The organism is Domibacillus robiginosus (assembly GCF_000966195.1).
In the GTDB taxonomy this organism is placed as follows: Bacteria; Bacillota; Bacilli; order Bacillales; family Domibacillaceae; genus Domibacillus; species Domibacillus robiginosus.
This window is the reverse complement of the sequence record NZ_LAHL01000031.1, coordinates 1-57,280: the sequence shown is the minus strand read 5'-3', so window position 1 is coordinate 57,280 and position 57,280 is coordinate 1. Positions and strand designations below refer to the sequence as shown.

At 40.9% G+C, this 57,280-nt stretch carries 46 protein-coding genes, 2 pseudogenes and 1 riboswitch; of the genes and pseudogenes, 20 read left to right on the top strand and 28 right to left on the bottom strand.

Annotated elements, in window-relative coordinates; translation table 11 throughout:
* The 4 genes from VP97_RS14885 to VP97_RS14870 all read right to left on the bottom strand — a co-directional run.
* Positions 1-236: ACT domain-containing protein (locus tag VP97_RS14885; RefSeq protein WP_483782895.1), on the bottom strand; the 236-nt coding region annotated here is incomplete at its 3' end.
* Positions 237-396: 160 nt separating this feature from the next.
* Positions 397-1,821 (bottom strand): Na+/H+ antiporter NhaC, encoded by a 1,425-nt coding sequence (gene nhaC, locus VP97_RS14880; protein WP_050182698.1) that lies wholly within the window; start codon positions 1,819-1,821, stop codon positions 397-399.
* Positions 1,822-1,865: 44 nt separating this feature from the next.
* Positions 1,866-3,293, bottom strand: a complete 1,428-nt coding sequence (gene aspA, locus VP97_RS14875) for an aspartate ammonia-lyase (RefSeq protein ID WP_050182697.1) — start codon at positions 3,291-3,293, stop codon at positions 1,866-1,868.
* A 26-nt stretch (positions 3,294-3,319) separates the two neighbouring features.
* A complete protein-coding gene (locus VP97_RS14870) occupies positions 3,320-4,309 on the bottom strand; it encodes an asparaginase (RefSeq protein WP_050182696.1) in 990 nt (329 codons plus the stop codon).
* Positions 4,310-4,526: 217 nt separating this feature from the next.
* Between VP97_RS14870 and VP97_RS14865 the strand changes: the two genes are divergently transcribed.
* Positions 4,527-4,904, top strand: coding sequence for a helix-turn-helix domain-containing protein (locus VP97_RS14865; RefSeq protein WP_050182695.1), 378 nt, complete (start codon positions 4,527-4,529; stop codon positions 4,902-4,904).
* Positions 4,905-5,515: 611 nt separating this feature from the next.
* Here the strand turns inward: VP97_RS14865 and VP97_RS14860 are convergent.
* From VP97_RS14860 to VP97_RS14845, 3 genes and pseudogenes are all read right to left on the bottom strand, one after another.
* A pseudogene (locus VP97_RS14860) lies at positions 5,516-6,291 on the bottom strand (hypothetical protein); the annotation flags it as partial.
* 392 nt (positions 6,292-6,683) lie between these two features.
* On the bottom strand, positions 6,684-7,235 hold the full coding sequence (locus VP97_RS14850) for a hypothetical protein (RefSeq protein WP_156153512.1): 552 nt from the start codon (positions 7,233-7,235) through the stop codon (positions 6,684-6,686).
* A gap of 42 nt (positions 7,236-7,277) precedes the next feature.
* Entirely contained in the window at positions 7,278-11,039 is a 3,762-nt protein-coding gene (locus VP97_RS14845; RefSeq protein WP_050182692.1) for an EAL domain-containing protein, read from the bottom strand.
* 553 nt (positions 11,040-11,592) lie between these two features.
* On the opposite strand from VP97_RS14845, the gene VP97_RS14840 reads away from it, so the two are divergent.
* Positions 11,593-12,024 (top strand): helical membrane plugin domain-containing protein, encoded by a 432-nt coding sequence (locus VP97_RS14840; protein ID WP_050182691.1) that lies wholly within the window; start codon positions 11,593-11,595, stop codon positions 12,022-12,024.
* A 39-nt stretch (positions 12,025-12,063) separates the two neighbouring features.
* Complete coding sequence (locus VP97_RS14835; RefSeq protein ID WP_050182690.1) at positions 12,064-13,245, top strand: NAD(P)/FAD-dependent oxidoreductase; 1,182 nt, start codon at positions 12,064-12,066, stop codon at positions 13,243-13,245.
* A 79-nt stretch (positions 13,246-13,324) separates the two neighbouring features.
* On the opposite strand, the gene VP97_RS14830 is transcribed toward VP97_RS14835, so the two are convergent.
* The 5 genes from VP97_RS14830 to VP97_RS14810 all read right to left on the bottom strand — a co-directional run bounded on the left by VP97_RS14830 (position 13,325) and on the right by VP97_RS14810 (position 19,609).
* Positions 13,325-14,467 (bottom strand): mannitol-1-phosphate 5-dehydrogenase, encoded by a 1,143-nt coding sequence (locus tag VP97_RS14830; RefSeq protein ID WP_050182689.1) that lies wholly within the window; start codon positions 14,465-14,467, stop codon positions 13,325-13,327.
* Between the two features lie 5 nt (positions 14,468-14,472).
* Complete coding sequence (locus tag VP97_RS14825) at positions 14,473-16,563, bottom strand: BglG family transcription antiterminator (protein ID WP_050182688.1); 2,091 nt, start codon at positions 16,561-16,563, stop codon at positions 14,473-14,475.
* A gap of 81 nt (positions 16,564-16,644) precedes the next feature.
* Positions 16,645-18,555 carry a PTS mannitol transporter subunit IICBA gene (locus VP97_RS14820; RefSeq protein ID WP_050182687.1) on the bottom strand — a complete coding sequence of 637 codons (1,911 nt, stop codon included), beginning with the start codon at positions 18,553-18,555 and terminating at the stop codon, positions 16,645-16,647.
* Between the two features lie 152 nt (positions 18,556-18,707).
* Complete coding sequence (locus VP97_RS14815; protein ID WP_050182686.1) at positions 18,708-19,004, bottom strand: hypothetical protein; 297 nt, start codon at positions 19,002-19,004, stop codon at positions 18,708-18,710.
* Entirely contained in the window at positions 18,977-19,609 is a 633-nt protein-coding gene (locus VP97_RS14810) for a hypothetical protein (RefSeq protein WP_050182685.1), read from the bottom strand. The genes VP97_RS14815 and VP97_RS14810 overlap by 28 nt, the downstream gene beginning before the upstream one ends.
* Before the next feature lie 901 nt (positions 19,610-20,510).
* On the opposite strand from VP97_RS14810, the gene cdaS reads away from it, so the two are divergent.
* Entirely contained in the window at positions 20,511-21,134 is a 624-nt protein-coding gene (gene cdaS / locus VP97_RS14805) for a sporulation-specific diadenylate cyclase CdaS (RefSeq protein WP_156153511.1), read from the top strand.
* A 44-nt stretch (positions 21,135-21,178) separates the two neighbouring features.
* Here the strand turns inward: cdaS and VP97_RS14800 are convergent, their stop codons facing one another.
* Positions 21,179-22,162 carry a ketoacyl-ACP synthase III gene (locus VP97_RS14800; RefSeq protein WP_050182683.1) on the bottom strand — a complete coding sequence of 328 codons (984 nt, stop codon included), beginning with the start codon at positions 22,160-22,162 and terminating at the stop codon, positions 21,179-21,181.
* A 106-nt stretch (positions 22,163-22,268) separates the two neighbouring features.
* Positions 22,269-22,907, bottom strand: coding sequence for an NAD(P)H-binding protein (locus tag VP97_RS14795; protein ID WP_050182682.1), 639 nt, complete (start codon positions 22,905-22,907; stop codon positions 22,269-22,271).
* 228 nt (positions 22,908-23,135) lie between these two features.
* A riboswitch (cyclic di-GMP riboswitch) is annotated at positions 23,136-23,221 on the bottom strand.
* Positions 23,222-23,722: 501 nt separating this feature from the next.
* Between VP97_RS14795 and VP97_RS14785 the strand changes: the two genes are divergently transcribed.
* The 3 genes from VP97_RS14785 to VP97_RS14775 are packed head-to-tail and all read left to right on the top strand — an operon-like array spanning position 23,723 to position 26,403.
* Positions 23,723-24,709: an alpha/beta hydrolase gene (locus tag VP97_RS14785; protein ID WP_050182680.1), complete on the top strand. Its 987-nt coding sequence runs from the start codon at positions 23,723-23,725 to the stop codon at positions 24,707-24,709.
* A 30-nt stretch (positions 24,710-24,739) separates the two neighbouring features.
* Positions 24,740-25,411 (top strand): response regulator transcription factor, encoded by a 672-nt coding sequence (locus VP97_RS14780; RefSeq protein WP_050182679.1) that lies wholly within the window; start codon positions 24,740-24,742, stop codon positions 25,409-25,411.
* Positions 25,408-26,403, top strand: coding sequence for a sensor histidine kinase (locus tag VP97_RS14775; protein WP_050182678.1), 996 nt, complete (start codon positions 25,408-25,410; stop codon positions 26,401-26,403). Before VP97_RS14780 ends, VP97_RS14775 begins: the two co-directional genes overlap by 4 nt.
* Here VP97_RS14775 and VP97_RS14770 read toward each other — a convergent pair.
* Positions 26,368-26,646, bottom strand: a complete 279-nt coding sequence (locus VP97_RS14770; protein WP_156153510.1) for a hypothetical protein — start codon at positions 26,644-26,646, stop codon at positions 26,368-26,370. The genes VP97_RS14775 and VP97_RS14770 overlap by 36 nt on opposite strands.
* A gap of 80 nt (positions 26,647-26,726) precedes the next feature.
* Positions 26,727-28,667 (bottom strand): endonuclease MutS2, encoded by a 1,941-nt coding sequence (locus VP97_RS14765; RefSeq protein WP_050182676.1) that lies wholly within the window; start codon positions 28,665-28,667, stop codon positions 26,727-26,729.
* A gap of 472 nt (positions 28,668-29,139) precedes the next feature.
* On the opposite strand from VP97_RS14765, the gene VP97_RS14760 reads away from it, so the two are divergent.
* The 3 genes from VP97_RS14760 (at position 29,140) to VP97_RS14750 (ending at position 31,746) form a co-directional block, all read left to right on the top strand.
* Positions 29,140-30,144 carry a permease gene (locus tag VP97_RS14760; protein ID WP_050182675.1) on the top strand — a complete coding sequence of 335 codons (1,005 nt, stop codon included), beginning with the start codon at positions 29,140-29,142 and terminating at the stop codon, positions 30,142-30,144.
* Between the two features lie 15 nt (positions 30,145-30,159).
* Positions 30,160-30,993: a TIGR03943 family putative permease subunit gene (locus VP97_RS14755; RefSeq protein WP_050182674.1), complete on the top strand. Its 834-nt coding sequence runs from the start codon at positions 30,160-30,162 to the stop codon at positions 30,991-30,993.
* 174 nt (positions 30,994-31,167) lie between these two features.
* The gene (locus VP97_RS14750; protein ID WP_050182673.1) at positions 31,168-31,746 is read left to right on the top strand and encodes an RsfA family transcriptional regulator; all 579 of its coding nucleotides are present in this window, start codon (positions 31,168-31,170) and stop codon (positions 31,744-31,746) included.
* A 112-nt stretch (positions 31,747-31,858) separates the two neighbouring features.
* Here VP97_RS14750 and VP97_RS14745 read toward each other — a convergent pair whose 3' ends face one another.
* The 10 genes from VP97_RS14745 to VP97_RS14705 all read right to left on the bottom strand — a co-directional run bounded on the left by VP97_RS14745 (position 31,859) and on the right by VP97_RS14705 (position 44,439).
* On the bottom strand, positions 31,859-32,110 hold the full coding sequence (locus tag VP97_RS14745) for a hypothetical protein (RefSeq protein WP_050182672.1): 252 nt from the start codon (positions 32,108-32,110) through the stop codon (positions 31,859-31,861).
* A gap of 887 nt (positions 32,111-32,997) precedes the next feature.
* Entirely contained in the window at positions 32,998-33,420 is a 423-nt protein-coding gene (locus tag VP97_RS14740; RefSeq protein WP_050182671.1) for a MaoC family dehydratase, read from the bottom strand.
* Between the two features lie 413 nt (positions 33,421-33,833).
* On the bottom strand, positions 33,834-34,697 hold the full coding sequence (locus VP97_RS14735; RefSeq protein ID WP_050182670.1) for an AraC family transcriptional regulator: 864 nt from the start codon (positions 34,695-34,697) through the stop codon (positions 33,834-33,836).
* A gap of 116 nt (positions 34,698-34,813) precedes the next feature.
* Positions 34,814-36,226, bottom strand: coding sequence for a sugar porter family MFS transporter (locus VP97_RS14730; RefSeq protein ID WP_050182669.1), 1,413 nt, complete (start codon positions 36,224-36,226; stop codon positions 34,814-34,816).
* Between the two features lie 64 nt (positions 36,227-36,290).
* Positions 36,291-36,413 carry a hypothetical protein gene (locus VP97_RS24760; protein WP_281175104.1) on the bottom strand — a complete coding sequence of 41 codons (123 nt, stop codon included), beginning with the start codon at positions 36,411-36,413 and terminating at the stop codon, positions 36,291-36,293.
* Positions 36,414-36,923: 510 nt separating this feature from the next.
* A complete protein-coding gene (locus tag VP97_RS14725; RefSeq protein WP_050182668.1) occupies positions 36,924-38,126 on the bottom strand; it encodes a Gfo/Idh/MocA family protein in 1,203 nt (400 codons plus the stop codon).
* Positions 38,127-38,190: 64 nt separating this feature from the next.
* A complete protein-coding gene (locus VP97_RS14720; protein WP_050182701.1) occupies positions 38,191-39,162 on the bottom strand; it encodes a sugar phosphate isomerase/epimerase family protein in 972 nt (323 codons plus the stop codon).
* Between the two features lie 972 nt (positions 39,163-40,134).
* Positions 40,135-41,928: an ABC transporter ATP-binding protein gene (locus tag VP97_RS14715; protein WP_050182700.1), complete on the bottom strand. Its 1,794-nt coding sequence runs from the start codon at positions 41,926-41,928 to the stop codon at positions 40,135-40,137.
* A gap of 10 nt (positions 41,929-41,938) precedes the next feature.
* Positions 41,939-43,693, bottom strand: coding sequence for an ABC transporter ATP-binding protein (locus tag VP97_RS14710; RefSeq protein ID WP_050182667.1), 1,755 nt, complete (start codon positions 43,691-43,693; stop codon positions 41,939-41,941).
* Positions 43,690-44,439 (bottom strand): PadR family transcriptional regulator, encoded by a 750-nt coding sequence (locus VP97_RS14705; RefSeq protein WP_050182666.1) that lies wholly within the window; start codon positions 44,437-44,439, stop codon positions 43,690-43,692. Before VP97_RS14705 ends, VP97_RS14710 begins: the two co-directional genes overlap by 4 nt.
* Before the next feature lie 545 nt (positions 44,440-44,984).
* On the opposite strand from VP97_RS14705, the gene VP97_RS14695 reads away from it, so the two are divergent.
* The 7 genes and pseudogenes from VP97_RS14695 (at position 44,985) to VP97_RS14665 (ending at position 50,571) form a co-directional block, all read left to right on the top strand.
* On the top strand, positions 44,985-45,302 hold the full coding sequence (locus tag VP97_RS14695; protein ID WP_050182664.1) for a membrane lipoprotein lipid attachment site-containing protein: 318 nt from the start codon (positions 44,985-44,987) through the stop codon (positions 45,300-45,302).
* A gap of 393 nt (positions 45,303-45,695) precedes the next feature.
* Positions 45,696-45,941, top strand: a pseudogene (locus VP97_RS14690) (L,D-transpeptidase); the annotation flags it as partial.
* A gap of 903 nt (positions 45,942-46,844) precedes the next feature.
* Positions 46,845-47,039, top strand: a complete 195-nt coding sequence (locus VP97_RS14680) for a hypothetical protein (RefSeq protein WP_050182699.1) — start codon at positions 46,845-46,847, stop codon at positions 47,037-47,039.
* 464 nt (positions 47,040-47,503) lie between these two features.
* On the top strand, positions 47,504-47,656 hold the full coding sequence (gene sda / locus VP97_RS24755; RefSeq protein ID WP_082220378.1) for a sporulation histidine kinase inhibitor Sda: 153 nt from the start codon (positions 47,504-47,506) through the stop codon (positions 47,654-47,656).
* A 362-nt stretch (positions 47,657-48,018) separates the two neighbouring features.
* Positions 48,019-48,663 (top strand): DUF3862 domain-containing protein, encoded by a 645-nt coding sequence (locus VP97_RS14675; protein ID WP_050182661.1) that lies wholly within the window; start codon positions 48,019-48,021, stop codon positions 48,661-48,663.
* Positions 48,664-48,912: 249 nt separating this feature from the next.
* Complete coding sequence (locus VP97_RS14670) at positions 48,913-49,497, top strand: DUF1565 domain-containing protein (protein ID WP_050182660.1); 585 nt, start codon at positions 48,913-48,915, stop codon at positions 49,495-49,497.
* Positions 49,498-50,115: 618 nt separating this feature from the next.
* Positions 50,116-50,571: a hypothetical protein gene (locus tag VP97_RS14665; RefSeq protein WP_050182659.1), complete on the top strand. Its 456-nt coding sequence runs from the start codon at positions 50,116-50,118 to the stop codon at positions 50,569-50,571.
* Between the two features lie 73 nt (positions 50,572-50,644).
* On the opposite strand, the gene VP97_RS23915 is transcribed toward VP97_RS14665, so the two are convergent.
* Together VP97_RS23915 and gdhA are read right to left on the bottom strand one after the other, a co-directional pair.
* Positions 50,645-50,791 (bottom strand): hypothetical protein, encoded by a 147-nt coding sequence (locus tag VP97_RS23915; protein WP_156153509.1) that lies wholly within the window; start codon positions 50,789-50,791, stop codon positions 50,645-50,647.
* A gap of 79 nt (positions 50,792-50,870) precedes the next feature.
* On the bottom strand, positions 50,871-52,250 hold the full coding sequence (gdhA, locus tag VP97_RS14660) for an NADP-specific glutamate dehydrogenase (protein WP_050182658.1): 1,380 nt from the start codon (positions 52,248-52,250) through the stop codon (positions 50,871-50,873).
* 771 nt (positions 52,251-53,021) lie between these two features.
* On the opposite strand from gdhA, the gene VP97_RS14655 reads away from it, so the two are divergent.
* The 3 genes from VP97_RS14655 (at position 53,022) to VP97_RS14645 (ending at position 56,929) form a co-directional block, all read left to right on the top strand.
* Positions 53,022-53,864: an STAS domain-containing protein gene (locus VP97_RS14655; protein ID WP_050182657.1), complete on the top strand. Its 843-nt coding sequence runs from the start codon at positions 53,022-53,024 to the stop codon at positions 53,862-53,864.
* Between the two features lie 197 nt (positions 53,865-54,061).
* Positions 54,062-54,490 carry a hypothetical protein gene (locus tag VP97_RS14650; protein WP_050182656.1) on the top strand — a complete coding sequence of 143 codons (429 nt, stop codon included), beginning with the start codon at positions 54,062-54,064 and terminating at the stop codon, positions 54,488-54,490.
* 12 nt (positions 54,491-54,502) lie between these two features.
* Positions 54,503-56,929 carry a molybdopterin-dependent oxidoreductase gene (locus VP97_RS14645; RefSeq protein ID WP_050182655.1) on the top strand — a complete coding sequence of 809 codons (2,427 nt, stop codon included), beginning with the start codon at positions 54,503-54,505 and terminating at the stop codon, positions 56,927-56,929.
* Positions 56,930-57,280: the final 351 nt, after the last annotated feature.

The window sequence follows — 57,280 nt, the reverse complement described above, 5'->3', positions numbered from 1 at the left end:
GCCTGCACGTGGAAACCTTCTAGTGCATTGATGCTTTCGATAATTTCCTTTAGCTGCTCTTCCCGCTCAATTTGTATCGTGATATCTCGCTGCGTGTAAGCCGGACCCACTTTAATTGTTTCTACCTCACCAATGTCACCGCCGCGCAGCCCAATAGCTGTTGCTGCTTTCCCAAGGCTGCCCGGAATCGATGGAATTTCGATCATCAGTGTGCGAATTAATTTGTTATATGCCATGCGTATACCTCCAATTATTGAGAACATGCGCTTTCTTTATGAATGTTTTCAATTAGAAATGTTTAAATGAATTTTACACGACGAAGCAGTCTGACTTTGCTTCAAACAAAATCAAACTGCAGATCATATAATACATTCTCTCCCACTTGCTCCAGTCTATTTACGACATTGAAGAAGTTTGGTCGATCGGCTGTGCCTTCGCTTTTGGATCTTTAACATACCAAATGTATTTACCGGTATAGCCATAAATAATAGCCAGCAGTATGGATACAAAGCTTAGCCACATAAACGGTACGTAAGCAAAGGTGGACACACCCAGTATACCTGCCATGAAAATACCGTTGTCTGACCATGGCACCATTCCAGAGGTTAGCGTCCCGCCTACTTCGGAATTCCGCGCGAGTACTCTTCGGTCAATATGCAGCTTATCATAGCTGTCCGCCATAATTTTTGGCGTTAAGATAAGTGATACGTACATCGCACATCCGAAGATATTTGCCAGGAATGCTACAATCAGCGTGGAAAGTGTTACGTTTCCTGCCGATGTTAGGAAGCGTTCAAAAGAAGATACAATTACTTTCAGGATTCCTAAATGCTCAAGCAAACCGCCAAATCCAAGCCCTAAAATGATCACAGCGACAGAGCCTAGCATTCCCTCAATGCCGCCGCGATTTAATAGCTGATCAGTAAATTCAATGCCCGTATTAATACTAAAGCCGCTGTATGCTGTCGCCACTGCATCTATAAAAGACATGCCCTGGAAAACAGCAGCCCAGACTGCCCCCAGAAGCGATCCCGCTGCAATAGTAGGCAAAGACGGCTTTTTAAAAGCGAGCATTAAAATAACGAACAAAGCCGGCGCGAGCATCCAGATATGGATATCAAACTCTTGAAGGAGCGCCCTTTTTAAAAACTCGACTTTTTCAAGGTCCGTATTTCGACCACTGTAGATAAATCCAGCTCCTGTAAACAGAGCAGCGGTAATCAAGTAAGCCGGTATATCCAGATACAGCATAGCACGAACGTGCGCTATCACTTCTACTTTTGACATAGAAGCGGCCAAAATCGTGCTGTCTGACAGCGGCGAAAGCTTGTCTCCAAAATACGCACCGGAAAGTACTGCACCGGCTACAAGTGGAAGCGGCATGCCAAGCCCTTCACCAATGGCCATCATCGCAATACCCGCTGTTCCTACCGTTCCCCATGAGGTACCAGTCGCTAACGACGTAATCGAACAAATCAGGAGCGTTGCCAGCAAAAAGATGCTTGGATGAATCATCTCAAGGCCGTAATAGATCAAGGTTGGCACTACGCCACCGGCAATCCACGTACCGATCAGCGCACCCACCGCGATTAAAATCAAAACAGCTTCCAGACCGTTGGAAATCCCTTTTGTAATCGCCCCCTGCAAGTCCTGATAGCGGTGTCCCAGCCTCGTGCCAAGCATCATCACTAAAAACCAGGAAATAAATAAAGCTAATTGAATCGGCAGATCATATAGTGCTGTAAAAGAAAAAACAATCGCTAAAAAAAGTCCAAGTGTTACGATGATTTCCCACATGAATGGCAGTCTAATTGTCTTCATCCTGTTCTCCCGTCCCCTTTTTACCGGTTTTTATGCACGTTCACTTACTTTTGTGCAATCAATTCACTTCCGGCAATACCTGGTTTTGTCATTTCGTACGGATTTAAAATCAGATCCAGCTCTCGTTCTGTAAGCAGTCCTTTTTGAAGACAAAGCTCACGCACCGATTTCCCGCTCAGTACAGCTTCTCGTGCGATCTGAGATGTTGTTTCATAGCCAAGATGCGGGTTGATGGCGGTAATGACTCCTACACTTTTCTCCACATATTCTTTTAAATGCTGTTCATTTGCCTCAATACCTTCCACACAGTAGCTTGTAAAGCTCTGGAAGCCATTGTTCATAATGCTGATGGATTGCAGGAGATTGAAAACAAGCACCGGCTCCATAACATTTAACTCAAGCTGGCCTGCTTCTGAAGCAAGACAAATCGTATGATCATTTCCGATTACCTGGAAAGCAATCTGATTAATCAGCTCGGCCATAACCGGATTGACTTTACCTGGCATGATAGACGAACCTGGCTGACGGGCCGGCAGCGTGATTTCCCCCAGTCCGGCACGCGGGCCAGAAGCCATAATCCGCAAATCATTTGCGATTTTGGACATATTCATCATGCATACTTTTAAAGCCGCCGATACTTCTGTGTACGCATCTGTGTTTTGTGTTGCATCCACCAGATGTTCAGCACTTACAAGAGGAAGGCCGCTAATCTCTGCCAGGTGCTTGACGACGTTTTCAATATAGCAAGGATCAGCATTTAAGCCAGTGCCGACAGCAGTTGCTCCCATATTGACTTCATACAGATGCTGACGGGCCTGGGCAATCCGTTTAATATCGCGTCCAATAACACGGCTGTACGCTTCGAACTCCTGCCCGAGACGGATTGGCACAGCATCCTGGAGATGTGTGCGTCCCATTTTAATCACATGATCAAACTGTTCTGCTTTTCCGTGAAAAACAGCCAGCATCCGCTCCATTGTCACAAGAAGCTTTTCCAGTAAATTCAAAGTTGAGATGTGAATAGCTGTTGGAAATACATCATTTGTGGACTGTGACATATTTACGTGACTGTTTGGGCTCAACTCATGATAAGCTCCTTTAGGATGTCCCATAATTTCCAGCGCCCGGTTGGCGATGACTTCGTTTGTATTCATATTCATGGATGTACCTGCGCCGCCTTGAATTGGATCAACAATAAAATAGTCATGCCATTGGCCGGCAAGAATTTCTTCAGCCGCTTCGATAATCGCAGCGCCTTTTTCTTTTTCCAGGCGCCCTGCATCCATATTGGCAGCTGCGGCTGCTTTTTTAATCATCGTCAGTGCCCGAATCATTTCCTCGTGGATTTTATAGCCGGTGATCGGAAAATTCTCAACCGCCCGCAATGTTTGAATGCCATAATACACATTGGCTGGCAGTGCTTTTTCGCCGAGAAAATCCCTTTCTATACGATACGCATTTTCTTTTTCCACACTAGTTCCCGCTTTCCTTTTTGATTTTAAACCATTAAATCGTTAGCAATTGGTGTTTCCATCCACTTTTTCACTTGCTGAATATCATTTGTTTTACCAAGAGTCCACATCAATTTTGGGACAAGCGCCTCAGTATTCATATTTCCTGCCCGAATCACAACACTTTGATCAATATTCCGGCCTACTTCATATACATCAATGTCTTCTCCTTCTTCAAGACACTGGGTCGTAATCACAACCGCTGTTCCTTGATGGGCCAGCTCATTGACCTTTTCTAAAATATTTCGCCCTTGAAACGGTACACCGCCGCTTCCATATCCTTCTACGATAATCCCTTTATAAAGATCTTTCAGCGCATCAAAAAAGCTGGGCTCAATGCCTGGATATAATTTAATAAGACCTACTTCCGTACAAAGAGACGTATCTAATGTTAATGTTCGCTCTAGTGTTGGCTTAGGATTCTGGTTATATTCCACGCCTTCCCGCGAAACAGAGGCCACATACGGGAAATTAATGCTTTCAAACGAATCGTAGCTTTTGGTCCGCAGTTTAATTGCACGTGTTCCTTGAATCACACGGCCATCAAACACCACATACACTCCGCCGATTTCCTCGCATGCAAAACGAATGGCATCTCCAATATTACGCTTCGCGTCTGTTTTTTCGAAAGCAATTGGGATTTGGGAGCCAGTCAGCACGATCGGTTTGATAGAGCCTTGAAGCATATAAGACAGCGCAGCGGATGTATACGCCATAGTATCTGTTCCATGCGTAATCACAAAGCCATCGTACTGATCGTATGCTTCATGCACAGCCTCGGCGATTTGTACCCAGTTTTCCGGCTGCATATTTGTACTGTCTATATTCAACAGTTCTTTCGTTTGAAGCTCATACGGAATCTCCAATCCCGGCACGTGGTTTAAAAAATCTTCTGAATTCATTCCTGGCTCTAAGCCATTTTTCCCTTCCGAAGAAGCAATAGTCCCACCTGTTGTAAGCAATAATAGTCGTTTCAATACAATTCACGCCCTTCATACACTTTTCATGTTCATTAAGTAAATAAAAGTCCCTTTTGTTGTAAGCGTATTCTTTTTAATAATGTTCTCGTTCCGCGTACATAATTGTATTATATGAGCTAATATCGAAGAAATCAAGACAAAAAAGTTCTCGTTCCGCGTACTTTTTATTTGGTGAACGTGATATAATAAACGGAAAGATAAAGGAGCGGTGATGATGAATTTAAACAGGTTAATGGCCCTGCGAAAAGAAAGAAACTGGTCGCTGCAGTATGTATCCGATCAACTTGGCATGGCTAAAAGTACATATGCGGGTTACGAATCAGGCTATCGCCGGCCTTCACTTGAAGCCATTACGGCTATGGCTGACTTATTTCATACGTCCGTCGACTATATTTTAGGCAGAGTAGACGAACCCGGCGCTTATGCAGATCAGTCCAACCGCCAGGATGAAAAAACAACTGTAGACTTAAACAATCTGGAGAGTTGTATGCTTTCGGTAGATGGTCAGGCTCTTTCAGAAGAAGAAATCCGTCAGTTTATTGCGTTTATCAAAGCGAAACGGGAACTTGAGCAGCCGGCGCGCAGCAAGTAAAATAAGCATAGGTGGATAAAGAAAACGATACAGCTTCTCTCCAGTATCTGATGCTCCCGTAAACCGGCTTCCTCCCTCTTATACATAACATTTGATAAATCCATTGCTTTTGTTCATTTTTCGCATCGAGTTATCTCTTTATTCAGACTTTACCGCTTTGCCACATAAGCGTCCCTTCGTTAACAGGAACGCTTATGTCGCTTTCTCTTATTTAATTAAGCCGCCTCCTTATGAAAACCCATTTTTTTATCCAGCCTTTATAAGCAGTCGGTCTTCTGTCAAACTTCTATGCTACCGGCTCCTAATTACTCTTACAAAAGAACAGCTGAAAAGAGTTCACTATGTAAATAACTTTGATTTTTACTATACTCGCGGGGATTTCCATATCCCTTCTATTGTTTCTTAATTTCTCTAGATTACTTCAGTCGCATTTGGAGGAAAATCTTCCAATCTCCACCTGGGCTCATGTAGAGTGGAGTGACACAAAAGAAATCTCTTCCAAAATCGATATGTTTGAACAGGCAGCCCACCGATCCATTACTTCTTTGGAGGTATTATCTGTCTATGCTTATAATGCCAATCGGTTAACAGCACCGATGAAGGAGTCTTTAAGGAAGATAAATGAGTGTGATGATAACAGAGTATTGATGAATTAGTGACATCACATAATGGCCTTTTCCTTATAAAAAAATATTGATAAATGTTAAGAGCAGGCCGGTAACGGAAACAAATAAAAGCAGGTAAAGTGGCAGTAAATCATAGATAAACTTTTGCTCGGCTCGTGCCTGCATGTTTTTTAACCGGCGGTAAAGCGCCATACATTCCCCGGCGATCACCATAAGAACGGTGAAGTTAAGAGCGTTATAGGATAAAATCCGATAATGCCCTCTGCTTTAATGGTCATAACATTGATGCCCAGCGCCACGATCGTGTAGTAACCGTTTTCTGGCATTGTAAAGTACATCCATCCGAACACAAGCGGGAAGGTCACGAAGCAGGAAAGAATACAGCCCCAGCCGATTAATAAATGCTGTGTCCAGCGGTAAAGGCCGCGATTCCAGATAAAGCGGTACACAGCCAGGTGGTCAACGGCAGTTACCGCTGTTTCCCGGCGACACAGAAGCTTGAGTCCTTTTTTGATAAAAATTTTTGTGGGCGGCCGTTCACCCCAGGCGATAAACCGGTAAAAGAAGCCGCCGATAAAAACGAGTGTGCCGACCATGTAGCCGTATAAATTCAAGTCCACATGTGTAAACATCCTCGTGGCAATAAGAGATAAGATAAAAAGTCCAAGCACGGTTAAAAATACGGACTTAGCAAAATGAGAAGCAAATGCACGGTTTAATGAACGTTTGTCTTTATGGGTTGCTGCTGCTGTTTGTGCCATCCTTCGTTCCTCCTTACAAATAAAAAAACACTTCCTGACTCTTATATTAAAAGTCAGGAAGTGTTTTTCGTATCGGGGAATCTCCCGATATTAAAGAGGAAATTCCCCCATTATCCTATTTACTCAACTTTCTGTTGGAAGTGCTATATCTTAAAGCAGCTTTGACTATTTTCATGTTAGCAGGAATCATTCGGGGCCTTTTAGAAAAACAACTGATATGGTCAAGAAAGCTAAAAAAAGAGGCCTCAAAAGCCAACTTTCCGGTACGAGTCTCCTTTGCTTGTTTGCTGAAACGCAGCGGCCTTCAGTCCTTCGTTTCTTTAAAAACCGCAGCCGCCCCCTGCATTTTTATTCCGCCGCGAGAAGCACTGGACACATAAAGCAGTCTGTCTTTACGTTAAAAAGCCTTTTTGAACGAGAACACTGCGCACAATTTCGTTCATTAACTCGTTCTGGTCCTTTTCAGCGACTGTGTTGATAAATTCGATAATGTCTGCATCCCAATAAAAACCTTTATACGTTTTTGCGTCTCTTTCCAATTGTTCACGAAATATAATGCGGTCAATGGCATCAAGCTCATAAGGTTCATCCTTATTTGCTCTTTTATCCGCTTCGATTTGTGCATCTGCCCTGGCCGTCAATACACTTATGGCCTTTTCATTATCTCTACTTGATTTTACTTTTGCTCTTCTTGTTTCAACAAACTCGTAAATGGATCGGTCTGCGACTTGAGTCAGATTGTCATGATGCCAGCCCCGGGTTCCTCTTTTACAATAGCAGCCGGCATTTTTTAGGGCCTGCCTTGCGGCTGTTTTGCCTATCGTTAAATATTGCTTTGCGATTTCTTCGAGGGGCTCCTTTCTTGTCATCGCAAGCACATCTCCAATCTTCATCTTTCCACCTTTCCCGCCATCTCGCTCATTGGCGCTGTATGCTCGTTTCATTTTGTTTCAACCGAAACTGTACTTCTTATCTTTGAACCATCGTCAAGAAAGCGGCAGCCTTACTTCCACGGTAGTGCCTTCATTTTCTCTGCTCTTAAATAGAATTGTTCCCTTATGCTGTCGGATAATTCTGAAGCATAGCATTAAACCTAACCCCGTTCCTTTTTCTTTATTACTGAAAAAAGGTTCTCCTAATTTGTGAATTCGATCTTCCTTAATACCAATTCCATTATCCATTACCTTAATTAATACGGTTGAGTCTTCTATAGAGGACTGTACTTTTACTATGCCGCCATCAGGCATGGCTTCTATGCTATTTTTAATTAAATTAATAAATACTTGCTTAATCTGGTTTGGATCACACATAAATGAAGGAATTGTCTGCTCTATCACATGAAGAATCTGCACATTTTGCAAGTGGGCTTCTGACCGCAACAACGTTTCAACGTCCTGTAATACTTTATGAATATTTATTTTTCTCAGCTGGATCTCCTGTGGTTTTGCCAGTGTAAGAAACTCCTTAATAATATCTTCTACACGGTCAAATTCCTCCATAATAACGCTGAAAAATTCTTCCTTAATCATTCCCTGCTGCAGCAGCTGTACAAAACCTTTAATAGAGGTGAGGGGGTTTCTGATTTCATGCGCTACACCTGCTGCAAGCTCTCCTACTACTGTTAATTTTTCCGACTTTAACAGCATTTCTTCTGCTTTTCTTTTTTCGGTAATGTCTCTTCCTACTATAACAACGTGTTCAACGTCTCCGTTTTCTCCTATAACAGGCGTTCCTACACATTCGATTAACAACCACTTTTCATTGGCATGTAAAAAACGGAATTCTACCTGTGAGGATTGCTTTGTTTCAATAATCTGTTTTATTTCCTGTTGAAAAGATTCAACATCTTCGGGGTGCATTTTTGCAATTATTTTGTTTTCTCCAAGTTCTTCCTGAGGATAGCCTAGAACAGAAGCATGTGAAGGAGATGTATATATAACATGCCCACTGCGGTCTAATAAACAAATAAGATCCGTCATATTATCGGCAATCAACCGATACTTCTCTTCACTTTCAAGAAGTGCTTCTTCAATTTGTTTACGAGCGGTTATATCTACAGCAGAGCCAATCACCTCTATGACTTCCCCGCCTTTTTTAACAGGACATAAAACACTTAAATACCGGATGCCATTGTTTTCTCCTTCATACGTAATAATTTTTTCTTCTTCCCATGCCTGCCGATAGTGCTTTATCTTATCTGCTGCCACCTTAGCAGGAAAAAAACTATATAAATCCTTTCCTACTACTTGAGAAGGTGTTAATCCTAATCGGTAAAGTAATTCTCCATCACATAGGGTATGGATAAACTGGCCATCGATTTGTTTGAACTTAAAGATCATTCCCTGGTGTAAACGGATAGTGTCTTTCATTTCCTGCTGAGCCCTGTCTAATAATTCCTGGACCCACATCCGTTCATTTAGATCATCAGAAAGTCCATGCTTTTTCATCAGCTGCTCGACTTTTTGAAACGTTTTTTCAGCTCGTTCAGCAGGAAGCGGCGAGCTAAAAAAGTATCCCTGCCCTTCATCACATAAATGCTGCTGCAGGAATACAAGCTGTTCCTCTGTTTCGATTCCTTCCGCTATGACATTTAATTTTAAATTGTGAGCCATCAAAATAATATTTTTTACAATGGCTTCTTCGTTCGGGTTGTGGCGAAGCTCCCGAATAAATGATTGGTCGATCTTTAATGTATCTACAGGAAATTGCTTTAAATAATGGAGTGAGCTAAATTCAGTTCCAAAATCATCTATACTAATCTGCACGCCAAGGTCTTTCAGCCGCTGCAGGGTAACGAGAATACGTTCGGCGCCTGCTGTGATACTTCCCGTAATTTCAATCTCTAGATAGTGGGGATCTAGCTCTGTTTCCTGCAAGACATCTGCAATTATTTCCACAATATCAGGCTGCATCAGCTGTCTGACGGATAAATTAACGGCTATAACCGTTGCATAGCCTTTTTGATGCCAGCGTTTATTTTGCTTGCATGCATGATAGATCACCCATTTACCTATCGGGATAATTAAGCCTGTTTCTTCAGCAAAGGAAATAAAAGACGCAGGTGATAGAAGTCCCCACTCTGGATGGTTCCAGCGAAGAAGGGCTTCAAACCCTACAATATCTCCTGATTTTAAATTTACTTTTGGCTGATAGTATAAAGATAATTCTTCTTGTTCAATGGCTTTATTAAGATCTATTTCCATTTTCAACGGATTCAGCTTAAAATCATGATCACTGGAAAAATAAAACTTATATGTGTTTTTTCCAGCTTTTTTCGCCTGAGACATCGCAAAGTCAGCATGTTTAATCAATTCTTCAGCCGTTACTCCGTCTTCTTTAAACAAGCTAATTCCAATACTCGCAGATGTAAGAATATTATGATTTCTAATGGTAAATGGAACCGCAAGAACATCTAGAATCCGCTTTGCTACATTTAAAGCAATTAACCGATCAGCATTTTTTAATACGATAAGAAACTCGTCGCCGCTCTGGCGAAAAATAATATCATTTTCGTAAATAGAAGACTTTAAGCGAATGGTTACTTCTTTTAAAAGAAGGTCTCCAGCAGTATAGTCTAATGTATCATTCACCACTTTAAATCGATCAAGATTAAGAAGAAGAACAGCGAAGCTGTTTTTCGTTTTAAGCGCTTTCGAAATCTCATCCGATAAACGGGTATGCAGGCCGCTTCTATTAGGCAGGCCAGTTAAATAATCATAAAAGTCTTCATATTTAATAGATTTTTCTTCTTCCGTTTTTTTTACATCCTGTTGAGATAGAATGACCGCGCTATTATGCTGGCTGTTTTCTTTCACAGTTGCTGCTATTTTTTGATGAAGGTGACTTTTGTTAGCATCCTTGGACCTTTTGGTATCTTGTAAAATCCTCTTTTTCTTTACACTAAGCCACGTGGTTGTTTGGCAGTGTTGTTTCTGCCGAGGAAAGTCATGATTGCATGTGCTCATATCAGTTATCCGCTGAAGTGTATGTTCTACGCCTGCTGTTACCATGACAGCGGGGACTCCTTTGAAACAAACAGGAACTATACCTGGCTTTATACTTATAACCGTATCATTCCATGTTTTTACCTTGCTTTCATCAAGAGAAGATAAAGTACCTGTTAAGATTTTATCTAATTGTTCTTGCAAAGCAGCTGCATCATCCGGTATAAAAATTTCATCAAGTGCTTTTCCAAGCAGTTTGTTTATAAAAACAGTTCCAAAAGTCTTCCAGGCTGATTTATTTGCATACACCAGCACTCCTTCTTGATACAAAAAAATTGAACTGGAAGACAGCTCAATAAGATGCCGATCATGCTCTTCCCTTTGAGCTAACTGTAAACTAGCCCTTTTTTGCTCGGTAATATCATGAATAATGCCTGTATTTAAAATGACTTTTCCCTGCTCATCTTTTAAGCTATTTCCTTTTTCCCGGACCCATCTTATGGTTCCGTCTGAACGGATAATTCGATATTCGATCATAGAGGATATTCCTGATAATAATTGGTTTCTATGACGTTCAACGGTATCAAGATCTTCTAGAAAAATGAGCTCTGTCCACAGATAAAGGTTGTTGATCAAGTCCTTTTGTGAATGTCCATAAATCCTGGCACTCTCGCTGGAAACCCAAAAAGATGCATCTTCTATATTCCTGTACCAAATGGATAATCCCAAATCTTCGAACATCTTTTGAAGAGCTTCATTATTCTGATACATCCCTGCTAGATTGGCAATAAAGTTAGTCTCCATTTTCCCTCTCCATTTGCTTTTAAATGTTCTCTCTTTCGTCAAAAAAAGGATCTACTTCCGTCATTATAATCCCATCGAGAAGCGGATACAATATATGCTTTGATGTTTTGCAGGGTACTTGTTTTTTCGCCACCTTGTGACATTTTTTTCGCATTATAAGAAGAAAAATAAGATGATATTAACTAGAAAAAGGACGACCAGTAGTACGGAATTTTAAAAGGAAGAAATCCTTTTTGCAGTGCAGCCTTCCCGGCATCTGCTAACATGCCCACTGCATTACCTTTATTCCTGTTTGGCTGTTACTGATTTCATCACTTCTGAACCAGGATGTTCTACTTAAGGAAATAAATATAAATCATATAAGTTTTTTTGATATAAATTAAAATTAAGCTGGAATTTTAGTCAGTAAGAGAGCTATAATAAATAAGTGATTGTACTAACAGCTTCTAAAAGTGCTTTTGCACGGATCTGTTTGTGCACAATTTCACAAAGTTTGTAGAGATTTGGAGAATATAATTATAGCAGTAGTAGCTATGAAAAAGGAGAATTGGTTATGCAAGAAACTATGACTCAACCAAAGTCTGAAACATTGACTGTGAGCCAGGAACAATTAGATGTCCTTGATCAGCTTTTAAAGCCTGAAGTACAGGAATCCTTAACAGCTTTAGTGGAACAGCTGCCTAAATTAACGGAGCTGGCTGCCATTTTAACAAAGACGTATGATTTTGCCCAATCTGTTGCAACAGATGAGGTCTTAAAAAACGATACGGTTAGTGCAATTACAGAGCTTGCAGAGCCGGTAACACATACTGTAAAAAATCTTGCGGCAACAGCGATCGAAGCAAAAGACCGCGCAGATGAAAGCCACGAAGTGATTGGCTTATTCGGTTTGATGAAAATGTTGAAAGATCCGCAAGCACAAAAAATGTTCCGCTACGCGAATGCGTTTCTTCAGGTCAGCAACGAACGGGCCAACCAAAAATAAGTATTTTAACACTTAATGAGTAAGAATGGAGAATAAACGATGTCAAAACATATTGTGATTTTAGGTGCAGGTTATGGCGGCGTGCTTTCTGCCCTGACTGTACGTAAATATTTAAACAAAAATGAAGCACAAGTAACAGTAGTGAACCAATTTCCTACTCACCAAATCATTACAGAGCTGCATCGCCTTGCTGGAGGAACAGTGAAAGAACAAGCGGTTGCGATTCCATTGAAAAAACTTTTCAAAGGAAAAGATATTGATCTTAAAGTAGCGAAAGTGGATTCTTTCTCAGTAGATAAGAAAGAAATCAAACTAGCAGATGGTTCTTCTTTATCATACGATGCGCTTGTTGTGAGCCTCGGAAGCCAGACTGGATTCTTTGGCATCCCAGGACTTGAAGAAAACAGCATGGTGTTGAAATCAGTGGCTGATGCAAATAAAATCTACAGCCATATCGAAGACCGTGTTCGTACATATGCCCAAACGAAAAACGAAGCGGACGCGACAATTGTAATTGGCGGCGGCGGCTTAACTGGTGTTGAGCTTGTTGGGGAAATTATCGACAACTTCCCGAAAGTGGCAAAACAATACGGTGTTGATTTTAACGACTTTAAAATCAAGCTGGTAGAAGCTGGCCCAAAAATTCTTCCAGTACTGCCGGATCCACTTATTGAGCGTGCAACAGAAAGCCTTCAAAAACGCGGCGTTGAGTTCTTAACAGGCCTTCCTGTCACAAAAGTAGAAGGAAACCAAATTGAACTCAAAGACGGTACTAGCATCACAGCCAACACATTTGTTTGGACGGGCGGCGTTGCAGCGCTTCCAATCGTAGGTGAGTCCGGTCTTGAAGTCGATCGCGGCAAAGCAACTGTAAACGAGTTCCTTCAATCTAAATCTCATGCAGATGTATTTGTTGCAGGCGACAGCGCGGTAGCTTTCCCTGCTGACGGAGGACGCCCTTATGCACCGACTGCACAAAACGCCTGGCAAATGGGTGAGCTTGTTGGCTACAACTTGTTTGCTTATCTAACAGGCAAGAAAATGGATACATTCGAACCAGTGAATTCTGGCACCCTTGCCAGCCTTGGCCGTAAAGATGCAGTTGCGACAGTTGGAGCAAATAACACAGCCCTTAAAGGACTGCCGGCGACTCTTATGAAAGAAGCAAGTAACGTCCGTTACTTGTCACATATTAAAGCATTGTACAGCCTGATTCATTAATCAGTCGTTTGTACAAATAACAAAAGCCCGGAAGAATACTCTTCCGGGCTTTTTAACATGGCCTTTATAAAACCGTTAGTTATTTTTGAAGCAGCTCATACTGACGCAATACTTCCTGGGTGATCTCACTGTTTTCATCTAGTCCGCTCACCTGCTTAAGTACTGCTGCTACCCCGTCCTCTTGAATCATTTCCTGCAGTTTTACTGCTTCTTCGTCTTCCTTGTAGTCAAACAGCAGGGCTGCTGCAATCGCTTTGGCCAGCTGTGTATAAGAAAGTCCTGCTTTCTGAGCCTCGACAGCCGGACGCACAAGACGGTCATCTGGTCCTAGTTTGCGAATAGGAGAACGCCCTACTCGCGTTACACCATCATTTAAATATGCGTTTTGGAAGCGGCCGATGATTTTTTGAATATATTGCTGGTGTTCTTCTTCGTTCAAGCCATACTGTTTGATTAAGTACGCCCCTGTTTCATTAAGAGTTGCCTGCACCTGCTTTTCAATTGCTTCATCCGCGAGTGTTTGATCAATCGTCGTTTTGTTTTCAAGGTAACCAAGATACGCAATAACCGCATGTCCTGTATTAACGGTAAACAGCTTTCTCTCAATAAACGGAGCAAGATCTGCGACAATTTTCATTCCTTCGATCGCTGGTATATCCTCTGTTGTTTCAACCACCCATTCATGGTAAGGCTCCACAAGAACGTCCAGTGATCCTTGATTATTTTGGATGGGCACAATCCGGTCAACAGCGGAATTGAAAAAGAACACTTTTCCGTCGAGACGTTTCTTTGTTTCTTCATCAAGATTTTCCAAAACATAGCCTTTTAACAGGTCGGTTGCTGAAATTTGATTTTCACAGGCAATCACATACAGCTTTTCATCGCTCGTTTTAATTCTTTCCGTAAGCCCCTTCGCAATCAACGGCGCAATGCGTGGAAGAATGTTCGGTCCAATAGCCGTTGTTAAAAATGTTGCCTGTTGAATGGCCGCAACGACTTCATTTTCCTGCTTCATGTTATTTAAACCGGACACATTGGTAATGATCATTTCATCCTGCTCGTCTGTCGCGAGCTTTACGCGGTATTCTTTGCTTTTATTCAGCTGATCGATCGTCTGTTCCGCAATATCTACAAATGTTACTTGATAGCCAGACTGGGAGAAAAGAGCTCCAATAAACCCGCGGCCAATATTTCCTGCGCCAAAATGTACAACTGATTTCATTTTCATCATTCCTTTATCAAATTAGTATGAAGATAGTCTAAAAAGATTGATTCCATTTTTGTCCGGATTTTCTCTTCATCTGATGAGGAGAAAATCATCATTGCTTCACTGCTTTCAATGAAGCTGGTACTCAATAAACTCATGATTTCCTGCTCTTTTGAGCTTAATTCTTCCGGAGCCAGCATAAGCAGCAAGCTGTCCATATACATCTCATTTCCATCCATTCCTTGAATTAAACAAGGTTTTTCCAAATGGGAGATTTGAAAAACGAGTGTATCTACATATTCATTTCGGCAATGAAAAAGCCCCATCCCTGTATTCGGTATGCCCAGTCCGCCTTTTTTTTCACGTTCCTTTAATGCATTAAATACGACCGGTGTATGAGAGATGAGTTTTTCTTCCTCTGCTTTTTCGAGCATTTCTGTAATAATGTCTTCATAACCCTTTGAATGAACCGGGCTATACACACGAAAATGTCCGATAAGCGCCTCGATGCTTTGCTGGGTGTCTTTTAACTCTTTTAGTAACTCGGCTAAAGGCCGCTCCCTTTTTTGTAGTGGCGACATTTCTTTTACCAATGAATTTTTATATTTTTTGTTTTTGGTTAAATTCCTTACATTTTTCTTCAAAAAGGTTTTAATGGCTGTAATGTCTTCCTGACTTAAAAGCGGGTTCACTAGTATATATTCGGTATGCATAAACGGCAGACGAACGGTTGAAATAATCACATCAAACATATGTACGTTTTCTTGCTGCCTGATTTCTTTGAGTGACTTGACCTCAACTGAATCAATTTCTATTATTTCTTTTTTGATCCGGCTTGCCAGCATTCTGGAAGTGCCAATCCCTGTTGGACAAACGACCAGTGCTTTTAACGTAATCTCCTCTTCCTGCATTACGAGGGCTGAACCAAAGTGAAGAACAATAAACGCGATCTCATCGTCAGGAAACGATTGAATTTCTTTAAATTCTTTTTCTACGCTGTTTTTCACCGCCAAAAAAAGAACTGGATACTTTTTTTTGATTTCTTCTGTTAACGGATTGAAAAGCCCCATCTGCTGCTTGAGACGATACAGTGATGGCTCCATATGGGCGAGAAGACCTTGAAAAAGAGAAAAGTCATTTGTTAAATCAATATGAAGCTGAGAAGATACATTTTGAATCACATGTTTGATCATTTGACTCAAAACGATACTATCATAGGGAATCGATGCTGCTTCTTGAAGCTTTGAGCCTTTTAAAATCGTCGTTATATATCCGATATCTTCCTTTGTGAACACGACAGAAAATGTTTTTTCTAGCTCTTTACTTATCGCCATTACTTGACTCTGTTCCTCTGCTTCTTCGCTTTCATATGGCTTCTTTTCCAAGTAAAAGCCTGCTTCTGTTCTTTGCATCGTAATCCCAATATGTATGATAAGCCCGATATAATCGCTGTCTGCAAGTCGGGAGTACCGGTTATTCATTGCTTCGTTCACGATTCGATCAATCGCCCGTATATAGTCTGCCCGAAAATAATGAAGTAATTTCTTTTGCTGGTGTTCTCCCTTTTCCAGCAAAAATAGGCTCTCAATGATTTCTTCACTAAAATCCATCAACAAACAATTAGCTAAAGCTTTTCGCTTACTTTGCTCGCTTCCTTTCAGCTCTACCCCGACGCCTCGCTTCCGGCTGAGTTCAAGTTGAAATGTTTCAAGCCATTCCGTTAACTCATCTAAATACGCGGACAAGGTCGTGATGCTGACACCCAAGTCTGCTGCCAAACCTTGAATTTTGTAGGATTCTTCTCCTTCAAGCAAGACTAGAAGCAGCCGCAGCTTTCTTTCCTTCGGCGTCTCGTCCACTGGATCACTGCCCGTTAAGTGTTGAATAAGCCGGAAGATTTGTTCATTCCTGCCTTCAATCATCAGCCCTTCATTGGTATTTCTCTGAAGGCGAAGATCGAAGCGTTCCAAGGTTTTTTCAACTGCTTTTAAATCCCGCTGAATCGTTCTCACACTTACGCTTAAGGAAGCCGCAATAGAAAAGGCCGTGTGTTTTCCTGACGTTTTAATAATAAGCTCAATAATGGCTTTTTCCCGCGAAGTAATAAACATGCTGCCACCTCCTTTTGTCCTGTTCTTCGGAAAACAGAAGTAGAAAAGCGCTCAATAGCGCTTTTCTACTTCATAAAAAGCTTATTCTTTTGAACCATTGAGAATATCAATAATTTCTGCCGCTGTTTTAGCATTAACGATTTTTTCAATATTCTCCATCTCTGAGCATGTTACAGCAATACCAGATAAAATTTCTAAATGCGTACCGTCTTTACCTGCAATACCAAAGATGACGCGGACCAGGTTGCCATCAAAATCGATGCCGTCTGGAACTTGAATAACAGTAAAGCCGGATTTTAATACTTCTTTTTTCGCCTCTTCTGTTCCGTGAGGAATCGCTACATCATTTCCCATATAAGTTGATGTGATCTGGTCACGTTCAATCATGGCTTCAATGTAGTTTTCCTTAACATACCCTGCTTTGAATAAAGCATTACCTGCAAAACGAATCGCATCTTCTTTTGTTGTAAATGATTGATTTAGGAACACATTTTCTTCTAATAGAAGACCATCATTTGTTTGCGCATCATTATTTGGAACATTGTTCTCTGCATCCTCGACAATTTCCTCTACAGGGTCCTGTCCTCCATTCTGAAGACGGTCAATTAATGTTTCATATTCTGGACTGGACAAGAAGTTGTCAACAGATACGTGATATGCACCTGGAAGCTTGTTTTGTGCACGTGGTGTTAACTCCTCCTGTGTAATAACAATTTGTGCATCAGAAGGCAGGTTACTGATTGATGTATTGGTTACAGAAACACCTAAACCGGCTTCTTTTACTTTTTTACGAAGAAGAGAGGCACCCATCGCACTTGAACCCATTCCTGCATCGCAAGCAAAAACAATTTTGTTAACGTTTTGCGGGAATTCTCCAGGATTTGAAGCAAATACATCTGCAACAGAGCTTTTCTTCCCTTTCATCTCCTGCATTTTTTTCGCAGCATCTTCAATGTTTTCGTCTGTTTGTTTGCCAGTTTTTAATACAAACGCAGCGACAACAAAGGATACTACTGCTGCCACAAGTACAGCTGCAAAGTTGGCAGCAAACGCACCTGCATTATGCGGCGTTACAGCAGCAATTGCAAGGATACTGCCCGGTGAAGCCGGCGCAAACAAACCGCCGCCCAAAAGAACCAGTGTGAATACACCGCTCATGCCTCCAAGAATAACCGCTAAAAACAGCAGTGGACGCATTAAGATGTACGGGAAGTAAATTTCATGAATTCCTCCGAGAAAGTGAATAATTGCTGCTCCCGGAGCTGATTTTTTCGCTGTACCTTTTCCAAAAATACAGTAGGCTAGCAGAACGCCAAGTCCAGGGCCAGGGTTTGACTCAAGCAAGAACAAAGCTGACTGCCCTGCTTGTTTCGCCTGTTCAAGCGCAATCGGTGATAATACACCATGATTGATCGCATTGTTTAAGAATAACACTTTTGCTGGTTCAATAAGAATACTTGTCAACGGAAGTAAACCTGTTGCGACCAGCCAATCCACGCCGTCTACCAGCCAGCCTGTTAACGTTTTTACCGCTGGGCCAACCGCTAGAAATGCTATAATAGCGAGCAGACCGCCTAAAATTCCGGCAGAGAAGTTGTTGACCAGCATTTCGAAGCCAGACTTTACTTTTCCTTCGATCCATTGATCAAATTTCTTGATGACATATCCGCCAAGCGGACCCATTGCCATCGCACCGAGGAACATTGGAATATCGGTACCGGCAATAACCCCCATAGTAGCGATCGCACCAACAACTGCTCCGCGCTCAGCATGAATCAGTTTTCCTCCTGTATACCCGATTAAAAGCGGGAGAAGATACGTAACCATCGGGCTGACCATTTTGGCAAGGCTTTCATTTGGAAAGAACCCAGTAGGAATAAAAAGTGCCGTAATCAGACCCCAGGCAATAAAAGCGGAAATGTTCGGCATTACCATTGAGCTTAAAAAGTTACCGAACTTTTGAACAGCTACTTTTATATTAGATTGAGCCATATATTTTCTTCCTTTCAAATGTAATGAACATACTTTTATGATAAAGGACGTTTTTTATCCATTCAATAAAGAAGAAAACTACCTTTGTCGTCACACAATCGACAAAATTAGCGTTTTGTTCTCTGTTTACCGTTTTGTTTGGTCCAACCACCTCATAACTTGTTTGTATTAGGACAAAGGCAGCCAATATTCTGCCCGTCATAGATCTTTAGCCTTTGCTTATAGAGATTAAACCATTGTCTCAAGATGCGCGTCTTTTTTTTCTGTAAATGAAAAACCACTCTCGTTACGACAAGCAGCCTGACCATTTCACCCAACGAAGCCGCAATCGCACCGGCACTGCCGGTTAAATGAGGAACAAATTGAGCCAGTAAAAAGCTGCTGACGGTCAAAGCCGCTAAATTGTATACCTGCGGGACGACTATACTTTTTGTGTTTTTTTGCAGCATGAGAATGCCGCCAAAAAATTAACCCATGGAAAAAAGAATGTTTTTAAAATAAAAAATTGCAGTACCGTCAAAGAAGACTCTGCGAGAGAGATACTCGTTCCCATCACATTGGCCATAAACCAAATCCCCGCTGAGCTGTAGCAGAGAAAAGCCAGCAATAATGAGGGCACAAGACTGAAGACAATCACACAATGAAAAACAGCCCGCCGATTTTCTTTAAAAAACTGTAAAATAATTTGATAAGTATACATAAAAAAGCTAAGCACTAAATTGGTAATGCTAAGGGCCATCGTAAAAGAAGCCATGCCTGTCTGGGCATCTTTAATATTACCAAGAAAAGCGTAAATAACCGGAATAATAACTGTTTGAAATGACAAGTAAAGAACAAGCGGTGGATAAAACGCGTAAATATCCCGTTTCTCTACAGCCGGTTCCCTTCTTTTTATTTCCTTTTTCACAATTCGATGGCATCGCCAAACACTAATGATGCATTCAATAGCTATACCACTTAAAAAAATCACAGCCCCTACCATACTGTGATCGATTTGACCGGACCAAACAAAGTAATATGTAACCACAAACATTCCAAGCGGCCTAACACTCATGCTGATCGTTACCCATTTCGTCTCAAAATGGTTAATAATGATTCCCTGATACAGGCAGCGAAGACCAGAAAAAGAAAATTACAAAGGTAATCACTCTCAATGTAGAAGTCACCGATATAAGCATTGTTTCATCTTTATTAAAAAGGTATACAAAAGTAAAATGGCCGATCGGTGTATAACCGAACAAAGCGCGTGCCACAAAAATCAATAGTGTCACTTGAATAAAAACAGTACTTAAAAGTCGAAAAGAAGCTTCGTTTTTCACAAGAGCAGAACACGTCTGGCGAAAAACCAGGACTGGCCGTTCTATAATATCAGATAAAGAAAGTCAATTGCGTAACTGGCGATTACTACTTCAGCGGCTCTACTCTACTTAACGTTCCATTTATAATTAAATGAGTAATAGCCGGGGACTCCCCCAATGTGCTTGATGCCTCTTATTGTTGTAAATAGCTTCTCACTGCTCATCATGTTAACGTTAACATTTTTCCTTAAAACTGTTTTTTCGGAATGTTATGTTAGGAAATATAAAAGTAAAACAACTCTTTTAAAGCACAAAGCAATTCTTGTTTCCGCTTACATCAAATAGAGAAACAAACCAATATGCTTGCTTATCCCTTCCAAAATCAGAGAGTAAATAAAAATAGCATACTTACTGTTCTTTTTTCTTGATTTAGTGGGTACGATTATATCATCTCTTTTATCATGAAACGATGTAAACGATTGAGAGAAAAGAGATATCGTTTGCTCAAATCTGCCTGCTGAGTTTCTGAATAAAAGAAAAAGCTGAATGGTTACATAAGTTTTACACAATCCCACAAAATAATAAAAAGCACGTTCTTCGTCCATATTCATTTGAAACAAGGGGACATTTTAATTAATTGAAACGAGGTGGATAAGCGTGAAGAAAAGCGATTGTGATTTTTCTCCATTAAAACAGCAATTAATCGAGCAGCTTGAAGATATTGTTCTCCATTTAAGAGAAGGGATTCATACATTAAAAACAGACAGTGGATGTACCCTGAGCAGACTTGAATCGATTAAAGACCAATTTGAAACAGTAGAAACGATGGCCGCTTCCTTTTATTTAAACTGTTACTTGGCTCCGTTTACAGATAAGTACCTTGATATTTCCACCTGCATCCAGCACCTTTCCAGTCAGCGGCATGGCGCATTGATTGTGATTGAGCGCAAAGATTCAGTTGACCCTTTTATTCGCCCCGGCACACCGATGGGAGCAGCTCTAACACACCCATTGCTTGAGTCCATTTTTTATCCTGGCAACCCTCTCCATGACGGGGCAGTGCTGATTCGCTCAAACAAAATTTTTTCGGCTGCAAATATTCTTCCTTTATCCAGTCAAAACTGGTCTGACAAAAAATTAGGCACCCGCCACCGTGCAGCGATCGGCCTGACAGAAACGTGTGATGCACTTGTGCTTGTCGTATCTGAGGAAACAGGAAAAGTCTCCTTTGCCGTAGACGGAAAGCTGCATCCTATTATTACAGCCAGTTCACCCCTTTAGCCACTAAAAAAACCTGCTTAAACCTAAGCAGGTGGATAAAGCAATTAATCGATATTCCATTTTACAATAAGACCAAGGTGAGTCAGCCCGCCTCCAAAACCATACAGCAGGAGCGTGTCACCGTTTTTCACTTTGGCCTCCTTTATGCCAATGTTCAAGGCTAGTGGAATAGAAGCAGCTGACGTATTTCCAAAGCTCTCCATGCTGGTTAAGGTTTTTTGGAGCGGAAAGCCCGACTTTTCACAAATAGACTCCACCATACGCATATTGGCGCTATGCGGAATAAACCAATCAATATCTTCTTTAGAAAAATTTGATTTTTGCAGCAGTTCTTCCATACTATCAGGAAGCGTGCGGGTTGCCCATTTATATACTTCCCGGCCATTCTGAACCATTTTTCCGCTCGTATTCAGCTCTTTTCCATGAATAGAGTCCGCAAAAGCGGTTCTATAAAGCTGACTGCCGCCCTCCCCGTTTGTACCCATATGTACACCCAAAAAGCTCGGCTGATCTGGATCATACTCCACCAGTACAGCACTTGCCCCGTCTCCAAATAGCACGCAGGTCGTTCTGTCTGTAAAATCTGTTACTTTTGATAATGTTTCGGTTGCTACTACCAGGACCTTTTTATGCACCTCTGATGTAACCATTGTGTTGGCCAAGTGCAACGCATAAGTAAAACCTGCACAAACGGCGTTGATATCAAACGCACCCGTTGCCGGGATTTGAAATTGATGCTGAATTTGGCAGGCAACGCTTGGAAATGCATGATCAGCTGTTGAAGTTGCTACAATAATTCCATCAATGTCCTGTAACTCTTTTTGAGATCTTTCCACTAGATTTTCCACAGCACGAAAAGCAAGGTGGGAAGCATATTCTTCTTTTCCTGCGATCCTTCTTTCTTTTATACCTGTTCGCTGAAAAATCCATTCATCACTCGTGCTGACCATCTTTTCAAGATCGTCATTTGTTAGCTTCCCTTCTGGAACATACGCTCCAATTGCTGTGATACGTGCCCTGGATTTCATCATCTTTTGCACCTCGTTTACCTTCATATGCTATCTATTATAACACCGAAATTTAGCACCTGGTATTAATTTAAGTGAATATTGCATATAAAACGAGGAAGCAATATTAATTTGCGATAAATGGCGTTTGATGAATGTATTGTTTTCCTTCTATTTGACTAATAATAAAGCGGGCAATGTCTTTATTGCCGATTGTAAGCCCTGGCGTATTCTCAATATCTACTTTTACATCCGCTGTATTGACACGTTCCTTTACAAAAGGCAGGCGGATGAGGGTCCAGTTTACATCTCTGCACCGAAGAAGCAGATCCGCCTCCCTTTGCTTATCTTCCAGCATGTCGGCATATACTGCTTTGAATAGCTTGGATCCTGTCCGATTTATTAAGCTTTTTTTATCATTTTTCAATGTAAGAGAGGCGCCCGTTACGCCGATATAGCGAGTGATTTGAAGTTCATTCATCACATCAAGTACTTTCTTTGTTACGTGACTGTATAACGGGCTATCCTTTGGCGGCTGTCCAAATGCATTCACAACCGTCTGACAATCCTGCAAAAGAGCTTTTAAGATATCATCGTTTTCTACAGACCCCTGTAAAACTTCCATTTTACTATTTTGGTAACGCAATTTTTGAGGATCTCTGACAAGGACGCGAACATGGTAACCATGCTGCATCGCCTGGTCAGCTATGTGCTGTCCGACTTTTCCTGTTCCACCTATGACCGCTATTTGGGCTCTTTTCTTCATTCCCCCGCCCCCTACTGCTTTATCCATTTTTTTGCAACAATCAAACATAACTATTTCCGTTTTGATGCGAGCAGTGTAACGGCTGTTTGCAAAAGGATGACATCACTTACTATTTCTTTTTTTATGTTTGGATCCTGACAGCGCTCGTAATCGCTATATAAACGAGTGAGTTCATGATTTAAAATGACCTGTTCGCTGCTTTCACTCATGACGATGAATACCGTCCATTTCTGCAGCCCGGCTATCATTATTCTAGGAATTTTAGATCCGCAGCTTTGCGTCCTAACCTTTCGATTAGTTTGCCTTTTATTAATTATTCGTAAGTATATTTTATCCAAATTTTACGAAAAGAACAGTACAATTTATCGTTTTGTTTGAATTTTATTTTAACAGTATCTTATCCATTTCTTGTTTGCTGCAGCTGTCATAAAAAATCGGTTAGTTTTTCAAAATGCCTTTCCTCTCTTTTTACCAGCTGTTTTGCAAATGTTCTGGCAAAACAAGAAAATCTTTATTAGCCGCATAAAATTTCAATATTTTTCCTCAGCAAGCCCCTTCCTTTGTTAGACTAAAGATAATGAGCGACTCTGGTTCACCGCCAGCCATTGGAGAAGCAAGCTTGCCCGATCTTCGCCGCCTATGCAACGAATCACAACCGGTATGTTCTCTCCGTAAAAGAACAGGCTTCCTTATGTATCGAAGACTTGAAAAAATCCTTTTTCGATACATGTTCTTCCCGGATGAAAAGTTTTAAAAATTAATTAGAAATTTATTTTTGTCCATTATTCTTTCACTATACGGTGAAAGGAGTTAGGATGAAAAAATTAATGAATGCGTTAAAAAAACTAGCAGCTGTATGCGTGATCTTTATGTTGCTCGTCACAGTTTTTGTTTATTTGCACCACGTCTATCAGCTAAGCAAGGAGGAAGCACTGCTTAAACTTCAAGGCAAGTACGTGAATATACATGATAAAAAAATCAACGTATACAGTGAAGGCAGCGGCGAAGATACGTATGTATATATGCCTGGTTCGGGTATTGCAGCTCCTATTTATGAAATGAAAGGCCTGTACAGTAAGTTTTCAAAAAATAATCGTATTGCTGTCATTGAGCGCGGAGGCTACGGCTATAGTGACGTATTCGATGATAACCGTAATCTCGATACTATCATGACTCAGACTAGAAGGGCACTGCTTCAAAGCGGGCATAAACCTCCCTATATCCTTGTCCCTCATTCTCTTTCCGGATTAGAGGCAATCTACTGGGCGCAAAAGTATCCAAATGAAATCACAGCAATTATTGCCCTTGATATTGGCCTGCCTCAGGAATATAAAACTCATCCGCCAGACACAGCCGACTCGTTGATGATAAAAGGAATGAGCCTGTTAACGAAAATTGGGTTCCACCGGCTCGCCCCTTCTATGGTATATGATCCGGAAGTAATCAAGCAGTCTTTTTTAACAGAGGATGAAAAGAAGCAATTTAAAGCTCTGTCCTATAAACAAATCTTTAATGATAATATGGTACAGGAGCTGCTTCAGAGCGGAAAAAATGCAGTAAAATCGACCGCTCTTCCTCTCCCAAACGAAACGCCTATGCTTTTCGTATCCGCTTATACGGAGGAAAATAAGCATTCAATATTTACGAAAGCTAAAAATAAAAACTATGAAGCATTCTCTCAGCAGCTAAAAAATGTACAAATAAAGAAAATAGAAGGTAAGCATTCTATTTACCTGTATGCTCCTGATGACATTTATCAGTCAGCTGTTCAATTTTCAAGGCAAATAAAACATAACCGCTAGCTTTTAATTACAACATAAAAAGGTGACCAAATGAATGGATTTACGATTTTAATTGTAGAAGATGATCGGCTGATTGGCGATCTGCTCCAAAAAATTTTACAGCGGGAAGGCTACCAGGTCTTTTGGAAAACAAACGGCAGCGATATATGGACAGAGCTTCGCCAGGCAGATCTGGTCATCATGGATATTATGCTGCCGGGCGAGGACGGCTATCAGCTTACACAAAAAATCAAAAGCGCCGGGTTTACCCTTCCTGTCCTTTTTCTCTCTGCTCTGCAGGACATAGACAGCAGGCTGCAAGGGTTAACACTGGGAGAAGACTATCTTGTAAAACCTTTTGATCCGCGTGAACTGCTGCTTAGAATGCAAAAAATGCTGAATCACGCTTATGGAACATTTGTTCAAATTTATCATCTCTTTGTGGACGCTGAACGCAGAAAGGTTTTTAACCAACAGATTGATCAAGAAATATCATTTACTGCCATAGAAAGAAAAATCTTTTTTTATCTTTATGACCATAAAGACCGGATTTTAACGAAAGAGCAATTCTTCGCTTACTTGTGGCCGCTCGATGACCGCAATCCCAATATTATAAATGTTCATATTAAAAAGCTCCGGTCCAAAATTGAGGATACGCAGGGAACCATCATTCAAAATGTATATGGAGAAGGGTACCGGCTGAATACCCGTGTGAAAATATGACCTTAAAACGAAGATACCAGCTGCTTTTATTTTCTGCTGTGCTCAGCGTCCCTTTTTCATTAATGCTGATTAATATGGTGATGATGGTGATCTATCAGTTGTCTGATTCATCTGAAGAAGTTCCTTTTCATGAATCTTTTGCGTATCCAGTTATGATGCTCCTGTTTTGTTTTTCCTTTTTCCTGCTGGCATTTTTGTTTTCTACATCTATTAATTCGCTTCTTCTTAAAATAAATACATTAAACGAAACCATCCGAAGCCTGGCCAGCAAGGAAGAGCTTCCGAGCAAGCTGGAGATCAAGCAAAAAGATGAGCTTGGCGAGCTGATCAAATCGGTGAATTTACTGATTGACCGGACGGCATACAGAGAATTAGAGCTCTGGCAGCAGGAAGAATCAAAAAAAGAGCTGTTACAAAAACTAAGACATGATATTAATACCCCCCTGACCGCTGTCCGGCTGCAATTATTTTATATAGAAAATCAGTATGACGGCAATGAATCTTTGTTTAAGTCTCTTTATAAACAAATTGACTATATCGCTGAGTTAACTAATGAATTTAATCTGCAGTCTGCGGAAACATTAGAAAACTCCTATCTTTTAACACAGGAGATTGTTATAAACGATTTGCTTGGAAGCATGGTGAGCAAGTGGAGTTATTTATACAGCATTCACGGGATCGAGTTGGTTTACCAGCCCGCTGACAAAACACTTAGCTGGACAAGCAATGAGCTCTGGCTTCAACGGCTGTTTGATAATGTGTTTCAAAACACGTTAAAACATGCGGAAGCAACAAAGCTAGAAGTGAAAATCGTAGACGGTGTTGTTTCCCTTCAAGATAATGGAGTAGGGTTTGATTCCAGCCGCGGCCAGGAAGGACTTGGATTGAAGATTATTGATGATGTGACCAGGCTGCTGCACCTTACCTATAAGCTCGAGTCAGGTAAACATGGTACTTCATTTTATTTTGCCAGTCAGGCAGAAGTCCGTTAGAAAACATCGCAAAAGGATGATTGGTTCATTCTTTTGCGACGCTGTTCTTGATAAAAAGAAAAATACATTGGCGATGATTTTCCCTTCGTCTGCCAGTGAAAAAGGCATATACTCTTCTCCCCAAGATCCTGCTTCATAGTACTTTTGAAAGGGCAGGCCAAACACTCTATTCGCCAGGTCGAAAAAACTGTTTCGAAGCAGATCATTTTCTCCATAGTTTTTTACTAGCTCCACCCCATTCATTTTTCCTGCTCCTTTCACTGCCTTTTGGAGAAAAACAGACGCTTTGTCTGTTTTTCCCACTGGTTAAAATACTTATTGCTTCATCCATCTTCCTCTTCCTCAAGCCACGCACCTTCGACGTGTTTTCGAGATTGATCTTTTTTGATTTTTCGGTATTCCTTGCTTTTAAAAATAATATCAAAGTCATAATCGGCCGGGTACAGCTCTGCAGCAGAAATCAGCAGACTTAGCCGCTTATGGCTAATCGACTGCTTTTCTCCCTTCACCTGTACGATGTACTGTCCGGACGCATCAGGCCCTTTAAACACGATACCTGTTTCATTGGTTGCTTTAAGAACGACATTGTCCCCCTGCGTGAAAAAAGGGACCGGATTTCTTTTTCTTTCATTTCTGCTTGGCTTTGTATGTTTATAGCGGTTAATCGTTACCTGATTTTGATAATCTGCTGAACGAAGCTTCTCTTCGGCAAAGCGGTTATGGAAGGACTTTTTCTCCTGGTAAGTCACTTCATACGCTTTTTCGACAAGTGCTGGATGCAGACCAAGCTTTAACGCAATATCAAATGCCTGGCTCTGGCCGCTTTTTCCCAGCACCAGCTTATACGTTGGCTTTAATGTATCGAGGTCAAACTCCATTGAGCCGTTTAAAAATCCCTCTTTTTGATCGGCAAAGCTTTTCATCTCACTGTAATGTGTGGTGGCGAACAATGTTGCTCCCTTTTCATACAGCTGTTCTAAAATTGCAACAGCCAGGCCCATTCCTTCTCCCGGGTCAGTCCCTGAACCCAGCTCATCTATACAAACAAGGGTATGATTGTTCGCTTGACGTAAAATATCAATGATAGATACGAGCCTTGAACTAAAGGTACTCAGGTTATCTTCTATACTCTGTCCATCCCCTATATCTACAAACACATGCTGAAAGATGGCAACCCTGCTTCCCTCCTTCGCTGGAATCGGCAGGCCGGATTGAGCCATAAGTGTCAGAAGCCCGACTGTTTTCAATGTAACGGTTTTTCCACCTGTATTGGGTCCTGTAATGACAAGAGCATGCTCCCGGTCACCGAACTGAATGGACAGCGGAACAGCCTGCTTTCCAAGCATAGGATGCCGGGCTTCTTTTAAATCAATTCTATCCTCTTCATTTAACTGTGGAACGACCGCTTCAATGCTCGCACTATACTTTGCTTTGGCAAAAAGAACATCGTAATGATGCATCACTTCCATGGCGAGGTGAAGATCTTGCTCATGAGCCAGCACTTTCTCCGTTAACTCATACAAAATGCGCTCTGCTTCCGCTTCTTCTGCCAGCTGAAAATAACTGATTTCCTCCTGTTTTTCACTGCATTCAATGGGCTCAATAAAAAGTGTGGAGCCTGAAGCCGATGTGTCCAGTACGGTTCCTTTTACTCTGGCACGGTGCTCTTTTTTTATTGGCAGCACAAACCGGCCACTTCGTTCAGATACCACCCGCTCCTGTAAATAAGGCCCGTACTTTTTTCCTTTTACAAGTGCTTGAACATAGTCGCGTAGCTTATCAAGCAAAATCGATTTCTGCCTCCGGATATACGCCAAATGAGCAGAAGCATGGTCATCTATTCTGTCGTGACGAATACATGCGGAAATATCCGCTTCAAGCTCTGACATCTCTTCTATCGATGCTGCATAGCTGCTAACAACGGGTGCTGCAGTTACTTTATTTTTCATAAACCGCTTTAATTTACTGCAGTGATCTAAAAACGATATTACCCGGCCAAATTGGTCGGCCCGAATATACAGCCCCTTCTTTCCCTGGTCGAGCATACTTGCTATGTCGTCCAGCGTGTGAAGAGGTATGCTGCTGCTGATTTGAAGAATGCGCATGGCTTCTTCTACTTCAAGCAGCAGCTGTTCAATCCGTTTTTTCTCCTGAAGCGGACGCATAGCGTGAATGGTGTTTTTGGCTGAATCAGTGTGGGCAAAGGCTGCTATGTGACTTAAAATCTTATAGTACCCAAGCGCGTCAAAAGAACGGTGATTCATTTTCTTTTCCTCCTTTTTTGGGAGACGCCTGAACGACTGTTATGGACGATTTATATACGCAAAAAACCGCCATGAACAACGTTCATGACGGCCACAGTAAATAGGCATAGACAGGCTGCATCTAGTAAGACAAGTCTTTCTACTATTCCTATTTTATGATCCTGGTAATGAAACGTGTTCTTAACTATTCCTGAAAAGCGCAGCTCAAATAAACGTTGTAATAACGTTTTTTTGCGATTTTCAGAATATCCAATTGTTGGATTAGTTAAGAATCACCAGATACATATGCCAGTCTCCTTGTTTAAATAAATCGGCTTTCATTAATCACTTTATGCAACAGATGGAGATTTGTCAATATTCTTTCTATTCTGTTTCTTTAATCAGAAGACAAATCGTACTAATTCCTTTTCTCAATACATACATATACCGTGGACAAAACGCTTTTTATTTTAATCCTAAAAAGGGGCCGTATATGCTTCCGCTTATTCGCTTACACTTATTATCTATCACTATGCTCACTGTCCTTCTTTGTATTGTTTGGTTTTTATTTGTACAGTTTTTCTTTGGAAAGAAAGATATTTTTTCATCTCTTCCTTCTTCTTTTCTGCAAATGAATACGATTTTCCTGAGCATTCTTATAGAAGCCATACCGTTTGTTTTAATCGGTGTTGTGATTGCAGGATTTATACAGATTTTTGTTCGAGAGGAGCATATCAAAAAATGGTTGCCCCAAAACCGATTTGCAGCTGTTTTGGTCAGCTGTATCATTGGCGCTTTTTTTCCTGCCTGCGAATGTGGTATTGTGCCTATTGTTCGAAGGCTTGTCGCCAAAGGTGTGCCCATTTATGCCGGAGTTGGGTTTCTGTTAACAGGACCGCTCATTAATCCAATCGTCATTTTTTCAACGTATATCGCTTTTGGGCAGGATATAAAAGTAGCTGGCCTGCGTATGGCTGCTGGCTTTCTCGCAGCTCTTCTCATTTCGTTTTTGATCAGCCTACTCTTCAAACAAAATCAATTAAAAGAACGAGCTGTAGACCCGGTACCCAAAGCCGACTTGCTTAAAACAACTGTTACAGCGAGAATGTGGAGCATGCTCACCCATTCTATTGATGAGTTTTTTGATATGGGAAAATATCTAGTCATTGGTGCTTTTCTCGCAGCATTTGTACAAACCTACGTTGCAGCCCAGTCCCTTTTACAGATGGGAGAAAGCTGGATCTCCTCCACTCTTGTCATGATGGGACTCGCTTATATACTCTCTCTTTGTTCAGAAGCAGACGCATTTATTGGGGCTTCTTTTCGTCATTTATTTCCTTCATCCTCAATCTTGGCTTTTTTGATTTACGGGCCAATGATCGATTTAAAAAATACCCTGATGCTGCTCAGTGTCTTCCGCCTTACATTTGTCATCAGCTTAATTTTTTTCATTACAGCCGTTGTTTTTTTATGTACAGGCTTTTTATCATTTTTGTAAAGGAGGCCGCTGCCTATGGTTTTTCATCCTCAGCAGGCATGTAAAGCAATCGCTTTGGCTGCCTTTTCATTGTTTTTTCTTGAGCTTCACACGAGTGGGGATATCTTGAAATATGTAAATCCTGCTTACACTTGGCTCAGCTTATGTGCTGCTTATCTTTTTTTCTTTCTCGGATTTGTTCAGTTTTTCCGCTTATGGAGTCCTAAAAACAAAGGTGCATCCGTGTGCTGCTGTGACCATCACCATTCCAGGCGTCCCTACTTTTCTTATTCTGTTTTAGTATTTCCACTGGTTACCGGCTTTCTACTGCCGCCCCAGACACTTGGCGCTTCTATAGCCGCTCAAAAAGGAGCCGGCCTGCTTCTGCAATCAAAGGCTGAAACACTTTCCGGTGAACATGAGGAAATGGCTGTAGACCGAAAAGAAATTCAACAGGCAGCGTACGATCAGAAAATGAACAATCTGGAAGGTGAACACGTTATTCATTTAACAGATGATGTCTTTGAAGCTTACTACGGACAAATAAATGCAGATCCCGGAAAGTACGCCGGCCGCACCATTAAAATGAACGGTTTTATATTTAAAGAGAACAGCCTCCAGGCAAACCAGCTTGTTTTGTCACGTTTTCTTATTACACACTGCGTAGCCGATGCCAGCTTGATTGGCTTTCTAGTGGAATTTGACAAAGCCTCAAACTTCAAGCAGGATACATGGCTTGAGATAGAAGGAACCATCTCACTAACCTCATATAACGGGACTCAAATTCCTGTATTAGAAGTGAATTCCTGGAAAACGATAGAAGAACCAGAAGAACCTTATGTGTATCCACTTTACATTAAATTAGCCTGAGAATTGTTTCGTGGTAAACTAGCGAATGCTTCTCTTCTTGTTTATATTTCACTGACGAAGAATAATTTGCCTTGCTTGTGAATAAACTAACACCAAAGTGGAAAGACTCTTTATATCTATCGTCAGTCAGTTAGATTTCATTATAACTATGAAAAAGAAATGGAGTGACCTACATTGAATATTCGTCAGGATGCCTGGTCAAAAGATAACGATCTTTTCCTAGCAAATACAGTATTGAAGCATGTAAGAGAAGGCAGTACACAACTAAAAGCTTTTGAGGAAGTAGGAGAAGTATTAAACCGCACGGGTGCAGCATGCGGATTTCGGTGGAATGCAGTTGTTCGCCAGCATTATATTCAAGCGATGGAAACAGCTAAGAAAGAAAGAAAGCAGCGGCTGCGTGCGCAAAGCAAAAGGGCTTCAGCTAAACCAGAAGGCGACTCTCTTTCTTCTAATCCATCAGACAGCTATATGACGATGGCAGATGTTATTCAATACTTATCAACGATGACATCAGAGGAAAATGCTGCATCACTTCAGGAAGAAAACAAGCGCCTGAAAGCTGAGCTTGAAACGGTTACATCCGAGTTAAATCAATTAAAAGATGTGTATAATGCGATGCAGGAAGATTATGAGTCTCTTATGCAGATTATGGAGCGTGCTCGCAAGCTTGTGGTATTTTCAGAGGAATCCCCCCCTGCTGTTAAATTCAAGATGGAGCGAAATGGCAATCTAGAAAAAGTCGCCGAATAAAAGACAGCTGCCCTTCTTCAAGAAAACAAGCACATGACCTGTATGACGGGTCATGTGCTTGTCAGGCGCTGAAATCATTCAGCCGTTTTTTAGTATTTTGATAAAATCGGTTTTACTGTCCAGCTTCCTCAGCAGAAAAAGACGTTTTATCAATCAATGTTTTAACCATTACGCTCATATGCGGATGAATCTGCTCTTTTTGCAGAATCATCTTTTTTCTTTTAAATGAACGCGGTAGCTGGATATGAAACTCGGGTTCATTTAAATGGTCCTCAACCGTCAGCTCAATCAGCCCTTCACTTACAACAGAATCTAAAAATGAACGCTTTAGTCGATAAAGCGGTTTTTTATACGTATGCCCCACGTCTTTTTTCCCTCTTTCTCTCTTGCACTCAAGATTTCATTATACCAAAAGATCCCTTTCCCGCGTAGAACTTTTCGCTAATTAAAAGTAAACTTCTCGATTGAGAAAAAAAGCCTTCGTATTAAAGAAACAAAATGAAAAGTCTGTTAAGAATCAACTCTGCCAAATCGATCAAGGAAGGCACATTTTTTATCCAGCCTGAATGCTATCAGCTTAAGAAAAACGAAACTCTATCGGGTTTGTTTCCGTATCATTATTTAAAGATGAGTAGATGAAAGAAGAATTATATTACTTTAATTTTGTCGGATAAAGGTACATTTCCCTAGTCTTCGAGGGATACACGTTTATTCCACATGAAGGTGATATCCTATTTATCGCTTGATGGCTGGGGACACCAGGACGAAAAGAATTTTAAGAGCCTTACATTGATTAAAAGGCCGACTCGCTTTTAGCACGCGTTTTAAATAATTATGCCTCTGTAGCTCTAGAAGGGAAGAGCGCCGGAAAACAATGTAGCCACCGGGTCGCAAGGCGAGGGTTTCAGAAGCACCGAAAAGCAAACTAGCTGAGGCAGGTGCAATTCCTGCCGGTGAAAATCCGTAGGGAAGCGTGTTCTCCCCTAGCCTATGCTTACGAAAGGAGTGCGGGTTCGAATCCCGTCAGAGGCATTTACTCTTTTTCAATTTAATTAACTGCACATGTGGACACAATTTTTCTTATTCGATCAACGGAGTAGAATCGTTCCATAAAGGATTCGACGTAAAATCATAAAAAGGCCTGGCTATTCTTCTTCCATAAAGGCAGCCAGGCGGAGAAAATAAAAAAACATCAAATCCTTATTAAATAAGGTTTGATGCTTTTCTAGCGGATGATATTACCGCAACTCTTTACTGCTTAACCAACACGGACAAGTCACCTTCAAATACTTTTTCTTTTTTATCATTGTAAGTAGACAATAATACCGTAATGATTCCCGTTTCTGTTTTCTCCTTCTTATCGATAACTTCAACAATGGTATTCAATTCATCACCAGGATACACGGGTTTGATAAATTTAATATTATTCATTTGGGTTCCAGCAATAACATCATCACCGTAGATCCCTTCTTCAATCCAAAGTTTAAATGAAATGCTTATGGTATGTATTCCCGAAGCAATAATTCCGTTAAATCTCCCCTGCTTCGCTTTTTCCTCATCCAGATGCATATATTGAGGGTCAAATTCTCCTGCAAATCTCATAATATCATTTTTTGTTACTTTGAAAGACTTTGTTTTAAACACCTGTCCTATTGCAAAATCACCAAACTTCATATATACACCCCGTGATTAGAAATCTTTATATTTGTTTATACTACATTAGCATTAAAAAGCAGTATTTTTAAAGATAAAAATATGAACTTTTAAACCAAGTTGAGAACGATGAAAACAATTCCGTACTCAATTTGCTAAAGAATTTAATATCTTTTACCTCCATCCCATTCTCCTTCGACACCCCTCCATCCAGCTGAACCGCTGTATTCAACACACTGGGACAGGTAAAGCTGCTTTTAAACAGTTCCTTATAATTCGGTGAAATTTATGCAGCACTCTCGAACACGACTGTATTCAGGGATTTTTATCCAAACAAATGCACCTCTCCATCAAAACATTTGATTTAGGTGGAGAGGTGCACTATCTTTCTTCATTCAACGTTAGTAAATGTAAAAACAAGTCACCCTGTTTGCCTACACTTGATTTCTTCTCCTGTATTCAGCAGGTGTTATGCTGGTTTCCTGTAAAAACACCCGACAAAAATAATGGACAGAAGTAAAGCCGCAGATGTGAGCAATAGATTGTATGGAATCATTTGTAGATCTAATTTTTTGGGCAGCTACTCGCACTCTTTCCTGCCGTACATAGGAGCTATACGGAATACCCATTGTATCACTGAATAAACGAGATAAATGCCGGGGAGAAATATGAAAAAAGCGGGCCACCTCGCTTAAAGGAAGCGGCTGAGCCAGGTTGTCTTTGATAAATCTTTGCACTTTCTCAATCATCTTCTCGCCATTATCATAAGAAGGCTGGGGCTTTTGGTTCTCACTTACTCCACAGAACAACGCTTGTAACGATAAAATCAAGGATAAACTGAGTGTTTTTAAAATATCAGATGAAGACAGCTGCTCGGCATGCTTCATTAATGTCATCCATAAAAGAGCTGTTGGTTCATTTTCGGAATCAGGAAGATAAACGTTTTGTTCATTTGCTAACTCCTCAAACAATAACTGCTGTTCTCTTGATGTGTTCTCTTTTTCTATTTCGAAGGCGACCCACAAAAGATATAAATTATTCCCTTCATAGATTTTATGAAGCCGATTGGGGCGAGAACAAAAAAACGTTCCTTTTTCGAGAAGAAACTCCTGATCATTTTCCGAGTAGAAGCCTTTCCCGTCTACTACATAACAAATTTCAAAAAATGAATGTTTATGAAGAGGAGTATCCACATGCTTTCTTTGAGCTCCCCAATAGTGAATACGGATAGACAGGTTCTTTCCAACACAAAGATTAGCTCCACGCTGCAAGGATCGAATGGCAGCACCTAGATTCATCACGCAAAACTCCCTTACCAAACAGACTTCTAACCAAAATGTGATATTCTGAAAAAAAAACAAGGCGTTATTTATATGAAACGGATCACGTCCGCATTATATAAATAAGCATATCATTAAAGGACTTTTGTAGAGGAGTTTTTTTGGATTTGTTTATTGCTATAACTACGAAAGGAAAACTCTAACTCTTCCAGTGTCCGGTCTTTTGTTTCAGGTAAGAATCTCTTCACAAATGCGATAGCGGCAATACCCAGAGCTGTAAAGAAAAAGAAAGTCGTTGATAAGCCAATACTTTCGAGCAGCACTGGAAACGTCAGTCCAATAAAGAAATTGGCAATCCATAAACAGAATACACTAAGCCCCATTCCCATGCCTCTCAGACGCAACGGGAATATTTCGGCCAGCATAAGCCATGTAACAGGGGCAACAGCTCCCTGCATAAACGCAAGAAAAGTAACAGTCAAAGAAAGAACAACATAGGGAAGTGCGCTGCTTCCTTCGAGCACATTGGAAAAAATCCCAATTAGCAATAATGAAGAAGTAGTACCAGCAAGTCCAGTTAGAAGCATGGGTCTGCGCCGTACTTTGCCGAGAAGCACAATCCCGACACAAACAGCAATCACCGAAATTAAACCGTTGGCAATGTTGGCTATTAAAGCAGCTTCTGTTTGAAAGCCTGCATCTTTTAAGATTTCAGTTCCATAATACATGATCGAGTTAACGCCAGTAATTTGCTGTACAACCGCAATACCAATTCCAAGGAAGACAATACGTCGTATCCATGGAACAGCTAAATCCTGAAGAGCCGCTTGTTTGACTTTCGATTCATCTAAAACTGTGTCCTTAATTTTATTAAACTCCATTTGTGCCTGTTCTTCTGTACGTATTTTCCGAAGAACCGCCAGAGCTTCATCATCTTTACCTCTTGAAAGGAGCCAGCGCGGGCTCTCTGGCATTTTGATCATCCCAATGAATAAGAAAACAGCCGGCAATGCCGCAATAGCAAGCATATAACGCCAAACGTGTACATTGTCAGACATCACGTTACCTAAGATTGCATTACAAACAAAAGCCAACAGCTGACCGCCAACGATCATCAATTCATTTTGCGTCACCATTCGTCCCCGGCTTTCTGCTGGAGAGATTTCCGCCAAATAAGTCGGAACCGTTACCGATGCACCGCCAACCGCAAGTCCTAATAAGAAGCGAAAGATAACCATTGCTGTGACATTAGGAGCAAGCGTGCATCCGAGAGCGCCAATGAAGAAGAAAACGGCCAGGTACAGAATATTTTTTCGGCGTCCGTTGTAGTCAGACAGTCTGCCGCCAACAACAGCACCTAATGCAGCACCCAAAAGCAGAGAGCTTGCTACAAGACCTTCTGTAAAGGAAGTAAGTCCAAGCGCTTCAGACATAAAAGGCAAAGCACCATTGATAACTCCTGTGTCATATCCGAAGAGAAGCCCGCCAAACGTCGAAATAACTATGATAGTAGTTAAAAACGATTTTTGATTGTTCTGTTTACTCATCTATATCTCTCCCTTAAAGTGTTGTGCTCTCACTTGCCTGTATTTATCTATTTTTGCCTTTCTCTTAATTCACAACTACTACGTCTGCTTTTGTTGTGAAGTCTCTCGGCAGTCTTTCTTCCAGTACATCTATCCATTTTTCCACGCCAGTCAGCGATTCCATCGTTAAATCTTTCATTTTCAGCACAACCAGGCCTTCGCATCCATACATTTCCATAACTATAATAAATTTTTCCAATATACCATGTCATGACCGTACATAAGAGTTACGTAGTTTCAGGGATGAGCCGTAAAGCTTTCCATTGGCTTTGCTTCAATCAGCCCCTGCCCATCCACAATCTCGCGCTTCAAACGTACATCCCTGGCATGAATATGGAAGTAAATAAACAAGAAGCTGACCACTGACTGAAAAGCAACAGCTTATTGAAAACGATTTCATTATCTTTTAAAAATAAGAACACTTTTTAAAAGATATTCTCTCTTAATCCAGTGTCCTTATTCTTTTTCAAAAGGGTTACGTTTTTAGCTGCTTTAACTATAGAAAAGAATGCTTATAAAGTATTTATCCTGAAAAAACAAATTTGTGTAATTTAAGGACAGGTAGCACATAAACAAAATAATGAACAGATAAAAAACCTTATCTTTTTCTTCATATAATCATGATCAAGCTAGTATTTGAACCGGCTTACTTTTGAGCTTAATTAACATGTAAAGCCGGCTGGTCAGCATAATCAACCCATGTAGAATCATTTTCGGCAGAACGGACACAGTTTTCAATCCAGCGGATGCCGTCGATTCCAGCATCAATATCTGGATAAACTAGATTTTTTAATGTTTCTTCATCGCCACGATTCTTCGCATCCATAGCGATCGCAAACTTAAGGTATATATTGGCCCACGACTCAGACAGCCCCTCCATATGCAAAGCGCCAAGGCGCTCATCGGCATTACAGCTTTCGTCGAGGTAAGGCATTGCACGGATCAATGTTTGAATCGGTTCACCCTGCACCTCATAGCGAAGCTCATTCGGCTTGCTATCCCACCACTCCAGGCTTGCTTTTGAGCCGACAATGCGGATACGGTGCCCGTCCATGCAGCCTGCATCGACAGAAGATGTCCATAGTCTGCCTACCGCCCCGTTTTCATAATGCATCATGACGTAAGCATTGTCTTCCAGCGGCGCCCGGCTGCTGATAAAGCTCTGGCGGTCGCAAAGCAGCTTTTTAATCTTCATGTTTGGCATGATAAGCTTGGACATGTAATATGTGTGGGTCGAAAGGTCGCCTAGAACAAAGGTCGGTCCGGCAATCTTCGGGTCTACCCGCCACTTTTGTGCGTCGCTGAATTTATCCGCTTCGTCTGTCGCGCTAAAGCCGTGCGTGTACTGCAGCTCTACTATGCGGATGTCGCCGATTTTGCCCTGCTCGATCATCGCACGCATTTGAAGCAGCAGCTGGTTGCCGGAGAATCCGTATGTAACGCCGACGATTTTGCCTTGTTGTTCAGCAAGCTGCTTGATTTCTTCTCCTTCTACGGATGTGAAAAATAACGGTTTTTCGCAGATTACATGAAGACCTGCTTCAAGCGCCGCTTTTGTAATCTCATAATGTGTGCCGTTTGGTGTGGCAATCGATACGACTTCTAGGCCGTCTTCTCTTTTCGCTTCTTCCGTAAACATCGTACGATAATCTGGATAACAGCGGTTTTCTTCTACACCTAGATTTATGCCAAAATCCTTTCCTCGTTCCGGATCAATATCAAAAGCTCCCGCTACTAATTGAAAAGCGGTATTATCACGAAGGGCGCCAATACGGTGCTTGTAGCCGACCTGCCCAAGACGTCCTCCTCCAACCATTCCCCAGCGCAGTGGACTTGCGATCTTCTTTTCACCGTTCAACATACTCAAAACTCCTCTCCATTTTTTAAAATTGATTACATTGTTCCGTTGCTTAGATTTCTCTTCATCAACCAATAGTAACTGTATCTGTTTTTGCTGCGAAGTCTCTTGGCAGTGTTTCTTTTAGCACGTCCATCGATTTTTTCACGCCTGTCAGCGGCTCCATCGTTAAATCTTCCATTTCTAGCACAACCGGACCTTCGTAGCCAGACATCTTCACAACCGTAAAGAATTCTTTCCAATATGCCGTGTCATGACCGTAGCCAAGGGCCACGTAGTTCCAGGAGCGAGTCGCAAAGCTTTCCATCGGCTTCACATCAATCAGCCCCTGTGCATCTACAATCCCGCGCTCCAGCCGTACATCCTTCGCATGAACATGATAGATAGCTTCTCCAAGCGTCCGTGCCGCCGCAATCGGGTCGCCACCCATCCAGAATAAGTGGCTCGGGTCAAGGTTGATGCCAACCATGTCACCCACTTCGCTGCGCAGTTTCAATAAGGTTTCTGCATTATGAACAAGATTGTAACCAAGGTTTTCAATGGCAATTTTCTGAACACCGAACTCTTTCGCTGATTTCACCGCTTTTTCCCAGTAAGGAAACGCTACTTCATTCCACTGCCACTTCAGCATGTCAAAATGCTGCGGCAGGATCGGGTGCGTAATCCAGTTTGGTGTTTCGTCATTCGGCCCTCCGCCCGGGCATCCGGACATCATCACCACGGTTTCCACCCCTAAAAGCCCGGCAAGCTGGAATGTTTTTTCAACGCCCGCTTTATGTAGTGCTCCTTCTTCTGACGGGTTCAGCTGGTTGCCCGAGCAGTTCAGCGCGGCAATACTAAGGCCGCGTTTGTTAATCGCGTCCATAAACTGCTCCCGTTTGATAACGCTTTCTAATAACTCGTCAATCTGAACATGGGGTGCCTTTGACCAGTTGCCGCATCCGAGTTCCAGCGATTCAATCCCCAACTCCACACAGGTGTCGAGCATTTCCTCGAAAGGCATGTATCCCAAAATATCTGTTACTAAGCCTGTTTTCATCATGATCCGTTTCCTCCTGTACATGTAGTAAAACCAGCTCAAATAAAAAGAATAACCTTTGTAAATAGAGGACAAGCCAAAATCGAATCGTTTTAACTTTTCAAGTCTTCTACCACGCGAAAATAATTTCACTAAGTTTTAATCTTTCTCTTTTAAAGCTGGATCTTTCTTAATAAATCGGACAATGAAATCGTTGTCATTTATTAAGAAAAAAGAAATCTTCATTGCTTATGTCCATAATTATAGGACAAGAAAGAGAGGACGTCTTTGTATTATCAGGTCTTTTAGTTGTACTTTTAGGACATTTTATTAAAACACTTTTTTAAGCAGGGTTATTGACTTAAAGGGTATGTACTCCATAAAACAAAAGCCTCAGACAATAGACAAATGATTGATAACCGTGCACATGAATGGGATAGAGCGAATAAGGTCGTATCTTTCTTTTTAAAAAAGAGAAAATGTTTATTCAATTCATGTTCATTGGTCTTCAATACCACTTAGTGAAGCCTGCCGGACGAAGACTCCTGCGGGAAGTACAGTGAGTCGGGAGACCCCCGCAGGCGCAGCCGATGAGGCTCCCGCACTGCCCGTGGAACACGATGTCCGGCAGGTTTCACTTATCGGCTCTTTTTTGAAAGAGACAGACTTTGTCTACACACTGAAGCTTCTGTATGAACAGAAGCTTTTATACTATTAATGAAGTTTATTTGTATTTGGTATTAAATTCATCTATATGTTCCCCAGGTGGCCTGCGGTCAGATTTCGTGTTGACAATCGAGGTTGACGAAAAAAAAGAGCATTAATCCAATTAAGATTAATGCCCTTTTCAGCTACTGTTTTTGATCGCCCCTTTGTAAAATTACCAGATGTTTACTATCTTAAGGCCATTAAGTCTAGAGCTATTGCTATGATAAAGCAGAATACATTACGAGTACTTTTCCCAACGAGAGGTTTCCAAAAAGCTGACTTCTGCTAGATTCGAAGCTGCTTCGCGTAAAGCCCATAATAAAATCCTCGCCGGCTCAGTAATTCATTATGGCTCCCTTGCTCAATTAATTCTCCATTTTTCATTACCAGGATGCGGTCAGCTTCTTCGATCGTCTTTAGCCGATGGGCAATTACAAAGCTTGTTTTTTCTTTGGTCAGGTTGCGCAGCCCTTTTTGAATTTCCACTTCTGTCCGTGTATCAATGTTCGCTGTTGCTTCATCCAGAATTAAAATGTCAGCATCGGCGAGAATCGCTCTTGCAATGGAAAGAAGCTGTTTTTGCCCCTGGCTTAAGTTGGCTCCTGTGGAAGTAATCATCGTATGGTACTGGTCCGGCAAATGCTTAATAAAACCGTGAGCGGACGCGGTTTTGGCTGCCTCAATCACTTCTTCATCTGTTGCATTCAGCCTTCCGTAGCGAATGTTTTCCATTACAGTTCCGGAAAATAAATATGGATCCTGTAGAACGATGCCAATTCTTTGACGCAGATCTTTTATTTTATAATCCTGAAGATCCTTGCCGTCAATCAGGATTTTTCCTGAACTCACATTATAAAAGCGCATTAGTAAATTGATCATGGTCGTTTTTCCGGAGCCTGTCGGGCCAACAAGGGCAATCATTTCACCGGCCTTTGCTTTAAAATGAAGATTTTTCAAAACCCTTTTCTCTTCGCTGTAACCAAAATGCACATCGATGAACTCGACGTCTCCTCGAAACTTGCCCACAGCAGCGGCATCCTTTTTATCTTGCAAGTCAGGCACCTCATCCATCGTTTCAAATACACGTTCTGCTCCAGCAAGTGCGGCCTGAATAGAATTAAATAAAGTGGAAAGCTGATTAATTGGCCTTGAAAACTGCCTGGAATACGTAACAAATGAAGCAATGATCCCTACTGTAGTTATGTCCTTTAGCACCAGTACGGCTCCTATTACAACGACTAAGCCCAATCCAATATTGCTTAAAAAGTTATTTACCGGTCCCAGATAACCGGAAAACATATCTGCGCGCATCGCCGAATGACGCAGCCGTTCATTAATCACGTCAAATTCTGCAAACATTTCTTTTTCTCTGCCAAATAACGTGACCACTTCACCGCCGCTAATCGATTCTTCAATAAATCCATTTAATTCTCCTAAATCCTTTTGCCGGCTTGAAAAGTTTTTACGGCTTACGCCGACTATTTTTCTTGTGGCGAATATCATGAATGGAATTGTCGCAAAGGATACAATTGCCAGCACCCAATTCAGTGAAAACATGGCGATTGCAACACCTGTAACAGTTAAGATGGCTGAAATAATCTGAATAACACTTTGGCTCAATGCTTGATGGAGACTGTCAATGTCATTTGTGAACCGGCTCATTAAGTCTCCGTGTTTATGACGGTCGAAAAAACGCAGTGAAAGCGTTTGAAGCTTTTCAAATAAATCCTCACGAAGGGTACCAATCGTTTTCAGCGATACATTCACCATAATAAAAGCCTGCAGCCAGATAAAAAGAGAAGCGGCTCCATAAATCCCAAATAGCAGCCCGGCCATTTTTATCGTGCCGGATACGTTTTTCGGAATAATATAATGATCAATTATCACACCAATATAATAGGGACCTAATAAGCTCAAAAGAGAGGAAAAAATGACAAGTACAATTGATAACAATAAACCGACTTTCTGTTTTTCCATATAGTTCCACACGCGGCGCGAGGTGCCTTTTGGGTCTTTTGTTTTGACGGCTGGTTCGGTTATTCTTCCCTTTAATCCTCCCCCGCCTGTTGATTGCTGCATTTTTGCTACGCTATTTGCTTGCTGAGTCAACGGCTGCCCCTCCTTTCTTTACTTGTGTTGAATAGATCTCCTGATAAAGCGGACAGCTTTCCAGCAGTTCGCTGTGGGTTCCGCAGCCAGCTATCTTTCCATCATCCATCACCAGAATTCGGTCGGCATCGATAATCGATGAAATCTTCGACGCAATCACAAATGTTGTTGTTTCTTTGAAGTCCGATTTTAATGCCTCGAGAACAATTGCTTCTGAACCGGCATCAAGTGCAGAGGAGGCATCATCCAGAACCAGAATGGACGGCTTTCTGACAAAAGCTCTGGCAAGGGCTAACCGCTGCTTTTGCCCGCCTGACAAATTGGACGCGCCCTGCGTTAACCGGTGGCCAAATCGATTTTCGAATCTCTCAATAAACTCCGCTGCACATGCCTGTCGGGACGCCTCAGCAAGCTCTTTGTCACCGGCGGAAGGATTACCGAAGTGAAGATTGCGTTCAATGCTTCCGGAAAATAATATCGGCTTTTGCGTAACATAGCCAATTGATGCACGAAGTGAGTCCAGCTTCAGGTTCTTGATATGAATGCCGTCGAAGAGAATGTCACCTTGATCCGCATCATAGAGCCTTGGCAGCAGCTTTCCTAATGTAGTTTTCCCGCTTCCAGTTGGGCCGATGATACCGATCTTTTCTCCCTTTAAAGCGGTAAACGAAATGTTTTTCAAAACCTGTTCCCCATTCTGGCTGTAGGAAAAAGAAACATCCCGAAACTCGATCGATTTTTTTACGCCTGACGTGCTTTCTTGATGCTCCATCGTTTGAATGTGGTTTTCTGTTTCCAATACCTGCTGAATCCGACCGGCTGATGGAAACGCCCGCATCAATTGCATAATGACCATACTGCTTGATGTTAACGCCATTAAAATAATATTTAAATAGTTGATAAAAGCAAGAATCACTCCCACTTGTACAGTGTCTCCGTTTACCTCGATAACACCCATTAAAAGCGAGATCACCACGCCAGCATTGATTACAAACATAGAAGCGGGCATCATAACAGTAATGATTTGTTCGGCCGTTATGGTCGTTTTCATTAGTGAATGATTTACTTGTTGGAACAAGCTAACTTCATAATCCCGGCGTACAAATGCTTTAACTACCCGTATGCCTGTAATGCTTTCCTGGAGTTTGGTATTAAGCTGGTCAATTCCATCTTGCACTTTCCTGAACCAGCCTCCGGCTTTTCTTGAAAGAAAAATAATAAAAAATAAAAGAATAGGAATTAAAACCAGTAAAATTGGAAAAAGCTCTGGCGCCTGAAAAAAGACGATTACACTGCTTCCAATAAAAAGAAGCGGACCTCTCACAAAGCTGCGAAGTGTCATCATGATAGCGGATTGCAGCAGCGAAATATCACTTGTCACGATAGTAAGCAATTTTCCTGTGCCCACTTCGTGATAGTTTTCATTTGAAAATTGCCCGATTTGCTTGTAAACATCCCGCCTAATATCAGTAGCAGTATTTACTGATGCACGGGTGCTGTAAATGGTGCACCCTGCCCCGCAGGCCAGCCCGACAACCGCGGCGCCAGCCATCAGTAAGCCTATTTTCATCACATAAGACATGTCATTATTTGCAATTCCGCTGTCAATAATTTTTTGCATCATAAAAGGCTGCAGAAGATCCATGGTGACCTCTAGCGCCATCAGCAACGGGGCCAGCATCATAAAAAACTTGTACGGTTTTGTATAAGCTAGCAGGTTTTGAATTGATTTCATTTGCTGTCCCCTTGCCGCTCACTTTGTTTTTTTGCTTTTGTTTGAGACCAATGAATTAAATTTTCTTTTCCGCTTTTAATCATTTCCGCAAGCTCCGGCGCAAGGGAAGGATTGTGCAGTACGCTTTTCATAGCGTGTTGAAACTCCAATTGGAATTTTTCCATTTCTTCTCGGATAAGCACCGCTTCCTTTGACTGTTTCCATAACAAACGGAGACGCCATTCCTCCCAAAATACTTCGTCTTCATCATGGATCATCTGTGCAAGAAATGTTAAACCGGCCTCGGTTAGCGTGTATACTTTTTTATCTTTTTGCTCGTCGATGGAAATTAGCCCTTTTTCACACAAATCCTGTAAAGCAGGATAAACGGTTCCAGCACTCGGCGAATAAACCCCTTCGCTTCGCTTTTCCAACAGCTTCATCACTTCATAGCCATGTCTGGGCTGTTCCTTAAGCAGTTGAAGCATTGCGGCTTGAATCAGCCCTCTTCGTTTTTGGGACTTCGTTTTTTCCTTTACATGAAGCGGCTTTTCGTAAAAGCAACGTGCTTTTTTTAAGCCTTTTTTTGTAATAGAAAATGTCCCTTCTCTGTTTGCAATCAGTTCTTCCTCCAGTAAATAATCGACAATGTCGTCAGCATATAATACTTCCTGGCTTAACTGCTGCAATACTTCTTCTCTGTCTGTTTCCTTGCGGCTGATATACGTAAGAACCGTCACAATATCCTGCTTTTTAAAATCCGACATGTAACATCCTCCTATCTAACTATTACGATAAATTTTAATCGATATAACGATGTGTTGCAAGAAGTATAGCGAATTACTTTTCCGACATATGATCGCTCAGAAAAGATATTCCTTTGTTAGAAGGTTTTTTTGATTTTCAGCCAGTATTAGCTATTCAGCATGCTAACTTAAAATGGAAAAACACAGAGCTCAAGCACTTTCATTTTTATAAAAAAATTTATACATACAAGCTAAGATATCATCAGCCCATTAAAGCAGACAAACGAAACAACAAACCTGGATATTCGGTGCTACGTCTGTCATCACTCTATCTTCTTCCCTATCAAGCTGCACCTCTCATTTATCATCAGCAAGATTAACCTTCAAATAAAGTTTTATTCATGGCCTATTCCCCTTTTGAATAGGATAGTGAGATTGCGTATGAAGCAGAAATTGTACATGTACTTGGAAATAACATATGTATATAGGGTTTTATCATCTAACTGGTGAGGGAATTTGTACAATACATACAGAAAAGCAAGAGTAGATTAGATAAGGAGAATGTTATGAAGAAAATAATTTTATGCTCTATAGCCATTCTGCTTCTTACCGGCTGCAGTTATGGTACGGAAAATTATACTACCAGAACACTAAACAATATGACATATGTAAGCAAAACAGAGATTAAAAAAGAAACAGCTTTTATCTTCACGCAGCCTAATGGTGTAAGACGAGAACTTTACTGGAATAACTATAAAGATTCGTTTCTTGTGGAGGGTAAAAAATATGATATTCAGTTTGTGGTGGATGACAAAAAAGCAGCTGACCGGATTGTACAAATTGAATTATCAGATTCTATAAAAGAGGAAGATACAAATGATTAAGCTTATGTTCCTTTTATTCATCGCTGCAACAGTGCTTCAGGTTTACCGCATCATGGAGCATTAAAAACGATTATTTGATAGCTCTTACAAACAAAGCGCAATAAAAGGATTAAAAAAGACAAACACTAACTTGAAGTATTTTAATGCTATACGAAAGCCTAATTAAGTTATGCCCAAGACATTATACTAACTCTATTGATCTTTTACATTTATTTAGGAAGAAACCTGTTTGGGGGCTACTTTTACACAGCAAGCTTGAAATAGGGATTCCGGGTGAAAAGATAAAAATAAGAGAACCGCTTTTTCAAAACGGCCTGACCCTTCATTTATATATTGCAGGAAAGTTTCTTGGTTGTTTTTGATGATCGTTTTCCTTTTTTTAAAAATTAATTTGGGAAAATATTATCACCTACTCCTTCCGGGACATATACCATTATCAATAAACAGCGAAATTTCGGCGGACCATTTGGTGCGTTTTGGATGGGGTTATCAAAGCCTCATTATGGAATACATGGCACAAATAACCCTTCTTCAATCGGAAAAGATGTCTCACATGGGTGTATTAGAATGTTTAATCATGATGTTTTAGACTTATCTTCTAGAGTACCTGTGGGCACCAGGGTTTCCATTCATAAATGATCCGTCCCAATCACTATCTAAGCTTAGATAAGCGTTACTTACCTGTTCGAGTGTACTATTGATCTAACAAATTATAGTTTTACAGTTTGAATCGTTGCTGAATATAAATGAAGTAGATAGAAGCTCTCCTATTTTATGACTTAAAGGCAATGGTCATTTTCAAGCAACTATTCCTGCCTAGAATAGTTGTTTTTTCTGTTCAATTGTTTAGACGAACTCTGAGTAATAGTTTTTCATAATTTTCCTAGATCGCTTCTATTTGTTTCAGCATATTATGTGAGTACTTATTTAATAAAGGAGTGAAATCGCGTGCCACCACAATCTCCTCCGCCATCATTTATTCCGCGAAAGCCTTTTTCTGGAGACTATATGATAGACTGTGTATTTCAAAATACTTATGTTTGGCTAACAAACGGAGAAAGCTTCTGGTTTTACCCAACACGTATCGAGTATGGTGAAGTCTCTGGATATAGATGGAACGGTTTTTACTGGGTATTTTACGGTATTGATCCGAGATTTATTGATGTTGTTGTTTGCTATCCTACCCCTACCCTTTACTAAAGAAAATTTCCTTGTGGGAAGTAAAAACCACAAGGCTTTTTTATTTGTAGTTACCAAAAAACCCTTTTACTTAACATGTTCGGTTAAATATTGAGGAGGGGAAGCCCCTCTCGCATCGATTAAGCAGCTCCGTCCTGCTCATCTACTTCTCAACTCTTCGAATCACCCTCCTCACCTGACCAAGTCTGCCCTCTTGTTATTCATTTTTCAGGTGTAATAAATCAATAAGTATAACTCTTACTAAAGAGGGTATATACTTTTTAAGACCCTCATTTGATTCTTTACGCGAATTTTTCTCCATTCCTCACAAGGTAAAGAGAAATTTTGGTGAGAGGTGATGAAATGAGAAGAATTCAAGGAATACCAAAGTTGACTTCCTATCTGAAAGCAGTAAACTATCCACTTACCGAGAAGGAAATTCAAGATCTAATCGGAAATAAGAAGCTCCCACACAAAAAACTAGTAAATAACATCATCATTTTTGATTTAGATCAAATTGATTGGTGGATAAATCACAATCGAACAAAAGAGTTATGATGAGCCTCGCTTTTTATAGCGGGGCTCCACTATTTTCTAAGCAGCGGTCTTTATGGACGAATTGCTGATAAAGGATTACATTTTCACCATTTGTTCATTGCTGAATAAGCTAAAATTGAAAGACCTTTCTCTTACCTTGTAATCAGAAGGCAGTTCGTTTTCGAGCAATTATCCCTGCCCCGGATAGTTGCTCTTTTTTGAATTAGTTAGTTTGACGTCACTGTTAGCTTAAAGGATTATATTTACACAGTTTGAGTCGTTGCTGAATACAATGAAATAGATAGAACTTCTCCTATTCCATGATCTAGAAGGCAGTGGTCATTTCCAAGCAACTATTCTTGCCTAGAATAGTTGCTTTTTTTTTCAGTAGTTTGGACATACTGATGATTAAATTTTGCTAGAATATGATGATTCAAGAATATTGTTTGTTACCTCTCCTTTCCGAGAATATCTAAAAAGGAGGAATTATAAAATTTTCTATTCTATCAAACCAACAATTAATCCAGGCCTATAATCAGGCGAAAAAACTAAATCTTGATGAAAGATTTATCGATATGCTCAAAAAAGAAATCGAGGCAAGACATCTCTTGAATGAAGCAGAACCTTCTGATGTTTGAAGTATCAGAGGGTTTGTTACGTATATAGAGTGCTTACATGGCAGTTTCGGTCAACTGTTAAGGAGGGAAGGCCTCTCCTTATTGATTAAGTAGTTCCCTCCTGCTAGTTTTCCTTTTTTGTATATTAACCTCTTCGACCCACTCTCTTAGTCTTGTCAAGGTTGATCCCTCCTTTGAATAGTTTTATTAGTACTGGTCTTAGTACTAACAATGGTATTAATTAACGATCATTTGTTTGGACGTACTGTTAATGAACAGTACGATTTTGTTTTCCTTATCATCTCCTAAATGTTTTAAAATTGTATTGCATCCATTTAATTCCTCCTATATTCTTTTAATAGATATAAAGGGGGACACCATAGATGGGCAAAATTTTTAAGTTTGGATGCTTAGGTATCATTGGAATTATCGTTTTAATGATTGTTCTTGCTATAATCGGTTACAATGGAATGAATAATACTGAAGAAACGATTACTAGAGAAGATGCTGCACCAGCATCAACTAACGAAACAACTAAGGCTACAGACGAAACAGAAGGACTAACTCAAGAAAAGTTCGGTCAAATCCAGGAAGGCATGACCTATGAAGAAGTGGCCGACCTTATTGGTCATGAAGGCACGCTGATTTCTGAAACAGGCGAAAAAGGCACTGACCTTCACACGGTTATGTACCAATGGGAATCGGCAGACAGCGTACTTGCTAATGCCAATTTCATGTTCCAAGGTAATAAACTCATGAGTAAAGCACAGGCTGGACTTGGTGAAGGTGCTAATTCCGATGTAAAGATTACTTTGGAAGAGTTTACTGAAATCACTAATGGTATGTCGTATTCAGAAGTCCAAGCGATTATTGGCGGTGAAGGTGAATTAACTTCAGAAACTGGCGCAAGCGATGATCCTCTTAGAACAATCACGGTTACTTATTATGGAGAACCACTTGGATCAAACGTAATCTTAGTTTTTATGGCGGATAGATTAGAATCTAAATCGCAATTCGGATTAGAGTAGAGCTCTGCAATCGCAGAGCTTTTTTATTTCTCAATGACAGATATACGATTTAAGAAGGAGAGTGAAATATGGATTCTTTAATCCACAGTTTCTATCTGTTGCTAAGAAGGAGAAGTCCCTCCCATATTGATTAAGCAGCGCCATCCTGCTCATTTTTCTCTTTTTATCGATACCCTCCTTCGAACCACTCTCCTAATCTAATCAAGGCTGCCACCTGGGCATACAGAAAAAGCGACTTCAAAAAATGAATTGTATGTATCTCCGGCTAGAGATGATATAAATACAGGAAGCAAGAAAAAGCCTTTAAAAACAATACAGAAAGCAGTTAATCTAGCAAAACCCGGCACAACTATTTATGCAAGAAAAGGTATCTATAAAGAACAGGTGATTATATGGAAATCGGGATTAAAAAACACCGCCATTGTTGTTAAAACTTATTCCAATGAAAAAGCGACCATTGATGGGAGCGGCCTTAATGTGTCATGGGATTATCAAGGTTTAGTGTCAATTCTTGACGCCAGTTATGTGACAGTGGAAGGGTTTGAAATTAAAAATTACAAAACAAAACAAGAAGACTTAATAACAATTGGCATTTCAGTCGGCGGAAGTGGAAAAGGCATCCGCATTTTAAAAAATCATGTCCATCATATCGAAACTCTTCATAAAAACGGGAATGCCCACGGGATTGCCGTGTACGGAACAAAAGCACCTGAAGCGATTGAAGATATTTTCATTTCAGGCAACAAACTAGAAGACATGAAATTGGGATGGAGTGAAACGCTGGTATTAAACGGGAACGTATCGAACTTCGAGGTTACAGACAATATTATATGACGAAACGATAATATAGGAATTGATATTATCAGGCTTGATGGTATATCCCCTGTTGAAGCGTTTGATCAGGCCAGAAACGGAATTGTCCGCGGCAACACGGTTTACCAAATATCCAGTTATGGAAATCCAGCCTACGGAAACGACTATTCCGCTGGCGGAATTTATGTAGATGGTGGAAAAGAGATCCTGATTGAAACTTATAATGCTGGAAAACAAAGAAATCAAGAAGAAATTCGTTTTTTAAAGAGTGTATCTGGTGTGTTTCTTTTTTAGCTTGCTCCGAAAGCCGCTCTTTTGAAAAAACAGCTTTAGGGACTGCGTAGCGTGCGGCCGGTGGTTAAGCTTTTACTGGTGCTCCACGAATAATACCTAATACCTAGAGGAATTTGACTTTCAAAACCATAGCTCAACAAACGTTTCATTTGACTCCAGTGCCAAAAACGTTTTTTCTAGAATATAAAGAGTCTCACAATAGTAATGTGCTCTAAAAACTGAATGTAATTTATAACTTGATTAATGAAAAAGAATGTTCATAAAAGCAGAAATCGAGGGTAAATGTATTAAAGCAGCTACACCCCAGTAATAAGAGGACAGATGCTTAATGAGGAGGCTGGATCAATGAGTATATATAAAAAGCTGAGCCCCGGCGAATTTGATCATATGATCAATTATCCTGTTTATACAAACGATCCAAAACAGCTAAATAAAATGAAAACTGACTTCCTGGATGCTTCTATAAAAGCTTTTGGAAAACACAAGTATAGCCGGTTAAAAGAAGGGTCACGCAAGGTAATAGAGAGAATATGTATAACTGCAGCTGACCGCGGTTTTTTCTATATAAAGAGAAAAGATTTTTTAAGCAGAAACCATATTTCCGATAAAACCCTTCGCAACATAATGGCTACTCTTCGTGAAGCAGGTGTAATCGTAACGATCTACCAGGGTTCCCTTACGCATAATGGACGCGGCGAGCCCATCCACCTTTTTATTGACCACCCTTATTTTTCTTATTGGAGAGATTCTCTGGACCTACAAGAATATTTAACACGCAATGAAAAAGATTGCGAGCTGTAGGGATTAAGAAAGCTATTTTATGAATAACACCCTGAGCCAGCTGTGTATCGGAGTTAGTACAAACCTGTTGTATTTATGCACCTTTTAAATCGATGCTGGCACTGACAAATAAATCGAGTTCTATGACGAACGGATTAAAGCAAAACGAAAAGGCATGAATCCGGTAAATACCAGACTCACGCCCAACAAGCTGATTAACAATATAACGTGCCCGGGTCACTTTAAAAAGAAACCCTGGTTATTCACGTTTCATTATCCAAAATACAGCTTCACTTATACCTGCTTATTTACGTTGTTTTTTAAACAACGCCCTGCATGATCATGGCATCCGCCACTTTAAGGAAACCAGCGATGTTAGCACCCACTACAAGGTTATCTTCATAGCCAAATTCAGCAGCTGCTTCTTTTGATTGTTTGTAGATATTTTTCATAATGTCGTGTAGTTTGGCATCTACTTCTTCAAATGACCAAGGCATCCGAGCGCTATTTTGTGCCATCTCAAGAGCAGAAACAGCTACGCCGCCTGCATTGGCTGCTTTTGCCGGAGCAAAAAGAACGCCATTTTTCAAGAAAATATCAATCGCTTCAAGGGTAGAAGGCATATTCGCTCCTTCGCCGACCGCCTTCACACCATTATTCACAAGCTGCTGGGCTGATTCCGCGTTGATTTCATTCTGTGTTGCACACGGAAGCGCAATCTTACATGGAATTGACCAAATGCCTTCGCAGCCTTCTGTATAAGTTGCAGTCGGATGGAATTTCACATATTCACTGATACGCTTGCGTTCTACTTCTTTCAATTGCTTAACAGTAGCAATGTCAATGCCGTTTTCATCATAAATATAGCCGCCGGAATCCGAGCATGCAACAACCGTCGCGCCAAGTTCTGTCGCTTTTTCCATTGCATAAATCGATACATTCCCCGAACCAGATACCACAACCGTGCGTCCGTTAAATGTTTTTCCTTTATCACGCAGCATTTCATCTACAAAGTAAACTGTTCCAAAGCCTGTCGCTTCCGTACGCGCAAGGCTTCCGCCATACGAAATCCCTTTTCCTGTTAAAACACCTGCTTCATAACTGCCGCGCAGACGTTTGTACTGGCCAAACATGTAGCCGATTTCACGTGCACCGACACCGATGTCGCCAGCTGGTACGTCAACATCTGGTCCAATATGGCGGTAAAGTTCCGTCATAAAGCTTTGCGTAAAACGCATGACTTCATTGTCTGATTTTCCTTTCGGATCAAAGTCAGATCCGCCTTTGCCGCCGCCAATCGGCTGTCCTGTCAATGAGTTTTTAAAAATCTGCTCAAACCCGAGGAATTTAATGATGCTTGCATTAACAGACGGATGGAAGCGAAGACCGCCTTTGTACGGGCCAATCGCACTGCTGAATTGAACACGGAAGCCGCGGTTAACCTGTACATTGCCATTGTCATCTGTCCAGGGTACACGGAAAGAAATGACACGTTCCGGCTCTACCATGCGTTCTAAAATATTATGCTCAATATATTTTGGGTATTTTTCAAATACTGGCGTTAATGATTCGAAAATCTCTTGAACCGCCTGATGAAATTCATTTTCGCCAGGATTGCGCTTTTTAACGATTTCAAATACGTGGTTTACGTATTGCTTAGCAGCTTGCTTTTCCGGTGTTTGAATATCTGTGATTGTCATCTTTACTAGCTCCTTTGTGCATAATGAACAAATTACTTAACATGTTTTCATTATGTTCTGAATAATTCACACTTTCAATGCTTTAAAAAGATGGAATCCATATCATTTAAAGATCAATTTGTTCAATTTCAAAATATTGGAATGTTTCATGTATCTTTATCGATATTTAATTTCTTTATTCCGGTTCAAGGTTTCAGCTCTCTCCTATAGCTTTACTCAAGGAGAAGGATATTATCCACCCTCCCTTTTAACATCACACTCTTTTGAATAATATGTTATTATCTGGTGATTTTAAAATCCAAGTTTAATTAATCATTTGGGAATAATTCAAATACATAGCATGATTCAACTAGTTGTGGAGTCTGATGGATACCCTCAAGGATCATTTAAAAATATAAAGGAAAAATTTATAACTGATTATGCTTGTGTTTAATCCTATATCCTTTAACTTAAACATTATTATCCAACAATATACAATTTATAGATATTCGGAAGGATAAAATAAGAAAATCACTTAGTCCTTTTATATTAATACTTATTTTAGGACTGCTTGGATATAGTAATCCCACAGCTATGGTCATACCCAAGCATATAACTTTGGATGGAGTGGTTGAACATTGTGAAAACAAGGGAGATAAAATCGATGGAAAAACGCAAAGTGTATACTTTTATAGGTCAGTCCTCGATTTGTCATGTAATAACGGGGGGCTTCGTTAATAGAAGTTGTGTTATAATCCCTGTAAAAAGAAAGTAATAAGTGAGGATAAATGAATGCAACCGCTTGAAAATTTTGCTGAGTATTTAATTCAAAATGCTGAATCAATAAGTATAGAAATTGTAAATTACAGTATAAAAAATGTAGAAATTGAGTTACCAGTGGAACTTATTGAGAGCTCAATAACCACCAATATCGATTTTTTGGAATTACTGGGAAATACAATGAATGTAACGGACGAGATAGTGGAACGAGAATTTATTCAATGGTTTAAACAAAAACAGGAGGAATCTCAAGCTCAAATGAAGTCTCATCCTTCTGTTTACGAGAATCTCTCCAGTATTATAAAGCCCTATGCGGAAAATCGTCGTCGATTAATCAGACTAATAAGTAATGTTTCAATTGAACAAGGTCTTTCCACAGAAGAAATCCTTTTCGTAAATGAACGCATCAATTATTTGCTCGATTTAAGTATGACTCATACTTTTATTGAACGGGAACAATCAGCAAATGAAACAAATAAAAAAAATCAAAAAGTAATAATGGAATTGTCTTCACCAGTTGTGCCTTTACAAGATGGCATGGCTATTCTCCCATTAATCGGAGAAGTTGATTTGGATAGAAGTGAACATATCTTAAATAATGTCATACCTCAAATTAGCCAACTAAACATTGAGTGTCTGATCATTGATTTTTCAGGATTGGTTAAAATTGATACTGAGATTGCCAGTCGGATTTTTAGTATTTATCATGTTCTTGCATTGTTAGGAATAAACGCGGTATTCACAGGGATACGACCCGATTTAGCGACAACGGTTGTAAGTGCCAATATTAACTTTTCTTCTTTAAAAACGTTCGCTACCGTACGACAGGCTATACTTAATGACTTCAAACATTAATTTGAATTACTACCCACTTACTTTAAAATAACAAAGCTCAGGAGCAATATTCCTGAGCTTTGTTAGTTCCAGCCATTCTCCCTCGTTTCCTACACACTAGAAAACACCATAGTTTCGTAGTTAATAAATGAGACGTTTATCCGTCGAATTATGAGGAAACAATCAATATAAGTAGAAAAAAGAAAGAAGGTGACAGGATGACGACAAAATTACAGCGCTTTTTTTCAAAAGTACAAAGCGGTACGGAACAATTTCTGTCCCAAACAGCTCCTTTTGACCATCCGCTTTTAACCCTCATCCGGACTTCTCTTCAGGAACAAAAAGAAACTCTTGATCAGCTGCTGCCCGAGTTGAGTGAGGAAAAAGAAGCTGAGCTTCCAACAGTAAAAGAGTTTATTAGTATCGTCTACCACAATCATGAAATCGCTCTGCCTTTATTTGAAGCATGGAAGCGAGCTAACGATTGGATGAATCTCCCCTCGAAAGCAACAGCCGAAAAGCTGGAGCCCCTTTTTCCGGAAATGAAAAAAGCGCTCGAAGAGGCAGCCATGGAGCTTGAACATATTTATGGAAAAGAAGACATCAAATTTGTGGTACCTTCTTTTTACATCCCTACAATTCGATAGGAGGTTTTAAAAATGGCCTGGGAAAAAGAACGGATTGATCAAAATGTCTACAGCCAGGGAGAAGTGGATAAGTGGGTATACAGCACCTGCAATATTTGTTCGGTAGGATGCGGCTGCTATACTGCTGTTAAAGACGGGAAAATTGTTGGCATTAAAGGAAACGGCGAACACCCAATCAACCGTGGCCGGCTTGGCCCAAAGGGAGAAAACCAATGGCATGCCAATAATGCACCCGACCGACTGACAACACCATTAGTTCGAAATGAAAAAGGGAGGCTTGAGCCTGCTACGTGGGATCAAGCAATGAATCTTATTGTAGAAAAAGCCAAGCAGTCTATGAATGAAAAAGGGACAAACAGCATTGCCATTTATTCGACCGGCCAGGGCTTTTTAGAAGATTATTATACAATTGCCAAAATCGGACGGGCCGGCTTGCAGACCCACCTGCTGGATGCCAATACGCGGCTTTGCACCGCGACAACTGAGTTTTGTCTCCTGCAGTCGTTCGGAGCCGATGGGACACCCGCTTCTTTTGATGATATAGATGAAACAGATACCTTAATGCTGTTTGGCCACAACGCAGCAGAAACCGGTACTGTTTTGTTTGAACGCATTATGGAACGCAAGAAAAAAACCGGTAAACCCTACATAATTGTCGTAGATCCACGAAAAACGTTAACGGCAAAAGAGGCTGACCTTCACCTTCAGCTTTACCCGGGAACTAACGTGGCTCTTTTAAATGGCCTTATCAATGAAGTACTGCAGAATGGGGAAATTGATCACGATTTTATCAAGGAACACACGATTGGTATAGAGAAGATGCGTCTTCCTTTACACGAATGGACGCTTGAGAAAACTGCTGAAGTGACGGGTATTTCAGTAGATGTGCTGCAAACAGCAGCGGATCAGTTGGGCAAGACTGCTTCCCTTGTCACGACCACTCTTCAGGGAACATTCCAAAGTGCTGATGCCACCACTGCCTGTGTAGCTATTAATAATCTGCATTTAATCCGGGGTCTGATCGGCAAATCCGGCTGCGGTCCTCTTCATATGGCCGGCCAACCCAGCTCTTCCGCTAACCGGACAGCAGGCGGCGTAGGTACATACCCGGCACACCGCAATCCGATGAATCCTGACCATATCAAAGAAATGGCCGAACTGTGGAATGTCGACATGATGACTCTTCCCGTTGGGCCTGAGAAAGGAATTGAGGAGCAGATCTCCATGATTGAAAAAGGGGATATTGGACTTTTCTGGAATATCGGCACGAATTCTATGGTCTCTCTTCCTAACCGGCAGCGGGCCAAAAAAGCAATGGAAAGGACTTTTGTAGTAGTACAGGACCCGTTCCTAACAGAAACAACCGCTGTAGCAGATGTCGTTCTTCCTGTTGCGATGTGGGGAGAAAAAGAAGGAACGATGGAGAATGCAGATCGAACCATCAATTTACTGCGCAAAGCTGTTGAACCGCCAGAAGGTGTAAAATCAGATTTTGAAGTTCTTCTCGACTTTGCTAAGCGAATGGATTTTAAGGACAAAGACGGCGAGCCTTTAATTCAATATTTAACACCTGAAGAATGCTTTAAAGAATTCAAACACATTTCTAAAGGGCGGCCTTGTGATATGAGCGGTATCACATACGATAGATTAGAATTGCAGAATGGGCTCCGCTGGCCAGTACCGGATGAACATTCACTTGGAACAACAAGACTTTATGAAAATTTTCAATTTCCTACAAATACGGATTACACACAAAGCTTTGGCAAAGACCAGTTTACAGGGCGCGCTTTGACAAAGAAAGAATATGAGGATAAGAATGCGAATGGCCGTGCCATTCTCCACCCAACCCGTTATCTGCCGCCGGCGGAGCAGCCAAATGAGGACTTTCCGCTCTGGCTGACAACAGGCCGCCTTGTCTGGCACTGGCATACCCGGACTAAAACAGGCCGCTCACCTTACCTGCATGTAGCGGCTCAGCACGGATATGTAGAAATTAACGAGGAAGACGCTGAAAAGCTGTTTATTCTTCAGGGAGAATTAGTCCGTATTTCTTCTCCGCGCGGATGGATTGAAGTGCCGGCCCGAATTGGAGATACTGTCCAAAAAGGATTGGTCTTTGTCCCCTTCCATTTTGGCAGCTGGGAGAAAAAAGAAGCAGCAAACGAGCTGACGGTTGATTTCGTTGATCCGCTTTCCAAGCAGCCAACCTTTAAACAAGCCGCCTGCAAAATTGAAAAAATCCGCAGGGAACATCAGGTTTCAACTGGTGAGTCCCTTGACTTCATTGCAGAACAATATGGTTTGTCAACAGAAGACCTGCAAAAAGCGAACCGTTTAAAGGATCCTTATAAAATACAAATGGGAGACCTGCTGGAAGTTCCGCTGTCAGTTATAAATGTCCCACTGAAGCCTTACATGTCGTATCGTCAGAAAATGTAAAGATTAAATGCTTAAGATCTTTCAAATGATTGGACTGTACTCTTTGTACATAAAAGCAGCAGAGAAGCCAAACTTCCTCTGCTGCTTTTATGTAGAGCTTAATAACCATGATAGAAATTTTCCCTTTTGTGGTTTACCTTCTCATCACAGCGGGTAAAAGACCTATCGTGGTAACTTCCCTGCCACTTCCAAAATGTTTCAACCCATTGTTACATAATCAGTTTTTTGCTGCGGATCTTTCCGCGGCTCTTTTTTTATGCATAGCGTCCGTTGCGAGATTATTTTTGCTTTAAAAGGCGCTCGTTATTGAAAATAAACCTGCACAGCACCATTTTTACGCACGCGAGATTT

What these genes read in the sequence shown, in the direction of transcription:
- gdhA (WP_050182658.1), bottom strand. Translation starts at nt 52,250, where the DNA reads ATGACAATCACAGATATTCAAACACCGGAAAAGCAAGCTGCTAAGCAA.
- VP97_RS14825 (WP_050182688.1), bottom strand. Translation starts at nt 16,563, where the DNA reads ATGTTTATTACTTCGCGGGAAAAAGCCATTATTGAGCTTATTATTAAA.
- VP97_RS14645 (WP_050182655.1), top strand. Translation starts at nt 54,503, where the DNA reads ATGGCCTGGGAAAAAGAACGGATTGATCAAAATGTCTACAGCCAGGGA.
- VP97_RS14865 (WP_050182695.1), top strand. Translation starts at nt 4,527, where the DNA reads ATGAATTTAAACAGGTTAATGGCCCTGCGAAAAGAAAGAAACTGGTCG.
- VP97_RS14715 (WP_050182700.1), bottom strand. Translation starts at nt 41,928, where the DNA reads ATGCAGCAATCAACAGGCGGGGGAGGATTAAAGGGAAGAATAACCGAA.
- VP97_RS14680 (WP_050182699.1), top strand. Translation starts at nt 46,845, where the DNA reads ATGAGAAGAATTCAAGGAATACCAAAGTTGACTTCCTATCTGAAAGCA.
- VP97_RS14675 (WP_050182661.1), top strand. Translation starts at nt 48,019, where the DNA reads ATGGGCAAAATTTTTAAGTTTGGATGCTTAGGTATCATTGGAATTATC.
- VP97_RS14845 (WP_050182692.1), bottom strand. Translation starts at nt 11,039, where the DNA reads ATGGAGACTAACTTTATTGCCAATCTAGCAGGGATGTATCAGAATAAT.
- nhaC (WP_050182698.1), bottom strand. Translation starts at nt 1,821, where the DNA reads ATGAAGACAATTAGACTGCCATTCATGTGGGAAATCATCGTAACACTT.
- VP97_RS14830 (WP_050182689.1), bottom strand. Translation starts at nt 14,467, where the DNA reads ATGAAATCAGTTGTACATTTTGGCGCAGGAAATATTGGCCGCGGGTTT.
- VP97_RS14775 (WP_050182678.1), top strand. Translation starts at nt 25,408, where the DNA reads ATGACCTTAAAACGAAGATACCAGCTGCTTTTATTTTCTGCTGTGCTC.
- VP97_RS14820 (WP_050182687.1), bottom strand. Translation starts at nt 18,555, where the DNA reads ATGGCTCAATCTAATATAAAAGTAGCTGTTCAAAAGTTCGGTAACTTT.
- VP97_RS14705 (WP_050182666.1), bottom strand. Translation starts at nt 44,439, where the DNA reads ATGTCGGATTTTAAAAAGCAGGATATTGTGACGGTTCTTACGTATATC.
- VP97_RS14760 (WP_050182675.1), top strand. Translation starts at nt 29,140, where the DNA reads ATGCTTCCGCTTATTCGCTTACACTTATTATCTATCACTATGCTCACT.
- VP97_RS14655 (WP_050182657.1), top strand. Translation starts at nt 53,022, where the DNA reads ATGCAACCGCTTGAAAATTTTGCTGAGTATTTAATTCAAAATGCTGAA.
- VP97_RS14850 (WP_156153512.1), bottom strand. Translation starts at nt 7,235, where the DNA reads ATGAAACGAGCATACAGCGCCAATGAGCGAGATGGCGGGAAAGGTGGA.
- VP97_RS14795 (WP_050182682.1), bottom strand. Translation starts at nt 22,907, where the DNA reads ATGAAGAAAAGAGCCCAAATAGCGGTCATAGGTGGAACAGGAAAAGTC.
- VP97_RS14780 (WP_050182679.1), top strand. Translation starts at nt 24,740, where the DNA reads ATGAATGGATTTACGATTTTAATTGTAGAAGATGATCGGCTGATTGGC.
- VP97_RS14665 (WP_050182659.1), top strand. Translation starts at nt 50,116, where the DNA reads ATGAGTATATATAAAAAGCTGAGCCCCGGCGAATTTGATCATATGATC.
- VP97_RS14770 (WP_156153510.1), bottom strand. Translation starts at nt 26,646, where the DNA reads ATGAATGGGGTGGAGCTAGTAAAAAACTATGGAGAAAATGATCTGCTT.
- VP97_RS14650 (WP_050182656.1), top strand. Translation starts at nt 54,062, where the DNA reads ATGACGACAAAATTACAGCGCTTTTTTTCAAAAGTACAAAGCGGTACG.
- VP97_RS14785 (WP_050182680.1), top strand. Translation starts at nt 23,723, where the DNA reads ATGAAAAAATTAATGAATGCGTTAAAAAAACTAGCAGCTGTATGCGTG.
- VP97_RS14725 (WP_050182668.1), bottom strand. Translation starts at nt 38,126, where the DNA reads ATGTTGAACGGTGAAAAGAAGATCGCAAGTCCACTGCGCTGGGGAATG.
- VP97_RS14765 (WP_050182676.1), bottom strand. Translation starts at nt 28,667, where the DNA reads ATGAATCACCGTTCTTTTGACGCGCTTGGGTACTATAAGATTTTAAGT.
- VP97_RS14735 (WP_050182670.1), bottom strand. Translation starts at nt 34,697, where the DNA reads ATGAATCTAGGTGCTGCCATTCGATCCTTGCAGCGTGGAGCTAATCTT.
- VP97_RS14740 (WP_050182671.1), bottom strand. Translation starts at nt 33,420, where the DNA reads ATGAAGTTTGGTGATTTTGCAATAGGACAGGTGTTTAAAACAAAGTCT.
- VP97_RS14835 (WP_050182690.1), top strand. Translation starts at nt 12,064, where the DNA reads ATGTCAAAACATATTGTGATTTTAGGTGCAGGTTATGGCGGCGTGCTT.
- VP97_RS14815 (WP_050182686.1), bottom strand. Translation starts at nt 19,004, where the DNA reads ATGCTGCAAAAAAACACAAAAAGTATAGTCGTCCCGCAGGTATACAAT.
- VP97_RS14720 (WP_050182701.1), bottom strand. Translation starts at nt 39,162, where the DNA reads ATGAAAACAGGCTTAGTAACAGATATTTTGGGATACATGCCTTTCGAG.
- VP97_RS14695 (WP_050182664.1), top strand. Translation starts at nt 44,985, where the DNA reads ATGAAGAAAATAATTTTATGCTCTATAGCCATTCTGCTTCTTACCGGC.
- VP97_RS14755 (WP_050182674.1), top strand. Translation starts at nt 30,160, where the DNA reads ATGGTTTTTCATCCTCAGCAGGCATGTAAAGCAATCGCTTTGGCTGCC.
- VP97_RS14710 (WP_050182667.1), bottom strand. Translation starts at nt 43,693, where the DNA reads ATGAAATCAATTCAAAACCTGCTAGCTTATACAAAACCGTACAAGTTT.
- VP97_RS14840 (WP_050182691.1), top strand. Translation starts at nt 11,593, where the DNA reads ATGCAAGAAACTATGACTCAACCAAAGTCTGAAACATTGACTGTGAGC.
- VP97_RS14730 (WP_050182669.1), bottom strand. Translation starts at nt 36,226, where the DNA reads ATGAGTAAACAGAACAATCAAAAATCGTTTTTAACTACTATCATAGTT.
- VP97_RS14800 (WP_050182683.1), bottom strand. Translation starts at nt 22,162, where the DNA reads ATGAAATCCAGGGCACGTATCACAGCAATTGGAGCGTATGTTCCAGAA.
- VP97_RS14810 (WP_050182685.1), bottom strand. Translation starts at nt 19,609, where the DNA reads ATGAGTGTTAGGCCGCTTGGAATGTTTGTGGTTACATATTACTTTGTT.